Origin of the sequence: Marinobacter sp. 1_MG-2023 (assembly GCF_030549045.1) — a bacterium.
In the GTDB taxonomy this organism is placed as follows: domain Bacteria; phylum Pseudomonadota; class Gammaproteobacteria; order Pseudomonadales; family Oleiphilaceae; genus Marinobacter.
The window spans coordinates 1-57,671 of the sequence record NZ_JAUOST010000011.1; the positions used below are offsets into that span (position 1 = coordinate 1).

A 57,671-nucleotide genomic window follows, 5' to 3' on the forward strand; every position below is an offset into this window, starting at 1 on the left:
CATGTGAGAGTAGGTCATCGTCAGACTCTTAATACCGAAAAGCCCCGACAGCTTCGCTGCCGGGGCTTTTTTTTGTTTGAATTATGGCTCAGAAAATTGACTGTTTAGTTGTTCCGGGAGCTGTAGTAGTCGTTGCTGCTGTTATGGAAGCCAGATCTCGAATACGCCGCCCCCAAGGGGGCCGTCATTGTGCAGCTTGATGTAACCAGTTCGCTCTCCCTCGCTGTGGAGGTCTGCTACAGCAGAAACGAAGAATAAACCAAGGCTTGTGCTGCCAGTGTTAAAGTCCAGGGATTTGAAGCTCAGCGTGCCGGTATGCTGCATGCTTTCCGGATAACCCTCACCATCATCTTCCACACCGATAACGAGATAACCATCACGCTCATTGGCGGTTAGCCTGATTCTCGATTTGGTATAACGAATAGCATTGTTGAGTGTGTTATTAAGGGCGCCTGTAAGCAGGTCAGCATCGAAAAAACCATTGATTGAGTCGGCATCAATGTCGTAGTCGATGCCCAAGCCTTTCAGGAGCGGGGTGTGTCTGGCTAGGTGCTGAGCTAGAAAGTCGGGAACAAAGTGCTCTTCAATGTGTGCAGAAAGGTTGTTGTCACCCAGTCTGTAGATTCCCAGAAGCTGTACGAGGTCGTTGTGTATCCGTTCAGCTTCATACTGCAGAGTATTAAACTTGGTGGAGTCATTGAGTTTGTCCTCGTTCTCTGCCCTTAGTTCATCGAGAGAATTTAGCAGCATTCCCAGAGAATTCTTCATGTCATGTACGGCAAGAGCCAGAACCATGGAGAAGTCGATATTCCGGTTTTTCATAGGTTCAGTGCCTTCAATTTGCGTTGCAGAGCGCGGTAGCGGCGATATTGTCCGTGCTGCTCCGGCAGTTTAGTCAATTGATTGAGATACTGCTGGCAGCTCTTAAGGAGCTCTTTGTTCGACGTGTCGCCTTCATACTCCTTCATCAGAACCTGAACCTGATTAAGATTCAGGGCAGGGTGGTCCGGAATCATCTCAAGTGCTTTCCCAAATATGCTCTTGGCCTTCTTGAGATTACCTGACTCAAATGCTTCTATCCCATCCCGGTTCAGACCACGAGCTCTGACTTTCATACGAAAGCTAACGGGTTCATCCAGCAGGCTTTCGATCTTCTTGAGAGTGACTGGGTCATCGCCGAATTGATTCGACAAGTCTCCAAGAAGCGATTTTGCTTCCTCGCCGTAACCAAGGCGGAAGAGAGTCTTTGCATAGTCCAGGCTGGTTTCAAGGTCGGGTGAAGGCATCTTCTGAACTAAGGGGCGAATGCGCTCAAGTATTACCTCGGCTTTGTGGGCCTGCTCTTGGCCGGCGTATATTCGGCATTGAATAATCTCGCTGCGGAGAACGACAGCGTCGCTATCGGGAAATCGCTTTTCCATACTGTTGAGAGTTTTAATAGCCTCTTTGGCGAGTGCTATTCCCTCGATCTCTGTATTACCGTCGCTGAGGTCACCCAGCGTTTGGCTGAGTGCAAGATAATTGTTTGGACTGTCGTGAATGGAGTGCGTCCCGAGGTCAACAGTTCGCCGCCATGCCTCTGCTGCTGTAACCAAGTCCTGGTTCGACTCTGCCAACTCTGCCAAGTGCTTCTGGCGAAGCAGGGCATTGGGTGAATAGTTAGTCGCCCGCTCGAGAACTTTCTGTGCGTGGCTCGGCTTGTTCTGGCGCTCTAGCCCCTCCGCGAGAAGGTCGTAAGCCTCCATGTAGTCTGGATGGCTGGCGATCAGTGCCCGCAGACCCGCGACAGCTTCATCGTAGCGATGGTTAGCCAGCAGTACTTTGCTGCGTCCGAACCGCGCCCAAGACAGCTCTCTCTGGGAAAGGACCTCATCGTATACTTTAATCGCATGGGTAAGATCGCCTAGCCGAAAATAGAGCTCGCCGAGGGTTTTCATGAGCCAGGTTTTATGGCGTGGCATCCGGGGAATAGCCTGAATGCATAGTGAGATAGCTTCCGGGTAATTTTCCCGGTCGATCTCCCGGTTGATCGGAAGCAGAGCATTACGTTGGCTAATCAGGCTACCGAGGCGTTTTTCCAGCATAGCGAGGTTGATTGGTTTGGTAAGGTAGGCATCCGGCTGGTACTCACGGGCGCCCATAACCATTTCCCTTGACGTCTCTGATGTCACCATTAGAAACAGGGATGACCGTTGGAGCAGCTTTTTGTGGCGAAGTTCTTCCAGGATATGCTGGCCGTTCTTGCCTTCCCCAAGATTGTAGTCGCAGAGAACCACGTCAACGTGATTATATGTGCAGTACTGAACAGCAGCCTGGGCGCGTGTAACCAGTTCGATGTTATCTGCGCCGCAGCTGCGAAGCATGTGACGCATAGAAAGCCGGAAGTTCTCGAAGTCGTCGATTACAAGGTAGGCGAGTTTGCCGAATGCACTCGCATCAGAGTCGGACTTGATGTCAGGTGCACTCATGAGCGCTTCTGTTTCAGCAGTTTGTTCACCATGGCCCTCAACGCCGCGGGTTTAACCGGTTTGTAGAGGATTTGATAACCTCTTTCGATCGCATCTTCGCGAACTTCCGTTGCCATATATCCGGTTATCAAGATGCCCGGTATGTCGTGCCCAACTGCGATGCGTATGGCGTCCATCGCGTCGAGACCATTCTTGTCATCATCAAGCTGGTAGTCCGCAAGTATAATGTCGGGTTGTTTGGAGTGTAATTGCTCCAGGGCATCATCGAGGCTATGAGCTGCGGTAATATCGCACTGCCAATTCCCCAGAAGCGCCACCATTCCCTGCAAAATGGCAGGGTCATTATCGATGCAAAGTACTTTCAGCCCTCCGAGGCTGGAGACTCTCCGGGAGCTGGGAGCCGCTGCTTCAGCAACTTGGCTTGACTGATGCGAGGAGGTGAGAGGAACAGTTATGCCGAATACGCTACCCTTGCCCTGAACGGATTGGACACTTACGGGATGGTTCAGTATCCCGCTGATGCGGTCAACGATTGCCAGCCCCAGGCCCAGCCCTTTTTTGTCCCGGCCTTGCTGAAAGCGCCGGAATTCCTCAAAAATGAAGGTCAGCTGGTCTTCCGGTATGCCCGGGCCGGTATCCCACACCTCTATGCGCAGATACCCCTTCAAGCGGCGGCAACCCAACAGAATTTTTCCTTCTGGCGTATAGCGTATGGCGTTGGAAAGGAAGTTCTGTACCACACGGCGTAAGAGCTTGGAGTCGGAGCGAACCCAGGCACTGCTTGGCACGACGTGAAGCTTTAGACCCTGGTCTTCGGCAATGGCGGTAAAGTCGGTAGCCAGATGGCGCATAATGTCGCTAACCGGGAATACTCCAATGTCTGGCTCAAGCGCCCCGGCATCAAGCTTGGAAATGTCGAGCAGGGTACTGATGATTTCTTCTGCAGCTCCGAGTGAGCTGTCGATGTGGTCTACGAGTTCCTTGTTTTCGGCATTATTGGCTTTCCCGGCAAGGGCAGAGGTAAACAACCGTGCCGCATTCAGTGGCTGCAGTAGGTCGTGACTGGCAGACGCAAGAAAGCGGGTTTTGCTCTGGTTTGCCTGCTCGGCAACAGACTTCGCTTTGAGCATTTGCTCGTTGATTACCTGGAGCTCCTGCGTGCGTTCTCTAACCCGTTGTTCCAGGTAAATGTTGGTTTCTTTCAGTGCTTGTTCAGTGCGGCGCATCGCCGTAATGTCCTGGAATGTCGTGACATAGCCCCCACCCGGGATCGGACTACCATCTACAAGCACGACTGTCCCGTCTGGCCGCTGGCGTTCGTAAGAAATATGCTGACCTTCACGCATACTGGCGTAGTGGTTCGTGATGATTTCATCGATACGGCGAGCCGGAAGGTTTGCGTTGGTGAGGTTGTAGCGCATCAGGTCTTCGGCTGGGCGCCCAACTCGTACAAAGCCTTTTGGGTAAGTGAAGAGCTCCAGATAACGGTGGTTCCAGACCACCAGCTGCTGTTGCTGGTTAACGACAGAGACGCCAATGCTTATATTCTCGATCGCTGACTGCAGCAACTCCCTGCTGAAAGTCATGGCTTGAGATGCTTCGTCAACGATACTGACCACATCTTCAATCTGCATGTCGCGACCCGTGAGAGTCGATTCCAGAACCACCCGGGCGGTGGAGGCGCCTATTACAGACGCCAGTTGGCGTTCTATATATTTCATCAAATGAGATGAAGCCGGGCGATGTGGGTGGAGTCTTATGGCGTTGCGTCGTCCATAATTACGGAAAATGATCTCCGAGCGTTCCTCGCCCATGAACCTGTCAGTAAGAGCTTGCAGGTCTGCTGTGAGTATTTCCCCCTGCCAGCTTTGATGCTGAACCGTATCCCCTTTGGGGCTGGGCTCATGAAAAAATGAGGCAATCTGGATTTTCTCGCGGACTCGTTGGCGGGTGAGCAGTGAGAGTGTTATGTACACCAGAGTATTGATACCGAGGCTCCAGATAATGCCATGGCTGGTCTGGTCGAGTTCAAGCCCGAACAGCGCTGTGGGCCTTGTCCAGCTCAGGCCCCAGATACCCTGGTTGATCAGGGAGTCGGTGAACCAGCCTGTAGAAGCCAGTGCCGGGAGCAGTAGCGTGTAACACCACATTAGAAAGCCCAAACCGAGCCCCCAGGTTGCACCTGTAGCGTTTCCGCGACGCCAGAGGATACCTCCGACCAGGGCAGGGCCGAACTGCGCGGCAGCGGCAAATGACAGCAACCCGAATGATGTGAGGCTGTAATCCTCTCCTGCCATCCGGTAGAAGCCGTAGGCCGTCAGTAGAACAACGAAAATCGCCACCCTGCGAATGCCAAGCAGCAAAAAACTCAGATCCGCCTGGCGGTTCATCCTTGGACGGAAAAACTTGAGCAGCGCTGGCATGATGATTTCATTGCTCACCATCGTGGCAATGGCGACGGAGCAGACGATTACCATGGCAGCAGCAGCGGATCCGCCACCCAGGAAGGCGAGGATGGCCAGCCATTCTTTGCCCGCCATGATTGGTAACTGCAGGATCAGGATATCCGGGTCACCGCCTACGGCCTCAGGCGCCAACAAACCTGCAGCAGCAATAGGCAAAACGAAAGCGCTGGCTACCACCAGATAGATTGGCATAGCCCAACGTGCAACTTCAAAATCCCGGGGGTCGGCATTCTCGACGACCATGACGTGAAACTGTCTTGGCAAGCAGATGATGGCGAGCATCGCCACCAGGGTTTGGGTAATAAAGGCAGGAGCTTCGATAGCATCAGTGGTCAGAATGCCAGTCAGGTCAGCCTGCTGTATATTTGCAAACAGGTCCCCAAAGCCGTTATAGAGCCCGTATCCAACAAAAAGTCCGACGGCAACAAAGGCAACAAGTTTGATAAGCGATTCAAAAGCAACGGCTTGAATCATGCCTCGATGGTGTTCGGTGGACTCCAGATGGCGAGTGCCAAACAGCACCGTGAATACTGTCAGGGCCAGGGTTATGTACCAGGCGGCATCGTTCCAGGCCGCAGTAGTCAGCCCCCCTGCATCGGAGCCCGTGTCCGATAAAACACTGAAGCCCATGGCAATAGCTTTCAGCTGCAATGCGATATAGGGCACGCTGCCAATCAACGCAAAGGCCGCGATCATGGCGGCTAACAGCTGTGACTTGCCGTACCGGGAAGCAATGAAATCCGCTATGGATGTGCTGTTGTTGCGTTTGCTTATGTGAATAATGCGGCGCAGTAGTGGTGCGCCGAAAATAAAGACCAGCAGGGGCCCCAGGTAGATTGGCAAAAAGCCCAGCCCTTCCTGGGTGGCACGGCCAACGGCGCCGTAAAATGTCCATGAAGTAAAGTAGACCGCCAGTGACAGCGAATACACATGGGTTCGTGCAAGGCGTTTGCGATAGAGCCCGGGGTGCTTGTCTCCTGCCCACGCGATGATAAACAGAATCGAAATGTAGGTTATAGAGATTAAAACCAGCAGCCAGGCACTAATCATATTTATAAACTTCCGTCAGGTCGTGCGAATTACCTGGTTCCTTACCGAAATATCAGCCAGCACATACGGTAGAGAAAAGCGGGTCGTTTCGGTCAAGAACTTTGAGGTTGTCTACCCTTGGCGTTCCATCGGAGCCAATGGGGACGACCTCGCGGGTCTTGCAGTTAATAATATGAACCCGGTGGGAAACCGTATCTGTCATTTTCTGCTCAAAACGGTAGAGCGTGAACCGGATGATCTCCGGGTTGTCGGTGTCCTGTGCGATGCTGTCCGTATCCACAGTGGAGAACGCTGTTACATACGGGAATGCCAGCGACCAGGGGCGCCAGAAAATCCCTTTGCTCTCTGTGCTCACAACCACAGCTTCATCTGGCAGACGTGACTGTTTATGGTCAAACCAGATGTATTCGCCGTAGATAAGATAGCCAAGCATACCAGCTCCGGCAAATACCGGAATAATCCACTTAGGCGCCCTGCTGCGGGTGGCGGCCCGGATTCCCAGGGCGATGCCGGCGGCGCCCAGCCCGCAGAATACAGTGGCTACAAGAGTCCAGAACATAAATGTGATTCCTTAAAAAAGAACGGGCTTCCTCTTAGAGGAAGCCCGTTCAGTAATAACCTGTCAACTCAATGAGTAAAGCAGGTCGGGTTGTTGCTTAGTGGTCTTGAGCTTGTCCCGCACCACGTGGGTAGCGAACGCTCTCAACCAGCTCCTGAATTTCAACGGGCGGCTCTTCAGTCGCGTTGGATACAGCGAAGGCTACCGCAAAGTTGACGATGGCACCAATTGCACCAATCGACAGTGGGGAGATGCCGAGTACCCAGTTCGCCGGAGTATCCGCAAGATTTGCAGTACCCGGTATAAAGAACCATCCCTTGTACACAAAGATGTAGGTCAGGGTGAACGCCAAGCCGCACAGCATACCTGCAATTGCGCCGGTGTTGTTAATGCGTTTGGAGAAGATACCCATCATCAGAGTCGGGAACAGGGATGCGGCGGCGATACCAAATGCCAGTGCCACAACCTGAGCCGCGAATCCGGGAGGATTGGCGCCAAGGTATGTTGCCACAACTATCGCTACGGCCATCGATATACGGGCTGCCAACAGCTCGCCTTTATCCGTAATGCCCGGGTTGATTGAGCCTTTGATCAAGTCGTGACTGATTGCCGACGATATCGCAAGAAGCAGGCCTGCTGCTGTCGATAGTGCGGCAGCCAGACCACCTGCGGCTATCAGACCGATAACCCAGCCAGGGAGATTGGCAATTTCCGGGTTGGCAAGTACCAGAATGTCACGGTTTACGTCCAACTCATTGCCTTCCCAGCCGCGAGCATCAGCCTCAGCCTGGAATGACGGTGCATCGTTGTAAAGCTGGATGCGGCCATCTTCGTTTTTGTCTTCAAACTGTATCAGACCCGTAACTTCCCACTCTTTGACCCACTGTGGACGAGCGTCATATTCAATCGGCTCGGCGGCAGTGCCATCAGGATAGATGGTTGTCATCAGGTTCAGTCGAGCCATGGACGCAACAGCCGGGGCTGTAAGGTACAGCAGCGCGATGAATACCAGTGCCCAGCCAGCAGACCAGCGAGCATCTGCAACTTTGGGAACGGTGAAGAAGCGAATGATAACGTGCGGAAGACCGGCAGTACCGATCATCAATGTCAGAGTGAACAGCACCATGTTCAGGTGGCTATCAACATCCGCAGTGTATTCGTTGAAGCCGACGTCGCTGATGATCTGATTCAGCTTATCGAGAATCGGCATTCCGGAATCAATATGAGTAGAGAACAGGCCAAGTGCAGGAATCGGGTTGCCGGTCAGCTGCAGCGAGATGAACACCGCGGGGATGGTGTAGGCAATGATCAGTACACAGTACTGAGCAACCTGTGTATAGGTGATGCCCTTCATGCCACCAAGTACGGAGTAGATGAAGATGACGACAGCAGCGATCATCAGGCCTGTTGTGGAATCAACTTCCAGAAAGCGGGAGAAGGCTACGCCTGCGCCGGCCATCTGACCGATAACATAAGTCAAAGATGCAACGATCAGGCAGATAACCGCAACCAGGCGCGCATTTTTGCTGTAGAACCGATCGCCGATAAACTCCGGAACCGTGAACTTGCCAAACTTGCGCAGGTAAGGTGCCAGGAGCATGGCCAGTAGAACATAACCGCCTGTCCAGCCCATCAGGTAGGCAGAACTTGCATAGCCGCTAGCAGCGATGATGCCTGCCATGGAAATAAAGGATGCCGCAGACATCCAGTCGGCACCAATTGCCATGCCGTTGGTGATAGGGTGAACGCCGCCACCGGCAACGTAGAAGTCTTTGGTGCTGCCGGCCTTGGCCCAGACAGCGATGAGAATGTAGATGAGGAATGACCCACCTACGAACATGATATTGATTCCAAATTGGCTCATACGCTTATTCCTCGCTCACGCCGAATTGTTCATCGATTTTGTTCATGCGCCACGCGTAGTGGAAAATCAGAGCAATGAACGTGAGGATGGAGCCTTGTTGAGCGAACCAGAAACCCAGATCTGTGCCCCCGATAGGGATACCGGCAAGCATAGGCCGCAGAAGAATTCCGAAGCCGTAAGAAACCAGAGCCCAGACAATCAGGCTCCCGAATATAAGGCGAAGATTCGCCTTCCAGTACTTTTCAGCGTCGTAACTATGACCTGACATAGGATTACTCCTGTCTTGTTGTTGTTGATCTATGGTGGTTTTTCGGTGAGCTGAGCGAGCCAGAGAGTTTATTATTCATATTAGTACTTCCCCTACTTGTTCTCCTCTACGACTCTACCTGTCAATCGATTTATAGATATTGGCAAAAAGTCTAATTCTGGGAAGTTTGCTGTGACAGGCGTCTGTTTTTTAGTGGTTTCAAATACTTGGGCTATATGCGGTGTATATCTTTCAGGCGGCGCTGGTACCGCAATTTGTCGTGCAGTTCCCGGAGGGTTTTCAGACCGTTCTTACGGGCTTTGTTCAGGGCAATCAGAGTCAGTTCAGCAGTCGCCAGCGCGTCTGAAGCTGCGTGGTGTCTTGCGCTGACCTCCAGCCCAAAGTGGTCCGCCCAGTTATCCAGGCCTTTACCTTTGGTAAGGGCGTCCGGGAAAAATGCGGGCAGAATGTCAGCTACGTCCATCCAGGTATGGTTTTGGGTGTAGCCAAGCTCTGCCTTCAGGGTTTTCTCCAGAAACTTCTGGTCAAATGCCGAGTGGTAGGCCAGTACCGGATCGCCATTCATCCATTCCAGTAGAAACAGCAGTGCATCTTCGGTTTCATGCCCCTGGGTCAGCGCCTCGGGTCCTATACCGTGAATAAGGACAGTCTTCGTGATGTCCAGCTCAGGGCGCTTCAGGATCAGGTCAAACTGATCGCTGAGGTCAATTGCTCCCCCTTTAATCGCGACGGCACCAACGGCAATGACTTCATCCTTGGCTGGATGTAACCCTGTAGTTTCCAGGTCGAGGACGATCAAGCGGCATTCGGAAAGCAGCTGATCACCCGGGGTTTTAGGGTTAGGCATGTTCTCTGGCGCGGTGTTACCGGTTTGGCCAGCGCGGCGACGTTCAATCCACTGTCTGATCTGTTCCAACATGGGGCGGCAGCCTGGATTCAGAGTTGGTAGGTAACTTCGAGTTTCTGCTGCAAGCGCTGGGCCTGCCGGAAAGACTCACGGAGAATGCGCCGATCTAACTGGTTCAGATCATCCGGATCTATGTAGTTGGAGAGCTCTTCGCCCCGCTCAAGCATTTCCTGATGTGACCGCATGCGGATGGCCTGAATCAGGCTGTAAGCATCTTTCCAGGCAGCGGCGTCTTTTGCTTCGAAGACCTCTTTCTCAACCAGTTCGTCCATTCTCTCAAGCGTATTTGCGCTTTTAACCCCGTTGGCAAGTGCAAAAACGCGTACGGCCTCAACGAAAGGTGCGAGGCCCTGGCGTTTCAGATCGAGGCTGTGCTTTTTACCCTCAGACACAAAGCGAAAGTTCCGGAACATAGTCAGTGCCGGTTTTCTCTGAAACGCATTCCCGGCTAGCATCTTCTGGAAAAGGGCATTTTTGCGGACCCTTGTTGAAACTCTGTCCAGCAATTCGTCCAACTGCTCTTTTGGTCCGAATACCGCGCGCATATCCAGGAAAATAGAGGAGTAGACAAGATTTTGCGGTGTGGATGCATCGATGAAGCGGACAAACCAGTCATCCCATTCGCGATCGCTCAGGCACAGTTTTGGGTTGCTGGCCATAATGTTTCCCTTGCACAGGGTAAAGCCGCACTCTGCAAGCTCGTCGTTGACGACACGGGCGAACGGCAGCAGTTTTTCCCTGACCTGGTCTTCCGTCATGCCCTCCGGTGTCTGGAAAAGTATGCCGTTGTCCTGGTCTGTCAGCAGCGTTTGCTCCTGCCGTCCTTCGCTGCCAAAGGTCAGCCAGGTGAAAGGAATGCCCGGATCGTTTTTCTTGATGTTGAGCTCAAGTACCCGTCGCACAGTAACGTCGTTGAGCGTGGTAATAATTTTCACAACCTGACCGGAGTCGGCACCATGGGCCATCATGGCATCGACCAGTCTGGAGACGTCGGTGCGCAAACTGACCAGGGTTCGTAAATGCGTTGCGGTACCTATGGTGCGGGCGAGATTAACCAGATCGACGCGCTGCAGAGAGAAAAGGTCCCGCTCCGAAACCATTCCTATCAGGCGGTTGTCTTCATCGACCACACAAAGGTGAGCGAAGTGATGCTCGGCCATCAACATGGCTGCATCAAAAGCATCCGCATGGGCTCTCAGGCAGCAGGGGTTTTTGGTCATTGTCTGGCGAACCGGTGAATCCAGGGTGCAGGTCTCTTCCGCAATCATGGTGCGCAGGTCGCGTAGGGTGAAAATGCCTGTTGGATGCCGGCTGTCATCGGTAATGACAATGCTGCCAACGTTGTTTTCGTGCATTCGCGCAACGGCCTTGCGTATCGGCAAATCCGGAGAGCATACAATGGGGTTGCGATGGGCATAGCGTTCGAGAGGTGTGCTCAGAGATATGCTGGACCCTATGGATGCCATGGCGCCGGTTTGTATACGCTGGTTAACTTGGTCGAGCAAGCTGCTGACACCGCGCAAACAGAAATCCCGGAAGGGTTCACTTTCGGAAATCAGGGTAACAAAGGTGTTCTGCTCTATGCTCAGGCAGAAGGTATCGCCAGTCGCACGATGTAGCGTTCGAGTTGGGCGTTCGCCTATGATGGCGGCTAGAGGAAAACACTCTCCCTGGCTGATCTCAAACGTGGTTTCTGTCTTTTCAGCCTTTTCATTATGACGTTCGCCACGGATCCGTCCCTGTTTTACAACGTAAAACCTGTTAACGATTCCGTCTTCAGCAGAAAGGACCACATCGCCATCTGCATAGAAGCGCAGTGTGGCGTGTTCGGCGAAGTGGGCGAGATGGTCGTCGTCCATATTTGAGAAGGGTGCATGCGCCTGCAGGAACCCCATAATAGAACGGGTATTCTGGGGGCGTGTCGTGTCCTGATTCGCTGCTGCCATAGCCGGTTCCACTTGCTCGTTATTATTGTCAACTAACAGTGTAGTCCACAGGTGTGGGTGTTCACTCTACGATTTTGGTCGCAATGTGATGATCATAGCACCGCGCAATCTCCCCGTTTTCTTTATGGGGAACGCGCCGGGTGGTAAAATTCTCCCATTCAAAAGGTTATTTAAAGCACGGCCATGACTACCAAAAATGATCGCCTCAGCTTTCTTGAGGAAATGAAGGATGTCCGGCGCATCCGAAAGCCCAATCGCGCCGAGATAGCCACACCCCGTGAGCTGACGCCCGGCCATCTGGAGCGTCAGCGGGCCGCTGTTGAGAAACCATTCAGCGACGCTAACCCACTGACCTCTGACATTGTCGATCCTTTAACGGCGCACGACATACTGTGCTGGCAGCGGCCCGGTATTCAGCATGGGGTTTTTCGCAAGTTCAGGTTGGGCCAGTACCCCATCGAAGCCAGGTTGGATCTGCACCGGATGACGGTCGAGCAGGCACGCAGGGATGTATTCAGGTTTATTGGTGATTGTGTCCGCTATGGCCTGCGTTCAGTCATCATCCTTCATGGAAAGGGAGAACGTAATCCCGACGGGGTGGCACAGCTCAAGAGCTATCTCGCGAAATGGCTTCCGGAACTCTCAGATGTGCTGGCGTTTCATTCGGCCCAAAAACACCATGGTGGAACCGGTGCAGTCTATGTCATGGTGCGGAAAGGTGAGCGGGAAAAGCAGAGTAACCGGGAGATCCACGGTACACGCTAAGAACTACAAGGTGTCGGTTACCGTAAATATTTGGCCAATTCATTGTTAAGCAGGAGTTTAGTATGAAGAAAACGTTATTAATGATGTTTTCGGTACTGGTTCTGGCAGGTTGTCAGGATCGGGTCATCTGGGACGATAACGGTAAGGTTGAAAGTGCGACAGAGAACCGGGAGATCTGGGATTCTAATGGAAAAATGAAAACCGGAGAACGGGACATCTGGACCAACAAAGAGGGCGAGAAAGTTATTAAATAAAGGCGTGCAAGATGCCTGACAGATACGTTTCGGCAAAGATAAAACTAATAACCCGGAAGACAGAGCCGGGACGATAACGGGAGAGAGTAGGCATGGCACTGAGCCTTACAGTTAACGGCGAGCTGCACTCGTTGGATATAGAGGGTGATACCCCTTTGTTGTGGGTATTACGCGATGAACTGGGGCTCAAGGGCACCAAGTTCGGGTGTGGCGCGGGCCTTTGCGGTGCCTGCACGGTGCATCTGAATGGGCAGCCTGTGCGTTCCTGCTCTACATGGGCAGAGGCCGCAGTGGGTGGTGAAGTGACGACCATTGAAGGTCTGGCAGAGGATGGTAAGCTGCACGCCCTGCAAAATGCCTGGATTGCAGAGGGTGTGCCGCAGTGTGGCTACTGCCAGTCTGGCCAGATCATGAGTGCGGCTCACCTTTTGGCAACCAATCCGGCGCCAGCCCGGGACGATGTTGTGGCGGCTATGACCGGCAACCTTTGCCGGTGCGGCACCTACTCGCGAATTATTGCCGCAGTTGAGTCTGTGGTTGAAAGTTCTTCGGTGGAAAACTCTTCGGTAGATAGCTCTCTGGCTTACGATGCGGCAGCCGTCAGGGAGATAAGCTGATATGACGATGAACCGACGCGACTTTCTCAAGGTAAGTGCTGGAACGTCTGGCACTTTGATGCTGTCCCTATCGCTCCCTGGGTGTTCCGGAATGCCGACTGGATACAAGCAGGAGACGGGTGAGTGGAAGCCGGATGCCTGGCTTGAAATAACGAATAACGACGAAGTCCATTTTACACTGGCCCGGGTTGAGATGGGGCAGGGTACCTATACCGGGCTTACCACTCTGATTGCAGAAGAGCTGGAAGTTGAACCGGCGGCGATCACTCCCAGATTTGCGCCTGTGGCGCCGGAATATCGCAATCCTTTGTACAAATTACAGTTAACCGGTGGCAGTACCAGTATAGCGACGAGCTGGGAGCCGTTGCGCACGGTAGGTGCGTCGGCGCGGCAAATGCTCATTATGGCAGCAGCAAGAGTATGGCAGGTGGATGCAGCCGAATGTTCGGCTCGCGAAGGCCGGGTGATTCACCCCAATGGTCGGGATTCCATGCGCTACGGGCAGTTGGTAGAGTTGGCATCGAAAGAAGTCCTTCGCGGTGATATCGCACTGAAACCGGTTGCCGAGTGGAAGTACATTGGCAAGCAGGGGGGCAAGCTTGATGCCCACGCCAAGTCTACTGGTACAGCAGTTTATGGCATTGATGTTGAGCTGCCCGGAATGGTTTATGGCGTGGTAAGCCGGCCGCCCCGTTACGGTGCCAGAATCAAGGCGTTCAATGGGGACGAACTCCGCGCCATGCCCGGCGTCCTCGATGTGTTTGAGATTGAGCGCGGTGTCGCGATCGTCGCCGACAAGTACTGGCGCGCGCGAAAAGCTCAGGATGCCTTGAAGGCTGAGTGGGATAATGAGGATGCGCTGTCGCTTTCTACCGACGAGGTGTTTGCGTCCTACCGCAAGGCCGCCGAAAAGGATTCCGGGGAGTCTGAGCGCAGCGAAGGCGACTATGAAGCTGCTGTTGGCGAAGCAGGGAAGGTATTTGAGGCGGAATACAGCCAACCCTACCTGGCTCACTCCACCCTGGAACCCATGAATGCCACAGCATGGTACCGCGGTAACACCATCGAAGTCTGGGCGCCGACCCAGGCTCCGGATCTCGGCCGTATTGCCGCAGCCCGAGTAACCAATCTTTCTCCGAGTGACGTTACGATCAATACCACCTTTCTAGGTGGCGGCTTTGGTCGTCGCCTGACTCAGGACTACATCGAAGAAGCCGCAGCCGTTGCATATCGGATGAAAAAACCGGTAAAGCTGATCTGGTCGCGGGAAGAAGATACGCAGCACGATTTGTATCGCCCGGCCATGTTGCACCGGATGCAGGCTGGCTTTGAGGGCAACCAACTGACCGGTTGGCACCATCAAATCATAGGTCCCCAGCTATTGGATTGGTATGTACGCAACGCCGCACCAGCTCAGTATCCCTGGGCGCCGAAGTTCATGTACGACACCCTGGGTAAGGTAGGCTTGCTCGCCGAAGGTATCGCCACGCCCAAGGATATGTCCGCCATTGAAGGCGCCATAGAGTACCCCTACAACGTACCCAATATAGACATCCGCCACACCCATACCGACCCCGGCGTCCCCGTGACGTTCTGGCGCTCGGTGGGCTACTCCCACAATGGCTTTGCTGTTGAAACCTTCACGGATGAACTGGCTTACGAAACCGGACAAGATCCCTATCAGTTCCGCCGCCAACTGCTGGTGGGTCAGCCCCGTCATCTGGAAGTGCTCGACAGAGCTGCGCGCATAGCCGGCTGGAATACACCTGTTCCGGAAGGTCGCGGGCGCGGCATAGCCCTTTTCAAGAGCTTTGGAACCTTTGTTGCTCAGGTAGTGGAAGCTGGAGTGGAGAACGGAAGCATCAAGGTTTACAAAGTGGCTTGTGCCGTGGATTGCGGCCAGGTGGTTAACCCGCGCATCGTAGAAGACCAGATAGAAGGCGGGATTATCTTCGGACTGACCGCTGCACTCTACGGCGAGATAACCCTCGAAGATGGTGAGGTGCAGCAGAGCAACTTTCACGATTACCAACTGATGCGCCAATATGAATTGCCAGAAGTAACGGTAGATGTTGTGCAGAGCAGCGAAGCGCCAACAGGCGTTGGCGAGCCAGGTGTGCCCCCGGTCATACCGGCTCTGGGTAATGCGCTATTTGCGCTGACCGGCAAACGTCAGCGCAGCTTGCCTCTGAAAGCTGATGCCTGACACCTCAGCGGGTCCGATGGCCGGAGCCCATGAATCGGTCATCAAAGATGTTTTGTCATGGCTTGAGCAAGGCCGGCGGGTATGGTTGTGCACCATTGTGGACACCTGGGGATCATCACCGCGCCCGGCAGGCTCGTGGCTGGCGGTCAATGATTCAGGGCAATGGAGTGGTTCCGTGTCGGGCGGCTGTCTGGAGGAAGATCTCCTGCGCCGTACCGCCGAGGAGGGCGCGGACTACCCGGTTCTCGTCGATTACGGCATCACTGATAACGACCGTGACGATTTCCGTTTGCCGTGTGGGGGCAGTATCCGGTTGCTGGTAGAGCCGTTGGGTAATGCTTCCGGTACAAACAGTGCAGCAATTGAGCATGTGCGACAGTTGGCGGAATCGCTGAAAGACCGGGGCTCAGCCATGCGTCGCGTTAGCCTGCAGGGTAGCATTGCTTTGGAACTTGCAGTGCCTGGTGCTCGCCCGGGAGTTGTATTTAATGGTGAAGAGTTACGCCACACGCTGCAGCCTGAGTGCCGGCTGTTGCTGATCGGAGCCGGTGAGGTAGCCCGTTATGTGGCTGAGTTTGCGATCGCCGCGGACTTTAACGTAACTCTGTGTGAGCCGCGGGAAGCCTTTGCATCCGGTTGGGGTTACGACCACCTGCCACTTGACCGGCGTTTGCCGGACGACTTGATTACAGGTTTTTTTGACGACCCATGTTGTGGCGTGCTCGCACTGGCCCATGATCCGCGAATCGACGACATGGGTTTGCTGGCGGCGCTTGAGTCCAGCGCCTTCTACATCGGTGCAATGGGGTCCGCTCGAACGTCTGAGGCGCGGCGCGCTCGCCTGGCCTCCCTTGGCGTTGATGAAAATGTTTTGAAGCGATTACGGGCGCCGATAGGTGTTGATATTCCCAGTAAAACCCCTGCAGAAATCGCCATTTCTGTTGTTGCTGATCTGATCAAGGAGCGGCATCATTTGCGAACAGCCTTCGAGCCCTACACCTCAACCTTGGGAAAATAATCCGTGTTTGATGTAAGCCGTTTCGCCATTGTTGCCCAGTCCATCATGGATGCCGGGCGTTTTCTGTTCGGGCGGGGATGGTCTCCGGCTACGAGCAGCAACTATTCGGCCCGTTTGGATAGTGACCACATCGCCATCACAGTATCAGGCCGGCATAAGGGCGAACTGGAGGCGGGTGATGTCATGGTAGTCGATCTTGATGGCAGGCCGGTGCAGAGTAATTGCCGTGCCTCGGCAGAAACCTTGTTACATACGTCGCTGTATCAGATCTTTCCAGATGCAGGAGCCGTTCTCCACACACACTCCGTGAGCGCAACGGTTCTGAGTCGGCTGTTGCCTGAAGGCGCCTCACTGAAGCTTGAAGGCTATGAATTGCAAAAAGCGTTTGATGGCATTGATACCCACGAATCGATTTTGACAGTGCCGGTTTTCGAGAACACTCAGGACATTGAGGCGTTGGCACGGGAAACCCGGGAATGGTTTATGGCAAACCCGGAACAGCCGGGCTACCTGATCCGCGGGCACGGGCTATACACCTGGGGTAAAACTATGGCGGATTGCCTTCGGCACGTGGAAGCCTTTGAATTTCTGTTTGAATGTGAACTTGCAACTATGAGGGTTCGCCCATGACGACTCTGAGCATTTTTCATACACATAACCCCAGTGCAGCTGGAACAGTGACCAGTGATGCAGTAGAAATTGGTCAATTATTAAACAATGTCGGTGTTCGCTTTGAGCGCTGGCCAACGCAGGATTTGCCGGCGAACGCGTCCGCTGAGCAGATCCTGGAGGCCTACAGCGAGGAGGTTGCGAAGCTGAAGGCAGAGAGTGGTTTTCAGACTGCCGATGTTGTGAGCCTCAACCCGGGCAACCCGCAGAAAGAGGCATTCCGGCAGAAGTTCCTGGATGAGCACACCCACAGTGAAGATGAGGTGCGCTTTTTCGTACGCGGGCAGGGAATATTCTATTTGCACCTTGGTGATCAGGTGTTTGCTGTGCAGTGCCAGAGAAACGACCTGATCAGCGTACCCGAAGGTACCCGCCACTGGTTTGATATGGGGCCGGAGCCTGAGTTCACCTGCATTCGGCTGTTTACCAATCCTGAGGGTTGGGTTGCAGAGTTTACCGGAGAAGATATTGCCGAGCGCCTGCCGCGTTTTGAGGCGCTGGAGAGGACAACTCTATGATACGCGTGATTCTTACCGATATTGAAGGCACAACCAGCTCGATTTCTTTTGTGCACGATGTGTTGTTTCCCTACGCCACTGAGCATATGCCGGGATTTATTCGTGATCAGCAGGATGATCCCGAAGTGTCAGAGCAGCTTGACCTGTTAGCAGAACAATCCGGTACGGACCGGGGCGATGTGGAAGCGCTGATAGAAACGCTCCAGTCCTGGATTCGTGAAGACCGGAAGGCAACGCCGCTTAAGACGCTCCAGGGTTTGGTATGGGAGCAGGGTTATCAGCATGGTGAGTTGAAAGGCCATATCTATGAAGATGCCGCAAAGTACCTTCAGCAGTGGCACGATCGTGGGCTGCGCTTATACGTTTATTCCTCCGGTTCGGTAAAAGCCCAGAAACTGATTTTTGGCTTTTCCAGTGCCGGCGATTGTACGCCGTTTTTCTCCGGTTATTTCGATACCCGGATCGGTGGCAAAAAAGAGCCAGATGCCTATCGTAATATTCTCAGTGAACTTGGTGTAGAGGCTGGAACCGTAATGTTCCTGTCCGATGTCGAAGCTGAGCTTGAGGCCGCGGAGGCCGCAGGTATGAAAACCGCCTGGTTGATTCGGGACTCTGAGGTGCCAGAAACAGAACGATTTGTTGCCCGAAACTTTGCCGAAGTGGACGCCCTGCTGCAAAAGCGATAGCCAACAGCTGTGAGGTAACCATGCCCGGAAACCGACCTGTCAGGCTGTTTGCCTCCTGCGTGATTCTGCTTCTGCTGGCGGGTTGCAACCCTTTTTCAGAGGTTCGTCCGATGATGGACGAATACGTAGAGAGGGTTAGCCGTGTGCTGGACACAGAGCCCGAGTATTCCCGGATTCCTGCCACGGACCAGATGCCAAGGCGCCGCAACCGTGTGTTGCCTATGCCCGAGCTCGAACTGAGCATGCTGGATTTTTTGTCGTTATACGGTTGTGAGCTGCAATACGTGGTTGGCGAGAAAAATTCCGTTATGGGCAAGGTGATGCAGCCCCTTAACCGCCTGCGCTATGAAGTTCGCTTTATCCGCGCTGCCGGTGATTGCCTGAAAACGGTCGAAAATGATGAACTTCAGGAAGTTTTAGAAAAGGCTATTTCCAGTAAACGCGAAACACTGCCAATTGCTGTCTGGAATGCGACTTGGGGCGTGGAAGAAGTGGAAACACTGTTCACGCTTGCCAAGGGCGAGTACCCGATTACGGCTGACGATCCGCTCTCGGATCTTGCTCGGGACGTTCGTCAACTAAACGGCTCTGTGGCGGTACTGATGGAGCAGGATCTTGAGGTGGACCTGGGCTTTTGGGGTGATGTGCATCAACGCTGGCAGGCGGAGTACCGGGCAGGCCAGTTGATTAACAGCGCCCGGCTTGTCACAGCCCGCCTCGGGGATGCCACAGGCATTATCCGTCAGCGGCTTGATAGCCGCCCGCTATGCCTCAATGGCAAGCCAAATAACCAGTCTGACATAGTTCAGAGCATGTTTTTCAGTATCTATATCGAGAAAGTACAACCCTATCTCGCGGACTTGCGGCGTGCACGCACAGATCTGATTAAGCCACTATCCGAGCTGGCAACCATGCAGGCTGATGTTATGCCCGATCAGTTTCGCGTGTGGTATCAATCAGCGCTGGCTCTGGACGGGCGTGAAAGCGTATGGGCGAGTCTGGATGCCGCAGTAAATACTCATACCAAAGCCTGGCAAGCGCTGCTGGAGCAGTGTGGGTTGAGGCCCGGGGCCTAACCTTCGTGACTCTTCTGGTTATATCCGCTGTCAGCGCTGGCTTTCCGGCGTTACCCTGAGAATTTCCTCAACGGTGGTCAGGCCGCTGGCTACCTTTTGTGCGCCGCTTAGACGCAGTGATTTCATACCCTCCCGGTAGGCGCTCAGTCGCAGCTTTTCCAGTTCGCATTCATCGGTAATCTGACTCGTTAGCGCGCCTGAAAGCGTCATGATCTCGTATACGCCAGCGCGACCAAGGTAACCTGTATTGCGACACTCCAGGCAACCAACCGGCTTGTGGAACTCTTGTGGTGCAGGTGCTTTCCAGGGTCTTGTGAGAGTCTGCCACGCCTGAACATCAACCGGGGCCGGCGCTTTACAATGGGGGCAGAGGGTGCGCACCAGGCGTTGGGCCATAACCCCCAGTACTGTTGCACGAATCAGATACGGAGGAATACCCAACTCCATCATTCGGGTCAAGGCGCTCGGTGCATCGTTTGTATGCAAGGTTGAGAGTACCAGATGACCCGTGAGTGCTGCTTGCACTGCCATTTCAGCGGTTTCCAGGTCACGGATTTCACCGATCATGATGATGTCCGGATCCTGCCTCAGCAAAGCCCGGATACCGGAGGCAAAGGTAAGGTCTATATTGGTTTGGACCTGCATCTGATTGAATGCGGCCTCAACCATCTCGATAGGGTCCTCAATAGTGCAGACATTAAGCTCGGCAGTCGCAATTTGTTTCAGTGTGGAGTACAGCGTTGTGGTTTTGCCGGAGCCCGTAGGGCCAGTGACCAGCACTATTCCGTGGGGCTTCGAGGTTGCCTCCTGCCAGCGCTCCCGGTCATCTCGGCTGAACCCCAGTTGTTCGTAGGATTTCAGCAAGACGTCCGGATCAAATATCCGCATCACCATCTTTTCCCCGAATGCCGTCGGCATGGTGGCCAGTCGCAGCTCTACTTCTTTGTTGTCGGGCTTTCGGGTTTTCAGGCGGCCATCTTGTGGCCGGCGCTTTTCGGCGACGTTCAGGCGCCCCAGAATCTTGAGCCGGCTGGTAATAGCCATGCCTACGTGTTCAGGGAACTCATAAACGCTGTGCAAAACGCCGTCAATCCGGAAACGAACATGGGTCAGCGTTCGTCTTGGTTCAATGTGAATGTCGGAGGCGCGCTGATCAAAGGCGTACTGCAACAGCCAATCGACGATGCGCACAACGTGTTGGTCATTGGCATCTGCGCTGTCACTGGCCCCCAGGTCCAGAAGCTGCTCCAGATTCTGATGGCCTGCGCTATTACCCGGCGCCTGGCTGCCGCTGGCTTTATTGACGGAATTTGCAAGCTGGTAAAACTCCACGGAATAACGGCGGATATTTTCAGGATTCGCTACCACGCGGCGGATGTCTTTGCGCAAGGCCTGCCGCAGGTTGCCTTCCCAGTCATTCTTGAAGGGTTCGGCACTGGCTACCAGGATCTCGTCCTGCCTGATCTCTACAGCCAGAATGCCGTGGCGCTGGGCGAACGCATATGACATGACCCGGGCAATCGCAGGTGTATCTATTTTCAGCGGATCAATGTGGTAATAGGGCTGGTCAGCCCAGCCTGCCAGCCATTGCGTTAGTCGCTCAAGATCCAGGGTCGCACCGCTTTTTTCACTGGAAAAAGCGGCAATCGCCACCAGCTCCAGAGGATGACGTTTTGCTGACTGATTGCTGGCTGCGCCCAGGTTGGCAGAAAGCACGCGTTCTGCGTCTTCCTGGCTGATTTCGCCGTCGCTCACCAGTGCTGTGCAGATATCCCGCAAAGTCAGCGTGCTTCTGGGTGGCGCTGGCGGTCGTGATGGTTGCGTTGTTTTGTTGGGCTCGGCCATTAAGTATCACTTTCCGGTGCTGGAGTATTTCAGCCTGTCACTCGCCGATTCACCTTAAGATGCACCATTGCCACGATAAACAGCAGTAAGGTGAGCAACATAAGAATGACGGGGCCTGCTGCACCCTGGCTTAGCCAGGCTGACACTACCGCTTGAGTGAAATAAAAGATAACCACGAATGCCAGCCAGATATAACCACGATTGTTGCCTTTGAAAACCGGTATTGCCAATGCCAACAATGGGATTAATTTGACTGAAAGTATCAACGCTAACGAAACGCCTTCGACCGGTGCAGGATAGAAGGTTGTAACCAGCAGGACAGCCAAAACGGACAGATAAAGAAACTGGGTTGCCCGCGCGGTGTATCGGGCTTTGGGATTGTACAGCATTGTGAGATTCCAAAAGGTATAAAGAGCTTTACGTGGCGTGGCTGTATTCGTCTCAGTCTGCCAGTTTGAGTGCCAGGTTTGCCAGGCGTTCGCCAAAGAGCTGGCAGAGGGCTTTTTCATGTTTGCTCAGGGGCAGCTGTTCGGCAGTCCCGGCCCAGTGCGATGGACCATAAGGTGTACCCCCGGTTGTCGTTTCGCTAAGATTTTTATCTGTGTAAGGCAGGCCGCACAGTAGCATGCCGTGGTGAAGCAGCGGCATCATCATGGTTAACAGCGTAGTTTCCTGGCCGCCGTGCAGGCTTCCGGTCGAAGTAAAGGCGCCTGCCGGTTTACCGACCAGTGCTCCGCTTACCCAAAGATCGCCGGTGGTGTCCATGAAATGCTTTAAAGGCGCTGCCATATTGCCGAATCTTGTCGGGCTGCCGATGGCCAGGCCCGCGCAGTTTGCCAGGTCTGACTTGCTGGCAAAGGGCGCACCGGCATCCGGAACGGGGGGCAGTGAGGCTTCTGTATCTGGTGAGACCACTGGAACGGAACGTAGCCTGGCTTCGATTCCGTTCACTTTTGCGACACCCCGACCTATCTGGGTGGCCAGCTCTGCAGTCTGCCCGTTGCGGCTGTAATAGAGAATCAGAACATAAGGCAGTTGCTCGGGCATTTTAGTGTCCTTTAAGTCGACAGTGGTAAAATCAAAGAATCGAGAGAACGTTTTCCGGGGGGCGGCCCACGGCGGCTTTGCCATTGACGAGAACAATTGGCCGCTCAATCAGTTTCGGAGTTGCTACCATAGCAGCAATGAGCTGCTCGCGGCTCAGATCCGGGTTGTTCAAGCCAAGTTCCTTGTATTCCTTTTCGCCGGTGCGCATCAGTTCACGGGGCTGATAGCCGAGTGCATCAAGAATATCTGAAAGTTCCTGCTCTGTTGGCGGCGTTTCCAGGTAGCGTATAATTTCCGGCTCGATGCCCTGATTGGTCAGTAACTCAAGAGCCTGACGGGATTTCGAACAGCGGGGGTTGTGGAAAATCCGGGTGGGTTCTGTCATCTTCGTGCCTGTTTGTTGAAATGGATGCTGCAACTATAGAGTGTGGCCCGCAGTCTAACAGGAGGTTTACCCGTGCAGAACCCTGTCGTCTCCCGGCTGATCCGGAGGGTAGCTATTGCAGGTGCGTTGGCTTTGGTGGCTTTGCTGGCAGGCTGTCAGAAAGTCGAACTGGAGCGAGCAGAAGGTCAGAAGCTAGCGTGGGACACTCTGCGCGGCCAGTGGGTGCTGGTTAACTATTGGGCCGAATGGTGCAAGCCCTGCCTGGAAGAAATTCCGGAGCTCAACGAGCTGGATAAGGCACCGGATATTACCGTTCTGGGGGTCAATTTTGATGCTGTGAAGGGTGATGCCCTGGTGGATCTCGGCAAGCGCATGGGTATTGAGTTCACCATGCTGGCAGAGGATCCGGGCCCGGAATTCGACTGGAAGCTTCCGGTTGCCTTACCGGCTACCTTTATCGTGAACCCCGACGGAAACCTTCTGGAGGCCCGCTTTGGCCCGCAGACAGAAGAAGAGATACGGGCATTGATTGGCGGCTGAACACGGCCGGCTTTTTAACGAATTTACATGCAGGAACTACCTGAGTTTATGTCGCAGACATTTGTACATCTTCGCGTGCATTCTGAACACTCCATGGTGGACGGCCTTGTGCGCGTTAAACCGCTGGTCAAGCGCGTTGTAGAGCTTGGCATGCCGGCCGTAGGCCTGACAGAGCAGTCCAACATGTGCTCGCTGGTCCGGTTTTACAAGGCGACAACCGGCGCGGGTGTAAAACCTGTTATTGGCGCGGATCTATGGCTGGAGAACCCGGACGAACCGGAAGTTCCCTTCCGCTTGACGCTACTGGCCCGTGATGACAAGGGTTATCTCAACCTCACAGAAATCATCTCTCTTGGGTATACCGAAGGGCAGCGTTACGGCAAGCCCATCATTCAGCGCAAATGGCTGGAAAGCAGAACTGACGGTCTGATTGCCATGTCCGGCGCGAAAATGGGCGATGTGGGTAAGGCTTTGCTGTCTGATAAGCCAGAGCTGGCAAAAGCGAGAGCCGAGTACTGGATGAACCTGTATCCGGGCTCTTATTATCTGGAACTGCAGAGAACTGGCCGGCCTGGTGATGAAGACTGTCTGCATATGAGCGTTGAGCTGGCCGAGAAAATCGGGCTCCCGGTTGTTGCTACCAACGACGTGCACTTTCTCGAAGCCGACGACTTTGAGGCTCATGAGGCCCGGGTCTGCATCGGTGAAAGCAGGGCTCTGGACGACCCGCGCCGGGACCGCCGCTTCAGCGACCAACAATACCTCCGCAGTGCGGAGGAAATGATTGAGTTATTCAGTGATATTCCTGAAGCCATCCAGAACACGGTTGAGATAGCGCGGCGTTGCTCTGTGACCGTGCGTATGGGCGAGTACTTCCTGCCCAATTATCCGGTGCCTGAAGGCATGACCATGGACGAATACTTCCGAAAGGTGTCTGAGGATGGCCTGGAAGATCGTCTGGCAAAAACCCTTCCCAAGGACGATCCCGATTACGACAGCAAGCGTGAAGCCTACTATAAGCGTCTGAATTTCGAGCTGGATATCATTATCCAGATGGGGTTCCCGGGTTACTTCCTGATCGTAATGGACTTCATCAAGTGGGCCAAGAACAACGGTGTTCCTGTGGGGCCGGGTCGTGGTTCAGGTGCCGGCTCGCTTGTGGCTTATGCCCAGCTGATTACCGATCTGGATCCGTTGGAATACGATTTGCTGTTCGAGCGTTTTCTTAACCCTGAACGGGTGTCCATGCCCGACTTTGACGTCGATTTCTGCATGGAAGGTCGGGATCGCGTCATTGCCTACGTGGCTGAAAAATACGGCCGTGAAGCGGTTTCCCAGATTATTACCTTTGGAACCATGGCTGCCAAGGCGGTGGTTCGTGATGTTGCCCGGGTGCAGGGCAAGTCATACGGTCTGGCAGACAAACTCTCCAAGATGATTCCCTTTGAAGTGGGAATGACATTGGGTAAGGCAATTGAACAGGAGCCCACGCTGAAGGAATTCCTTGAGCAGGACGAAGAAGCCCAGGAAATCTGGGAAATGGCTCTCAAGCTTGAAGGCGTGTGCCGAAATGCTGGTAAGCACGCCGGTGGCGTTGTCATTGCACCCACAAAGATTACCGACTTCTCGCCGCTGTATTGTGATGATGAAGGCGGTAGCCTGGTTACCCAGTTTGACAAAAATGATGTGGAAGAAGCCGGGCTGGTGAAGTTCGACTTTCTCGGCCTCCGAACGCTGACCATCATTGATTGGGCGCTCAAAATGATTAATCCACGGCGAGCGGGCCGTGGTCTGGCACCCTTGGATATCAACGAGATTCCGCTGGATGATCCGGCGTCGTTTGTGATGCTGAAAAAGGCCGAGACAACTGCGGTGTTCCAGCTGGAATCACGCGGCATGAAGGATCTTATCCGCCGCCTTCAGCCAGATTCCCTGGAAGACATGATTGCCCTGGTGGCTTTGTTCCGCCCGGGCCCCCTGCAGTCGGGCATGGTTGATGACTTTATCGACCGAAAGCATGGCAAGCAGCCGATGTCGTTCCCGCATCCGGATTATCAGTACGAAGGCTTGAAGCCGGTTCTGGAGCCCACCTATGGGGTCATCCTTTATCAGGAGCAGGTCATGCAGATTGCTCAGGTGATGGGGGGCTACTCCCTGGGTAATGCGGACATGCTCCGGCGAGCTATGGGTAAGAAAAAACCCGAAGAAATGGCCAAGCAGAAGCAGTTCTTTCTTGATGGATGCGAAAGCAACGGTATCAACAAAACCCTAGCGGAAAATATCTTTGACCTGGTGGAGAAGTTCGCGGGTTACGGCTTTAACAAATCTCACTCAGCAGCCTATGCACTGGTCTCCTACCAAACATTGTGGCTGAAGGCGCACTATACCGCTGAGTTCATGGCTGCGGTTTTGACCGCAGATATGCAGAACACAGACAAAGTGGTCACGCTGGTCGAGGAGTGCCGCAACCTGAAGCTCGATCTGGTGCTGCCAGATGTAAGCCGTTCGGAATACACGTTTACAGTGAACGATGAAGGCCAGATTGTTTACGGGCTCGGTGCGATAAAGGGGTTGGGTGAAGGTCCGATCCAGGCCATTGTGGAGGGGCGGGCCGACGGCGAGCCTTACCAGGACCTGTTCGACTTCTGTCGCAAAGTTGATCTCAAGAAAATAAACAAGCGGGCTATGGAGGCCCTTATCCGTTCCGGCGCCATGGACAAGCTGGGTGCCAGCCGTGCTCAACTGATGGCGAGCATACCGAAAGCGGTTCAGCAGGCGGATCAGCAGTCACGCAATGAGTCCGTTGGCATGATGGACATGTTCGGCGAAATGCTGGAAGCCACTGACGGTGGAGACCCATACGCAGACGTTGTCGGCTTGCGGGAATGGCCGCAGAAGCAACGCCTGAAAGGTGAGAAAGATACGCTTGGCCTGTACCTGACAGGGCACCCGTTTGACGAATATGAGCGGGAAGTCCGGCGTTTCGTGCGCTCATCCATTTCCGACCTCAAGCCGAACAAATCACCTCAAAGGGTTGCAGGGCTCGTGGTTGCGCAGCGAACTATGAAAACTCGTACCGGTTCCACCATGTGCTTTATTACCCTGGATGACCGGAGTGCGCGGATTGAAGCTACGCTGTTTTCGGAAGCATTCTTTGAAAACCGGGAGCTGCTGCAATCGGATCAGGTGATTGTGGTTGAGGGGCAGGTGAGCCACGATGACTATTCCGGCCAGATGAAAATGCGCGTGAGCTCGGTCATGGACGTGCCAAGTGCCCGGAGGCAGTTCAGCAAAGGCCTGAAACTGAATTTGCGTGCCGATCAGCTGCAGAATGGCCTGCTTGATAAAATCGACAGTACGCTCAGACCATTTCGCTGTGACGGTAGCCCGGTCTGGATTGAATACAGCAGCCCGGACGCCAGCACCCGGATTGAACTGGGGGAAAGCTGGCGGGTGCAGCCGGACGACAACCTGCTGCTGGAGCTTAAATATCTGATGGGCGACCAGTGCGTGGAACTGGTCTATGATTGAGTGAACAAGGTGGGATGCTGCCCGAATATTAAATATTTGTCAGATTGCGGACTCATACCAATGTCCGCTTTAGACGTGATCCGGGCGCTGCTATCTTTGTACCAAATTCTGTGTTGGCGGAGCTTTGCTTTGCCTGGCAAAAAAATGATGGAACATCATGAACCCTAATTATCTCGATTTCGAACAGCCGATTGCCGACCTTGAAGCCAAGATTGAAGAGCTTCGCATGGTAGGGAACGACACCGACATCAACATTTCTGATGAAATTACCCGACTGAAGAAGAAAAGCGTTAGCCTGACTGAGAACATATTCTCGGACTTGCATCCGTGGGATGTTGCCCGCCTTGCGAGGCATCCGCGCCGGCCTTATACCCTGGACTATGTCGAAATGATCTTTGATGATTTCGATGAGCTCCATGGCGACAGGCGTTATGCAGATGATCAGGCCATTGTCGGCGGCACAGCGCGGCTGAACGATATGCCTGTAATGGTGATTGGCCATCAGAAGGGCCGTGAAGTGCGGGATAAGGTCAAGCGCAATTTTGGTATGCCCCGTCCTGAAGGCTACCGCAAAGCTTTGCGCCTGATGGAAATGGCCGAGCGCTTCAGAATGCCTATTCTCACGTTTATTGACACCCCGGGAGCCTATCCTGGTATAGGTGCCGAAGAGCGTGGCCAGAGTGAGGCCATTGCGTTCAATCTCGCAGTCATGTCACGGCTGAAAACGCCAATCATTTCTACAGTGATTGGTGAGGGTGGTTCTGGTGGTGCTTTGGCTATCGGCGTATGCGATCAGTTAAATATGCTGCAATATTCGACCTATGCCGTTATATCCCCGGAAGGTTGTGCTTCCATTCTCTGGAAAAGTGCGGAGTATGCCTCCCAGGCCGCTGAGGCCATGGGCGTCACTGCAGATCGCCTGAAGGATCTCGGGCTGGCAGATAATGTCATTACTGAGCCCTTGGGTGGTGCGCACCGCAACCCAGAGAAAATGGCTGAAGCCCTGCGCGAAACGCTCACCAAGGGTATGGCTGAGCTTAGCCGCTTACCTTTGGATGAGTTGGTATCCCGGCGGTATGAGCGGTTGACCCGCTATGACAACGGGCGCTAAGCCCCTGACTGGGTTTGCCTTTTCTGAAACTTTGAGTACGCCGGTAAAAGCCGTTTCTGGCTACCGGCGGCTTTGGGTTGCCCTCAGTGGCGGCCTGGATTCCACCCTTCTTCTGCATCTTGCCTCGCTTTACCATTCCAAAGTGAGGGCGGTGCACATAAATCATCAGCTTCAGGTTAATGCCGGCACGACAGAAGGCTTCTGTCGCGATCTGTGCTCCCGGCTGGCGGTGCCGTTGACGGTTATTCCTGTGTCGGTCAACCTCAGTGGCGGCCCGGGCGAAGGCCTTGAAGAGGCTGCTCGCAAGGCTCGTTATGAGGCCTTCGAAGCACTCCTTGAACCAGGTGATATTCTGCTAATGGCCCATCATGCTGATGATCAGGCCGAAACCATTCTTTTTCGAATGTTTCGTGGTAGCGGCGTGGCCGGTCTTGCCGGAATGCCCAGAAGGCGAGTGTTGGGGGACGGGCAACTTGTCCGGCCGCTGCTGAACGTTGAGCGGTCAGAACTTGAAGGCCAGGCGCGTCAGGCCGGCATTTCGTGGGTCGAAGACCCAAGTAATACAGATCAAAAGTTTGATCGCAATTTCTTGCGCCTCAGCATTCTCCCTTTGCTCAAAAAACGCTGGCAGGGCTTTAATCAGCGGCTTCGGCATACTGCGGGGGCGTGTTCGGACAGCGATTTCCTGAATCAGCGCCTGGCCGAGTTGCATTGGCAAATGCTGGGGGCGCATCGATACCGGTTGCCCGTCCCGGAGCTCAGCAAGCTCGCTCTCGCGGAGCAGAAAAATCTTCTGCGCTGGTGGATCCGGCGGGCCGGGTATCATCCCCCGTCGATCAGTGACTGGTCTCAGGTCCTGCATGATCTTTTACAGGCAGCAGAAGACAGGGCGCCTGAGCTACGGGCAGAGGGGTATAGCCTGCAGCGCTTTAATCGCGAGCTCTACCTGGTTTCTGATAAACCAGAATTGCCGACACAGGCTGTTTGGCTGGAACCGGGCCAGCAAGTGGCCTGGGGTGAGTGGAAAATTCACCTTGAGTCGGTGGCTACAGCGAAAACTGATGTGCCGCCTATACGAATATGTACGAGGCAGGGTGGAGAGCGCATCCGTTTTCACCCGGATGGCCCGTCAAAATCTTTGAAAAAATGGCTTCAGGAGAAGGCTGTTCCACCATGGCAAAGAGCCCGCCTGCCGCTGATTTTTGTGGGTATGGCGGGCCCTGGTGAGCTTGTTGCTATTGGCGATTTATGGTGTTCTGAACAATACTGCGGAAACGCCCCTGCGGCAGGCTGGCGGCTGATTGTGGAGCGGGATTGTGATTGAGTCGCTGAGGGCTTTCTGGTAGTCTGGCGTCCCATCTTGAGATGACAATCTCCCTCCTTCACAGAACCTGATAATCATGGAATCTGCATGACGCGTTATATTTTCGTCACCGGCGGTGTTGTGTCCTCACTGGGGAAAGGAATCGCATCTGCCTCACTGGCAGCGATCCTCGAGGCACGTGGCCTGAAGGTTACTATCCTCAAGCTGGACCCATACATAAACGTGGACCCGGGTACCATGAGTCCGTTCCAGCATGGTGAGGTTTACGTCACCGAAGACGGTGCTGAAACCGATCTTGACCTTGGTCACTACGAGCGTTTTATTCGTACACCGATGAGCCGCCGTAATAATTTCACGGCAGGCCGGGTTTACGAAGAGGTTATACGCAAAGAGCGTCGCGGTGATTATCTCGGTGGAACCGTCCAGGTTATTCCCCATATCACCGATGAGATCAAACGGCGTGTCGTGGAAGGCGCAGCTGGCGCAGATGTGGCTCTGGTTGAAGTGGGCGGCACCGTTGGTGATATTGAGTCCCTGCCGTTCCTTGAAGCCTGTCGCCAGCTGAAGGTAGAAGTGGGCGCCTCCCGTGCGCTGTTCATGCACTTAACCCTGGTGCCTTACATTGCTACTGCCGGTGAAATCAAAACCAAACCGACCCAGCACTCCGTAAAGGAAATGCGCTCTATCGGTTTGCAGCCGGATATTCTGCTGTGCCGCTCGGAGCATGAAGTGGATGCCAGCTCCCGCCGGAAGATCGCACTATTCACAAACGTGGAAGAGCGTGCTGTTATTCCAATGCGTGATGCAAAGTCCATTTACGCTATTCCCCGCATGTTGCACGAGCATGGTCTGGATCAGCTGGTTATCGAACGCTTCAACCTTGACGCCCGCGAGGCGGATCTTGGTGAATGGGATAATGTCGTCGAATCATTGATGAACCCGGAGCAGGAAGTAACGATTGCCATGGTCGGCAAGTACATGGAGCTGCTTGAGGCCTACAAATCGCTGATTGAATCTCTGCTTCATGCTGGTATCAAGACCCGTACCAAGGTAAAGATCAATTACATTGATTCTGAAGACATTGAACGTGATGGTACCGACGTGCTCAAGAGTGCCGATGCGATCCTGGTTCCTGGCGGCTTTGGCGAGCGCGGAGTGGAAGGCAAGATACGCACTGTGCAATACGCTCGTGAGAACAAGGTTCCTTATCTGGGTATCTGTCTGGGGATGCAGGTAGCGGTTATTGAATATGCCCGCAACAAGGCCGGCCTGACTGATGCGCACAGCACCGAGTTTCGTAAGCACACACCGGAGCCTGTCGTTGGCTTGATTACCGAGTGGCTGGATGCGACCGGTGAGCGTGAAGAACGTACCGATGATTCCGATCTTGGCGGCACCATGCGCCTTGGTGCTCAGGATTGCGTGCTCACTGAAGGTTCGAACATTGCCAGCTGCTATGGCAGAAAAACCATTCGCGAGCGCCATCGTCACCGTTACGAGGTGAACAATCATTTCTTGCCGCAACTAGAAGCCGCGGGCTTGCTGGTTTCCGGGCGCTCCACCGATGGCAAATTGGTGGAAGTAGTGGAAGTGGTCGATCATCCCTGGTTTGTTGCCTGTCAGTTCCATCCGGAATTTACCTCGACGCCGCGTGATGGCCATCCGCTGTTCAAGGGCTTTGTGGAAGCTGCGCTGGCTAACCGTAAGGAATCCTGATTATGGCCCAGAGCACCGTTACTGTTGCTGACATTGATATAGCCAACGATAAGCCGTTTGTGCTGTTTGGTGGCATGAATGTTCTGGAATCCCGGGATCTGGCGTTCGAGGTTGCTGAAAGCTACGTTGAGGTTTGCCGTAAGCTTGGCATCCCTTATGTGTTCAAAGCATCTTTTGATAAGGCGAACCGTTCTTCGGTTAACTCTTTCCGCGGGCCGGGCCTTGAGGAAGGCTTGCAGATACTTGCTGATATCAAGAGCAAGTTCGGTGTTCCGATTATTTCTGATGTCCATGAAGCTGCACAGGCGGCACCTGCCGCTGAAGTGTGTGACATCATTCAGCTACCCGCATTTTTGAGCCGCCAGACTGATCTGGTGGTTGCCATGGCGAAAACCGGTGCAGCCATCAATATCAAGAAAGCCCAGTTCCTGGCGCCACAGGAGATGAAACACATCATCACCAAGTGTGCAGAAGCCGGAAATGACCGGGTTATATTGTGCGAGCGGGGCAGCAGCTTCGGGTACAATAACCTTGTGGTCGATATGCTTGGTTTTGGCATCATGAAATCCATGGATGTGCCGGTTATGTTTGATGTGACCCACTCATTGCAGATGCCGGGTGGTCGAGCAGATTCTGCCGGTGGCCGTCGTGCTCAGGTAACAGATCTGGCGCTTGCCGGCATGTCGCAGGGGTTGGCCGGGCTGTTTCTGGAGGCTCACCCGAACCCGGATGAGGCCAAGTGCGATGGGCCTTGTGCCTTGCGCCTGAGCCAGCTCGAGCCATTCTTGCAACGAGTTAAGGCTGTTGATGACCTTGTGAAGAGTTTTAAACCTATCGATACCGCCTGATTGGCGGTTTTCGTGTTTTAGCCTTGGTGGCACGAGCAAGCTGGTAGGGCCTTACGAAACACGCTGTGAATACGTCCATGTACGCTTGGCTACGCCATCCATGGCTTCGCACAGTTTCGTAAGGCCCTACCAGCTCGCTCTTGATCAGACTTCTTATATTGACCTTTGAAATTGAGAACCTGGAGACTCCCTAGCATGACCAAGATTGCCGACATTAAAGCCCGTGAGGTCCTGGATTCCCGTGGTAATCCCACGGTAGAAGCAGACGTGATCCTTGAAGATGGAACGCTTGGTCGTGCCTGTGCACCGTCCGGAGCCTCTACCGGCTCTCGCGAAGCGCTGGAACTGCGCGATGGTGATGCATCCCGTTACCTGGGTAAGGGCGTACTGAAGGCAGTCGAAGCCATTAACGGCAAGATCAAGGATGCACTGAAAGGCAAAGACGCTTCAGACCAGCGTGGCCTGGATAACATCATGCTGGAGCTGGATGGTACTGAGAACAAGGCCAATCTGGGTGCAAACGCTATTCTGGCAGTATCTCTGGCAGCGGCTAAAGCTGCGGCCGAGTCTTTGGGTAAGCCGCTGTACGAGCACATCGCTGACATCAACGGTACCTCCGGTAAGTTCAGTATGCCTGTGCCGATGATGAATATTCTGAACGGTGGTGAGCACGCGGATAACAACGTTGATATACAGGAGTTCATGGTTCAGCCGGTTGCAGCAAAGAGTTTTTCCGAAGCTCTGCGTATTGGTGCCGAGATTTTCCACAGTCTGAAAAAAGTGCTGCAGGCTCAGGGCCTTAATACTGCGGTAGGCGACGAGGGTGGCTTTGCGCCTAACCTCCCGTCTAACGAGGCGGCTCTGGCGGTTATCGAGGAAGCAGTTGAAAAAGCCGGGTACAAGCTTGGTACAGACATCACTCTGGCCTTGGACTGCGCTGCATCTGAATTTTATAAGGATGGCCAGTACGTATTGGCCGGAGAAGGTAAGAGCTATGATTCTGCCGGTTTTGCAGATTACCTGGCGGGATTGTCTGAGCGTTTTCCGATTGTGTCCATCGAGGATGGCATGGATGAGAGCGATTGGGACGGTTGGAAAGTACTGACCGACAAGATCGGTGAAAAGGTACAACTGGTGGGCGACGATCTGTTTGTTACCAACACCAGAATCCTCAAGCGTGGTATCGATACGGGTGTGGGCAACTCCATTCTGATCAAGTTCAATCAGATCGGAAGCCTGAGTGAAACCCTTGACGCTATCAAGATGGCTCAGGATGCAGGATTTACTGCGGTTATTTCTCACCGTTCAGGTGAAACGGAAGATACAACCATTGCGGATCTTGCCGTTGCTACCTGTGCTGGCCAGATCAAGACCGGTTCTCTTTGCCGCTCTGACCGCGTCGCCAAGTATAACCAGCTGCTGCGTATTGAAGAGGCGCTCGAGGGTAAAGCACCTTACCGTGGTCTGGTTGAGATTAAAGGCCAGGGCTGACATCAGTAGCTTTTACCTTTGTCCCTGAAACTCCGGGGTTCAGGGAATGGAATATTAAGGCCGTCGTGTATTGAATGAAAGTTCAGCCACGATGGCCTTTTTGTCCAATCAGTTAGAAGAATTTGTTGCTAATCTACTCTAAGGTCTATACTTAGCGTCCGGTGTTTGGTTTTTGATCGTTTAACTCGTGAACGGAATCGGTATTAATGAAGTTGCTCTGGGCTTTCATGGTTGTTCTCATTCTCCTGCTGCAGGTACGTCTGTGGGTTGGGGAGGGCAGCTTTGCGCAGGTCTGGACGCTGGAAAAATCGATTGCCGAGCAGCGGGAGGAAAACGCCGAACTGGCCACTCGTAATGAGCGCTTGTATGCGGAGGTGCGTAACCTTCGCAATGAGCAGGGTGCGGTGGAAGAGCGGGCCCGGATGAATCTTGGGTTGATTCGCAACGATGAGACGTTTTTTCTTGTTGTTGAGCAGTGACTTCTGGGGTTGGAGCTCTGAGCGCCGGGTAGACCTTTCCCGGGAAACGCTACGAGCACATCCATGTGCGCTTGACGGCGGCCATCCTTGGCCACCGACATTCCCGGAAAAGGTCTACCCGGCGCTCTCCCGGCCTTGTGCGGAAACCTTATGACTTCTCCACGATTCTGGTTGATTGTTCCCGCCGCCGGCATCGGTCAACGCATGCAGGCTGAACGTCCCAAGCAGTACCTCCGTATTAATAACCGCTTTATTCTGGATCTCACTCTTTCCCGGTTGCTGGATTCCGGCCTCTTTGCTGGTTGTATGGTTCCGCTTAATTCTGCGGATCATTGGTGGCCGGATACAGAGGCCAGCACTGATGACCGTATTCAGACCTGCACGGGTGGTGCCGAACGGGCAGATTCTGTGCTCTCGGCATTACATGCACTGGAGGAGCAGGTTGCAGCCGGTGACTGGGTGTTGGTTCATGATGCGGCTCGTCCTTGTGTTTATCCGGCTGATCTCGAGAACCTTGTCTCAACTTTAGTGGATCACCCTGTGGGTGGTCTTTTGGCGGCGCCAGTTGCAGATACACTTAAAAAGGCGGAAACAGGTCCTATACCTGAAGTCCTCGGAACAGTGGATCGCAGCCAGCTTTGGCGTGCGCTTACGCCTCAGATGTTTCGTTATCAGATGTTGGTTGAGGCACTGGAGAAGGCTTTGGGCGAGAAGCAGGCTGTTACAGACGAGTCCTCTGCCATGGAGTTTTCCGGTAACATGCCCGTTTTGGTCGAGGGGCGATCGGACAATATCAAGATTACCGTACCTGCGGATCTGGACCTCGCTGGTTTTATTCTCAGCCGGTTCTGAGTTTTCTCGTTATCCCGGAGTAAGTTATGCGAATTGGTCAGGGCTTTGATGTTCATGCCTTCGGCGAAGGCGATGCCGTTATTCTTGGCGGCGTCTCTATACCATACAGTCAGGGGCTGAAAGCCCACTCTGATGGTGATGTGCTTTTGCATGCACTGGCAGATGCCCTTCTGGGTGCGGTTGCCCTGGGAGATATCGGCCATTTTTTCCCGGATACCAGCGCGGAATGGGCTGGTGCGGATAGCCGTGATCTGCTGCGCCGGGTTGTGGCCCGGGTGGCGGAGGAGGGCTTCGGTATCGTGAATGTTGATACTACGATCATCGCTCAGGCACCAAAAATGGCACCCTATATCGAGCGCATGCGTTTGAATATCGCTGAGGACCTGAGTATCCCGGCCAGCTGTGTAAGCGTAAAGGCGACTACCAGCGAGAAACTCGGGTTTACCGGCCGTGGGGAGGGTATTGCGTGTCAGGCAATATGCTTGCTTGAGCAGGTGGCACCTTGAGCGAGGCGGATGCAGGTGCGGAAGGCTGGCGCCTGGACTGGCCTGTTTCAGCAGGCGTCCGTGTGGGTAGTGCTCATCTGAAAACCGTGCCGGATGATTTCCGGGTCAGTGAGGTGCTGGAGGCGTTTCCCGAACATACGGAGCAATCCGGTATTTCGAGCGTTGCCGGTGAGGGCGAGCATTTGTGTTTGCGTTTAGAGAAAACCGGTGACAACACAGAGTTTGTCGCGGGAGAACTCGCTACTCTGGCTGGGTGTCGACCTTTCGATGTGGGGTTTTGCGGGCTAAAGGATCGCCACGCGGTTACCAGCCAATGGTTCAGCCTCTACAGGCCCGGTATGATGGAGGACGATTCCGCATTAATCGAGCAGGTCTCGGCACGCTGGCCGGTAAAGTCAGCCTGTCGTAGTGTGCGAAAACTTCGCCGCGGAGACCATCAGGGGAACCATTTTACCATCAGACTCCGGCAGATCAGTGCTGATCGTGAAGCTGTCGAATGTGCCCTGGAGCGATTGAAAATACAGGGTGCACCCAATTACTTCGGCCCTCAGCGTTTCGGTTTCGGAGGCGCTAATCTGGATCGTGCTGTTCATATTGATCCTGCGGCGCTGAACCGCCGTGGCGGGCAAGGCAAGGGCCGGCGACGAGGCCGGGGTAGCAGCAGGTCTGGCGGTGGAAGAGATGACCGGAAAAACGTATTGTATTTTTCGGCTGCACGTTCCTGGTTATTTAATGAGGTTCTCGCGTCACGGGTGGCTGACGCTAGTTGGCGGACTCCGCTCCCAGGCGAGCCAACGGAGACTGCAACGGGGCCCATGTGGGGTGATGGTGGGACAGTTGCCAGTGGCGAGGCCGGGCAACGTGAACGTGACATAGTGGCACAGGCGCCAAAACTGGCCTCATTGTTTATGATGACTCGGATGAAGCCTGAGCGTCGTCCTCTGGTCGCTGAGGCAGAGGGTCTCAGCTGGTCCTGGCTGGATGACGGCGGTCTGGAACTGGAGTTTTTCCTGCAACCCGGGCAATACGCCACTACGATTTTGAGTGATATTTTTGAGTTGGAAGACATCAGCCTTGACCACCATAAAAATTAGCAGGGTCAGGGGAGTTTTTGCCCAGTGATTTACTGGATAGCATTTTTTGGAGAGTACTGTGCGCATTCTGTTATCGAACGATGACGGTGTTCATTCACCGGGGCTGGCTGCCCTTTACGAAGGCCTCAAGGGGCTGGGTCATCTTGAAGTCGTAGCGCCGGACAGGGATCACAGCGGCGCGAGTAACGCCCTGACACTCAACCGGCCTCTGACGGTTGAGCAGCATTCCAGCGGCTTCCGGTCGGTCGACGGTACGCCTACAGACTGCGTGCATCTTGCTGTTAACGGCCTTTTTCGTGAGCCCTTCGACCGTGTGGTTTCGGGCATCAATACCCATGCGAACCTGGGTGATGACATCATCTATTCCGGCACCGTAGCGGCCGCAACTGAAGGTCGTCACCTCGGGTTGCCAGCAATTGCAGTCTCTTTGGTGAGTGAGGGGCGTAATCATTTCGAAACGGCTGCCAGAGTCGTGCGCATGCTTCTGGAGACTGCGCAGCCTTTTGTTCTGGGGCCTCGCTCTATATTGAATGTCAATGTGCCAGATGTGCCATGGGAAGAGCTTGCCGGGTTTCGCGTTACCCGGCTTGGTGACCGGGAGCGTGCCGAGGGTGCTGTTCCGATGACCTGTCCGCGGGGTAAGGAAAGGTACTGGATCGGTGCAGCGGGGAAGGGCGGTGACGCCGGTCCTGGAACCGACTTCCACGCTGTCTCGCAAGGCTATGTTTCTCTTACGCCAGTGCATATAGATATGACTCGCCACGAAGCCCTCGTTTCGCTCAGAAGCTGGGTGGACTCCCTTCAGGCATCCATGGGGGGCGGTGCGTGAGCGGTGAGCTTCAAGGTATCGGGATGACATCCCGGCGCACACGTATGCGTCTGGTGCAGCGTCTTAAAGAATCTGGTATTGAATCAGATCGTGTTCTGGACGTCATGGGGCAGGTGCCGCGGCATATTTTTCTGGATGAAGCTCTGTCGCATCGGGCCTACGAGGACACGTCTCTGCCTATTGGCTATGGTCAGACGCTGTCCCAGCCCTACATTGTCGCCCGAATGACTGAATTGTTGCTCAGGCATGAGCCCGAAAGAGTGTTGGAACTGGGCACAGGGTCAGGTTACCAGACAGCTGTTTTATCGCAGCTTTTTGAGCGGGTTTACAGTGTGGAACGGATCAAGCCTCTTCAAGATCGTGCTCGGGAGCGGCTGCGTCAGCTCAATATCCGCAACGTGATGCTCAAGCATGCAGACGGAGGCATGGGGTGGCCCGAGCGAGGCCCGTTTGATGGCATTATCGTCACTGCCGCTCCTATGGAAATTCCAACTGAGTTGCTGGGCCAGCTAGCTGACGGTGGCGTACTGGTGGCTCCGGTTGGTGAAGAGCATCAGGTGCTTGTAGAAGTGATTCGCAACGGGGACCGGTTTGAGCGTCGTGAGCTGGAGCCGGTCCGCTTTGTTCCTTTGTTGGGCGGAGTTATCCGTTGACCGAACAAGTAAAGAAAACCAGCACGCAAAGCAGTGGCAGCGAACATCATCCCGCATCGGTGTTTTTACGAGGCATGGCTATGGGTGCAGCGGATATCGTCCCAGGCGTTTCCGGCGGCACCATTGCGTTCATAACCGGTATCTATTTCCGCTTACTTGAGGCGATCAATGCTGCCCCGGGAGCCGTGTTCAGAGAACTTTTCCGTGGCAAGCCGAAAGCCTTCTGGCGGGCCTGTGACGGCACATTTCTCAGCTTGCTGCTGGCGGGTATTCTCATCAGCGTTGTTACCCTTGCGTCTGCCATCAGTTTCCTGCTGGACGAATATCCGATTCAGATCTGGAGCTTTTTTTTCGGGCTGATTGTTGCCTCTGTTCTGCACGTTGGCCGCCAGGCAAACCATTATCGTACATTTCTGCTCATTCCACTTGTTGCTGGCATTGTCGTCGCGTGGTGGATCTCAACACTGTCTGGTGGCGACCTTAACCCTTCCGCCCTGACCTTTTTTGGCGCTGGCGCTGTGGCAATTTGCGCGATGATCCTACCCGGGATTTCCGGTAGTTTTATTCTGGTTATCCTGGGTATGTATGCTCCGGTTCTGGCAGCTATAAAAACCTTTGATGTTGCGGTGTTACTCTTATTTATGTCGGGTTGCCTGGTTGGCCTGCTATCGGTAGCACGGCTGATTACCTGGGCTTTTCACAAGTATCATGACCCTGTGTTGGCCCTGCTTACCGGTTTCATGATTGGTGCGCTCAATAAGGTATGGCCCTGGAAGGAGACTCTTAGTTGGCGCACCAACAGCTCTGGCGAGCAGGTGCCCTTGAATGAGGTCAGTATCAGCCCCGGGGCATTCCTCGATCTTACCGGTCTGGACCCACAGGTTTGGACAGCAGTGATGATGGCTATCACCGGGTTTGCTCTTGTATTGCTGGTCGAGTGGGTTGGTGGGCGTAACCAGAATACAGAGCCGCGTCCGGCATCCGATAATGCAGGCTAAATCCGGATAGGCCCCGTGTTACATTTATGGGCACGCGGTTGTTCCCGGCCGTAACAAAGACCGCCATGGGTAACAGGGGGTGGGCCAGAGCGACTTGGATTTCAATCCAAAATATGCAATAAATTAGCGAGTTACTTTTAAAACTTCAGGGTTTTCTTTGAACCGATTCAGAGCTTATACAGATTACTCCTAACCGGGCCGGTGTTATTCCAGTGAGATTACTACGTGGGTTAGTTCATGCCGCACTGCCGGCCTCCCCGCGGTTCCGCTTTGGTGCCCAGCCTTCTGCCTGTGCACCCGAAACGGGCAGACTCTGGCTCATTCTCGCTGCAATCCTTGTCTTGGCCGGTACCTTGAGCGGGTGTAACACCCAGGCGCTTCACCAGGATGATATTTACAATCCGCCTGTTTACTGGGGGAGCCATGTCGTCCGACAGGGCGAGACCCTGTATGGCATCGCCTGGTCTTACGGCCGCGATTACCGGGAACTGGGCAGTGCCAATGGCATCGGCCCACCCTGGACGATCCGCGCCGGGCAGGTGCTCCGGCTGGACCGTCGTGGCAAGGTTTCATCCGGCAGTGGCAGTGTTTCGGCAAGTGCCCCCAGGCCATCTCAGAATACGTCTTCCCGGGCTCCGGTTGCCAAATCCCCAGCCTCAACAACAACGACTAACCGGAAACCCGTGGTCACCCGAGGTCCGGATAAGTCTGCTCCCCTGGATTCACGCACGCAGACGGTAGCCAGTATTCCCTGGCGCTGGCCGCACTCTGGCACCGTAATTGCAGGATATTCAGCATCCGGAAAAGTCAATAAAGGCGTTGATATTGCCGGGAAAGCCGGGGATGCTGTAAGGGCTGCCGCAGACGGAAGTGTGGTCTACGCCGGCAATGGTTTGCTGGGTTATGGCAATTTGATTATTGTGAATCATAACGAGCATTATCTGAGTGCATACGCTCATAACCGGAAAATTCTGGTTAGTGAAGGGGAGGGAGTAAAAGCCGGGCAGGTCATAGCAGAGCTCGGCGGCAGTGGTTCGGAGCGTCCGATGTTACATTTCGAGATCCGAAAAAATGGTAACCCGGTTGATCCGACGCATTATCTGCCACCACGCTAATGACTGTTGCGGAGTCTAAAACAAGAAGAAATGATGGTAACAGCGCATAAGCTGGCCATTGAAGAAGTCCTGAAGAAAAAAGAAATAACCAAGGCTCGCAATAAAAAAAGAAGTATCGGGCGCTAATCCAGGATTGTTGAAAGGCGGGGCAAGAGATATGTCAGCAGAACAGGAAGATATGATTGTTGATCGTCTAACAGACGTCGATGGCTCTACGAACGTTGATGACTCTGAGGATCAGTTACTCGCAGAAGAAATAACCGATAAGAGCACTCCGGAGGCTGCTGAAACCAACGAAGCGTTTCCTTCCCAAAGGCGGTATTACGCCAGCTCGAAGCAGCTGGACGCCACTCAACTCTATCTCAACGAAATTGGTTTCTCACCGCTTCTGACAGCTGAAGAGGAAGTCTATTTTGCACGTCTGGCGCGCAAAGGAGAGGACTCCGGCCGTAAACGAATGATCGAGAGCAACCTGCGACTGGTTGTAAAAATTGCCAGGCGCTATGTGAATCGTGGATTGACCTTGCTTGATTTGATCGAAGAGGGGAATCTCGGGCTGATCCGTGCAGTCGAAAAGTTTGATCCGGAACGCGGCTTTCGCTTTTCCACTTATGCGACCTGGTGGATCCGCCAGACGATAGAGCGGGCTATCATGAACCAGACCCGCACTATCCGCCTGCCTATTCACGTAGTAAAGGAGCTGAATCTTTACTTGCGGGCAGCCCGCGAACTTACACAGCAGCTTGATCATGAGCCCTCGGCGGAAGAAATTGCAAAGCGTGTGGACAAGCCGGTTAACGATGTTAAGCGCATGCTGGGCCTTAATGAGCGCGTTGCCTCGATGGATACGCCGATCGGCGCCGGCGGTGAGAAGTCTTTGCTGGATACCGTGGCTGATGAAGGTGCCTCCAACCCTGCAGATGTGCTGCAGGACAACAACATGTGTGCCTGCCTTGGGAAATGGATAGACCAGCTCAGCGACAAGCAACAGGAAGTCCTTTCCAGGCGTTTTGGTCTCAGGGGTTACCCTGTCAGCACTTTGGAGGAAGTCGGACAGGAAATTGGGCTGACCCGTGAGCGTGTTCGGCAGATTCAGGTAGAGGCATTAAGACGTTTACGCGAAATCCTCGAAAAAGAAGGTCTGACAGGAAACCTCCTGTTCAAATAGCTTTTCTGACGCAGTATCCGGAACGCCGGCCATGTTTCATGGCTGGCGTTTTGTGTTTTAGTTGTTCTGAAAAAGTATCCCTGACAAGTAACCGCACAAATGAGAACCAGGTTGCGACTGCCCCCTTTTGGTCATTGTTAGAATAGCGAGGCCGGGGGCTGCGGACTTTTACCTGGTGACGAATGAATTCTCATAATAATGACTAAAAGGAAAGAACTATGAAAAAAGCGTTTTTGACGGGCTTTGCATCCCTGATGCTGGCCGCCACACTTTCAGCTCCTGCTTTGGCGTTGACCGTTGAAGGTGTTGATGTTCCTGAGACCTACAACGCAGACAGCACCGAGTTGGCCTTGAACGGTGCAGGTACCCGCTCCAAATTTTTCATGGATCTTTATATTGGCAGCCTTTATGTGCCTCAGGTACAGCGGGATGGCAATGCCGTGATTGAGGCTGATGAGCCTCAGGCAATAACGCTGCATATTATTTCCGGCATGATCACCAGTGACCGTATGACAGAAGCGACCATGGAGGGCTTCAAGGCTTCTACGGGTGGTGACATGGCTTCCGTTCAGGCTGAAATTGACCAGTTCATGTCGGTATTCAAAGAAGAAATCAAGGAAGGTGATGTGTTTGATCTGGTTTATGTGCCGGGTGAGGGTGTTAAAGTGCTTAAGAATGGTGAGCAAAAAGATACTGTCGGAGGTCTTGAGTTCAAGAAAGCCTTGTTCGGTATCTGGCTTTCTGATGAGCCGGCTCAGAAGAGTTTGAAGAAGGAAATGTTGGGTCAGGGCTGACAGAACTCTGATGTTTATAAAAGAAAAGCCGGCAAGAGCCGGCTTTTCTTTTATACGAGGGTATCTTACAGATAATCGTTTTTTTGCTTGAACTCGCAGAGATCCTCAATAATACAGGCTCCGCACCGGGGTTTGCGTGCTATGCATGTGTAGCGCCCGTGGAGGATAAGCCAGTGATGGGCGTCCTGAAGAAACTCTTTCGGCACCAGCCGCATCAGACGGTTTTCCACTTCCACAACGTTCTTGCCCGGAGCAATGCCAGTGCGGTTGGATACGCGGAAAATATGAGTGTCTACTGCCATGACGAGCTGCCCGAACGCGGTGTTCAGAACCACGTTGGCAGTTTTTCGGCCGACCCCAGGGAGTGCTTCTAGGTCCTCGCGATTATCCGGCACAATGCTGTTGTGTTTTTCAATCAGTATGCGGCAGGTCTTGATGACGTTCTCAGCCTTGCTGTTGAATAACCCGATTGTTTTGATGTAGTCCTTCAGGCCTTCCACGCCAAGTGCAAGTATGGCCTCCGGCGTATTGGCGGCAGGAAACAGCTTGTCAGTCGCCTTGTTAACGCCTACATCCGTAGCCTGCGCAGAGAGAATAACCGCAACGAGTAACTCAAACGGGCTACTGTAATTCAGCTCGGTTTGCGGATGGGGGGTGGCTTCCCGAAAGCGGGAGAATATTTCAATACGCTTGGCTTTATTCATGTTGTTTCGTTACGACTCCAGCCGCAGATTATGAGACATTCCCGGTAACACGCACACGTTTGCTACCGGGTATTGTCGATGGCTGATCTGCCTTCTGGCGCTCCTTCAAATGATTGTCGATACCGTTTTTCAGGGCAATGAGCAAACCAAGGCCAACGAATGCGCCGGGTGGGAGGACCATAAATAACATATCCGGATAGTTGCCAAACGGTTCTATTACCCAATCGGCGGCCATGGGGCCGAGCAGCAGGTGCATATCCACAAACAGAGTGCCTTGGCCGATCAGTTCACGCATACCGCCAAGGATAACCAGTACGACCAGGAAGCCCGCGCCCATCATTGCGCCATCCAGCAGCGCAGGGCCAGGAGCATTACGAGAAGCAAATGCATCGGCACGGCCAAGAATGGCGCAGTTGGTAACGATCAGAGGAATGAAAATACCCAGGATCTGATAAAGCTCGTAAGTATATGCCTGCATTAACAGCTCGGCGCAGGTGACGAAGGAAGCAATAATCATTACAAAAGCCGGCAGGCGCACGGATTCTCCGACAAAGTTGCGGATCAGTGAAACCGCGAGGTTTGAGCCCATCAATACCATGAGGGTTGCCAGCCCAAGACCGATTGCATTGACGACCGTGCTGGTGACAGCAAGAAGAGGGCACAATCCCAGTACCTGAACCAGCGCCGGGTTGTTGTCCCACAGGCCGTCACGGATGATTTCACTGGACGTTTTAGTCGCCATTGTCAGGATTGCTCCAGGTTCAGGGGTTCGTCTGTCAGGTCCCCGGGAGTGACTTCAGGGCCTTGCCCCCTCGGGGTTTTATTCAGTCGGGACCGGATAACCTGCTGGTTCTTCCGGGCATAAATCAGCGTTTTTTGTACAGCTTTTACCACTGCCCGAGGGGTGATGGTGGCGCCGGTAAACTGATCAAAGACTCCGCCGTTCTTTTTGACATTCCACTCCTTTGGCGCCGGGTTGCCCAGCGAGCGCCCCTCGAAGTCTTTTACCCAGTCGGACTTCCGGGTTTCAATCCGGTCACCCAGCCCTGGAGTTTCCTTGTGGTCAATAACCCTCACACCGAGAACTGTGCCCTCAAGGTCAATGCCCACCAGAAGCTTTATAGCGCCTGAATACCCGTCAGGCGCAACGGCTGGCATGATCATGCCGACCGGTCGCCCGTCCTGACGTGCGACCCATACGGTCACCGGTCCCTCTGTTGCCAGCCGATCACCTGCCGGCAGCACCAGCGTATCCCTGAGCATGTCGTTGTTGTGAGCGCTTTCAGGGATGATTTCAAACAGCGCTTTGGCTTCTGCTCTCGCCGCCTGTTCTGCGATGCGTTCGTTGGTGAGTGCCTGGGTAACGGCAATGGTGCCACCGGTAATTACAGCAAACAGCCCAAGCCCGAGAGCACTACGCCGAATGGATTGAATCATCGTCGCCATGGCTCAGCTCCTGCCCCGGCCGGGCAGCCCTCGTCGGGCTTTGTGGTGGCCGTAGGTTCTCGGCGTCGTGTAGTGATCAATAAAAGGCACGGCAAAGTTCATGAGCAATACGCTGAACGCCACGGCATCCGGATAGTTACCCCAGCTTCGAATCAAATAGATAAGAACACCGATTCCCGCTCCGTAAATCAGTTTACCCTGATGGCTGGTTGCGGCAGAAACCGGATCGGTTGCGATAAAAAATGCTCCGAGCATGGTGCCTCCTGCAAGGAGGTGCAGTGATAGGGGTGCGAATTGATCCGCGTTGCTGCCAAATGCCAGGCTCATGACAACCAGCGCGCCCAGAAGAGCGGCCGGAATATGCCAGGTGATAATCTTCAGGCCGATGAGTACGAGCCCACCCGCCAGAAAGGCAGCGTTGACCCACTCCCATCCTCTGGCAACGCCATCGCCAAATGTGGGGTGCACCAGAACCTCGGCTGAGGTGTGGGTGACAATTTTATGTTTGTACTCGTCCAGCGGCGTTGCCATCGTCCAGCCGTCAACGGCAGTTTGCTGCCCCGAGACAATTGCGGCCAGAGTATCCCCGAAACCGGCTGCATCATTCCAGAGTAGCCCCGGCTCTGCCCAGTTAGTGGTCATGGCGACCGGGAACGAAATCAGTACCAGCGCGTAGCCCACCATGGCAGGGTTGAAGGGATTGGAGCCCAGCCCGCCGTATAGCTGTTTGGCTATCACAATCGCTGAAATGACCGCCACTGCCGATACCCACCAGGGCGCAAACTGAGGCAAGGACAGCCCGAGCAACAGCCCGGTTACCGCAGCAGTATTATCCTTGAGAATAAACCCTATCGGCTTGCTGCGTAGCTTCAGAATCGTAGCTTCAGATGCCAGAGCAATAGCGATACACCAAACAACGTTGATCAGGTTACCCCAGCCGAAAAACAGGGTCTGTGCGAGAAGGCCCGGCAATGCTGCGAGTATGACCCATAGCATCACCTTCGATGTCGGGCGCGCATTGTGAGCATGAGGTGAAGACTGTTGAACAAACGCCATTGATATCGGGCCTGATTCGGGTTATTCGATGGACTGGGATTCGGATTGGGTTGTAGGCACTTTGCGAGCGTCCGCCAGAGCTTCTTCTGCCCGTTTTACCCTGTCATGATTCTTGGTGACCGCACGCTCCAGTTTTTCCACGTTGTCTGCTTGCTGCGCCTTTGCCTCTTCGAGCATCGCCTGCATGGTTTCCAGCTTGGACTGTGCCTGAGCCAACTGTTTCTCCAGTGCTTCTGTGTCTGGCTTTTCCAGGGGCGGGGTCGCTGGCACAGTTGCCTGGGCTTTTGCAGCTTCGCTACTGGCCTTTTTACGCGCCAAAGCCTGCTCAACCAGTGCGGAGCCTGCTGCGCGCTCGTCGACAGCTTTCCCGTTGGCAGCAGCCTGCTCAGCTTCAGCTTTCTTTTTGGCCTGGGCTTCTGCAGCGGCTTTTGCACGCTCCTTACGCCGCAACTCTTTATCCAGCTGCTCTCGTTCAAGCCGTTCCTGGCGGGCCTCAAACCGTTCTCTGGCCCGGTCGGCTTTAAGCTGTTCGGCGCGCTGAACTCGAATCTCGCCCTTGGCGTAGCGATAGTATTGTACAAGTGGAATCGAGCTTGGGCACACATAGGAGCAGGCCCCACACTCAATACAGTCGAACAGGTTCAGGTGCTCCGCTTTTTCAAATTCTGCGGCTTTTGCATGCCAGAATAATTGTTGCGGTAGCAGTTCCATGGGACAAACTTCCGCACACTGTCCGCAGCGGATGCAGGCCTGTTCGGGTGGTGGCGCGGGCAGCTCGCTTGAGGTTGCCGCAATAATGCAGTTGCTGGTTTTGATAATCGGCACTGCCGTGGTCGCCAGGGTGTAACCCATCATGGGTCCGCCAAGAACCAGGCGGCTGACACGGTCATTTTGCAGTCCTGCGTGTTCGAGAAGATAGTCCACCGGCGTACCCAGCAAAACATCAAAATTGCCTGGTTTTTTTAGCGCCTCGCCGGTCAGAGTGACTATGCGTTCGATCAGCGGCGTACCTTCAAAGATGGCCCGGGAAACCGCAACGGCTGTTCCTATGTTCTGGCACATGACGCCAATATCGGCCGGAATACCACCACTGGGAACTTCCATCCCGGTCAGAATCTGGATCAACTGCTTTTCGCCGCCTGACGGGTATTTGGTCGGGATGACGGCGATTTCAATTTTGGTGCCTCGGGTGGCTTCATGCAGAACAGCTGCAGCCTCCGGCTTGTTATCTTCAATCCCGATAACGCAGCGTTCGGGGCGCAGAATCCAGGCCATTATCTTGAGCCCGGCAATAACTTCATGCGCTCTTTCTCGCATGGTCATGTCGTCGGCAGTAATGTAGGGCTCACATTCAGCGCCGTTGAGGATCAGTGTGTCGACCTTGCGATCCCGGCTTGGCTTCAGTTTGATGTCTGTCGGAAAACCAGCACCACCCATACCTGATATACCGGCTGAGTGAATTGCGTCCAGAACCTGGTCCCGGTCGAGTTTGCGATAGTCGCTAAGCGGGTAACGCTCGCACCACTCATCCTTGCCGTCCGGCTTCAGAACGATGCATTTGTCTGTCATGCCAGACGGATGTGGTACTGGGCGGTCACCGATGTTTTCAATCACACCGGACGTGGGTGCATGCACGGGGACACCCATACCGTGGCTGACATCGGCTATCTTCTGGCCTTTCAGTACCCGGTCACCCACCGCGACAATGGGTTCGGCGGGTTCCCCAATGTGTTGTTGCAGAGGCAGCACCAGTTGCCCGGGGACGCCAGCGTGCTGAATGGCACGGGTGGTTGAAAGCTTCTTGCGCTCTGCAGGATGAACACCGCCACTGAAATCCCAAAGCTTGATCGTAGAGGGCATCAGGCGTGGGCCTCCTGCCGGTCTGTTGCAATAATTTCGGGTGCAGGCTGTGTCCAGCCCCTGATATCGGGTTCAATGATGATCATATCAATGCAGTCAACAGGGCAGGGCTCCACGCACAGATCACAGCCTGTGCATTCACTTTCAATGACTGTGTGCATATGTTTTGCAGCACCCAGAATAGCGTCCACCGGGCAGGCCTGGATGCATTTGGTGCAGCCAATGCATTCATCTTCCCGTATCACAGCAACGCGCTTCGCTTGTTCTACGCCGTGTTCGGCATCCAGCGGCTGGGGCTCTACATCCAGCAAATCTGCCAGCGCTTTGATCGTGGACTCACCGCCAGGAGGGCACTTGTTGATGGCACCACCCTCGGCAATAGATTCGGCATAGGGGCGGCAGCCGGGAAACCCGCATTGGCCGCACTGGGTCTGCGGCAGCAAGGCATCAATCTGTTCCACCAGAGGGTTACCTTCAACCCGGAAGCGCTCAGAGGCAAAGCCCAGCAAGCCCCCGAAAACCAGAGCGAGGGCAAGCAGAACCAGAACGGCGATCAGAATGCCTGTCCACATAAAAGCGCGCCTCCGTTAAACGCTGACCAGGCCGGTAAAGCCCAGAAACGCCAGTGACATCAACCCTGCGGTGACCATGCCAATGGCTGCACCCCGGAAGGAAAGGGGTACGTCTGCAACGGCAATGCGCTCGCGCATTGCGGCGAACAGTACGAGTACCAGGGAAAAACCAGCGGCAGCGCCAAAGCCGTAGAGTACTGATTCAACGAAGTTGTTGTTTTTATTCAGGTTAAGAAGTGCGACGCCAAGTACGGCGCAGTTGGTGGTGATCAGAGGAAGAAAAATGCCCAGCACACGATAGAGCAGTGGGCTGGTTTTGCGAACCACCATCTCTGTGAATTGAACGACTACGGCAATTACAAGGATGAAGGTGATGGTTTTCAGAAACGCCAGGTCCAGAGGTTCCAGCAGGTAGGTGTAGGCAAGATAACTGCAGACGGATGACAGGGTCAGCACAAAGGTTGTGGCCAGGGACATGCCCATAGCCGTTTCCAGTTTGCCTGAAACCCCCATGAAGGGGCACAGGCCAAGAAACTGGACTAACACGAAGTTGTTCACCAGGATGGTGCTGACCAATATCAGTAAATACTCTGTCATCGTTACATCGTCATCATCATTTCACCATCGGGGCGTGGCGCCTCGATCCATGTTTACATCACCCGCATGCCAGGGGTCGCGCCTGAATCCGGAGAGAGAATAAAGATATCCTTGCCGCCTGGGCCTGCCGCCAGAACCATGCCCTCAGACATGCCGAACTTCATATTCCGGGGTTTGAGGTTGGCGACCATCACCGTAAGACGGCCTTCAAGATCCTCAGGGTTGTAGGCTGACTTGATACCAGCAAACACGTTGCGTTCGCCATGCCCCAGGTCAAGGGTCAGGCGGAGAAGCTTGTCTGCGCCTTCAACATGCTCTGCTTTGACTATTTTAACGACTCGAAGATCCACTTTCGCGAAATCATCAAATTCAATTTCGGCAGCAATCGCTTCGCTCTTTTCGGGCGCTGAGGCTGAGGGCTTTCCAGTGGCTGCAGGCATTTCCTCTTTGGATGCATCCAGCATTTTTTCAATCTGCGCCATGTCCACACGATTCATCAGCGGCTTGAACTTGTTGATGCTGTGGTTCTCCAGCCTTGCACCGCGATCGTTCCAGTCCAGCTTCGTGTTCAGGAAGTCTTCGGAGGCCCTGGCAGTCTCTGGGAGCACAGGAGCAAGGTAAATCATCAACAGGTGGAACATGTTGAGGGCATTGGTACAGATGGCCTGCAACTGTTCATCCTGGCCTTCTTGTTTGGCAATAACCCAGGGCTGTTCATCGTTTACATATTGATTGGCGATATCGGCCAACTCCATGATGCGGCGCATTGCACGGCCGAATTCCCGGGCCTCATAGAAAGACTCAAGTTCCGTGCCGGCATCAATAAACTCTTTCAGTTTGTCGTGTTCGGTCACTTCGCCAAGCTTTCCATCAAAGCGCTTGGTAATGAAGCCCGCGCTACGACTGGCAATGTTGACCACCTTGCCTACCAAATCCGAATTAACCCTGGCAGCAAAGTCCTCCAGGTTCAGGTCCATGTCGTCCACGCCACCGGTTAGTTTGGCGGCAAAGTAGTAACGCAGATATTCCGGGTTCAGGTGGTCCAGATAGGTCCGAGCCATAATGAAGGTGCCCCGGGACTTGGACATCTTTTTGCCGTTGACCGTCACGAATCCGTGGGCCCATACGGCCGTTGGCGTGCGGAAGCCCGCGTCATGCAGCATCGCTGGCCAGAACAGAGCGTGGAAGTTAATGATGTCCTTGCCGATAAAATGATAAACCTCGGCGGTGGAGTCGACCTTCCAGAAGTGCTCGAAATCTATATCATCCCGGTTACACAGGTTTTTGAAGCTCGCCAGATAGCCAATGGGAGCGTCCAGCCACACATAGAAGAACTTACCGGGCGCATCGGGGATTTCAAAGCCGAAATAGGGCGCATCACGGCTGATGTCCCACTCCTGAAGGCCGGCGTCGAGCCACTCAGCCAGTTTGTTGGCTACTTGTGGCTGTAGCGCACCGCTGCGCGTCCACTTGGTCAGGAAGTCCGTAAACTCAGGCAGTTTGAAGAAGTAGTGCTCCGACTCCTTCTCGATCGGCGTAGCGCCGGAAACAGCAGAGCGCGGATTGATCAGCTCGGCAGGCGTGTAAGTTGCACCACAGACCTCGCAGTTGTCGCCATATTGATCGTCTGCTTTGCATTTCGGGCAGGTGCCTTTGATAAACCGGTCCGCAAGAAACATGTTTTTCTCGGGGTCAAAGGACTGAGTGATCATACGGGTCGCGATCTTGCCGTTCTTCTGCAACTGCCGATAGATGTATTCGGAAAAATAGCGATTCTCTTCCGAATGGGTGGTGTAGTAGTTATCAAAACGGATGTGAAAGCCGCTGAAATCCTGCTGGTGCTCCTCACGGATCCGGTCGATTAGCTGCTCGGGCGTAATGCCCTCCCGCTCGGCACGAAGCATGATGGCAGTGCCGTGGGCGTCATCTGCGCAAACGTAGTAGCAAGTGTGGCCTCGCATATTCTGATAGCGCACCCAGATATCAGTCTGGATGTATTCCAGCAGATGACCCAGGTGAATGGGGCCATTGGCGTAGGGCAGTGCGCTGGTAACCAGAATATCGCGCTGTTGCTTTGAACTCGCTTGCGTCATGGTGTGTCCAAACCTTTCATCGGATAAGGGTTGTATGGTCAGAAACGGGCACAGATGATACCTTTCAAGCAAATAATTTTCACCCGAAACACCTGTTTTCATGCTGAAAACCCGCATGAACTTATTCCGGAGAGCCAGATGACACAGATTTCAGAGCAGGCGCTGCAGGCGGCCGTTCGTGAATACCGAGATCCGTACCTGCAAAAGGATCTATACGACCTTGGTGCCGTTAAATCGCTGGCGGCCGACGAAGCAGGCCATGTGACCCTGATGATCGAGTTGCCTTATCCGTCAAAAGGCATTGCAGGCGGCCTGAAACAACTGGTTGCCAATGCGCTCGAAAGCGTTGACGGCGTCGAAAGTGCCGACGTACATGTGGCCCAAAAGATCCATTCTTATAAAGTTCAGAAAGACCTTCCGTCCGTTCCCGGTGTCAAAAACATCATAGCCGTCGCCTCCGGCAAAGGCGGCGTGGGCAAATCCACCACCGCCGTCAATCTCGCCCTGGCGCTGGAGGCAGAAGGCGCGCGGGTAGGTGTACTCGATGCCGACATCTATGGCCCCAGCATTGGCATGATGCTCGGCGTGCCCGAAAACAAACGCCCGGGTGTGCGGGAAGAAAAATACTTCCTGCCCATGGAGGCCCACGGCCTTCAGGCCATGTCCATGGCCTTCGTGACTACCGACAAAACCCCCATGGTCTGGCGCGGTCCCATGGTCAGCGGCGCGGTGATGCAATTGTTACAGCAAACACTGTGGGATGAACTCGACTACCTTATCGTTGATATGCCTCCGGGCACCGGCGACATCCAGCTTACCCTGGCCCAGAAAGTCCCTGTCACCGGCGCCGTAATCGTCACTACCCCTCAAGATATTGCCTTGCTTGACGGCAAACGCGGCATCGAAATGTTCCGCAAAGTCGAAATTCCCGTGCTTGGCGTTGTGGAAAACATGAGCGTCCACATCTGCAGTAACTGCGGCCATGAAGAACATCTGTTTGGTGACGGCGGTGGCGAGCGAATTGCCGACGAATATGAAACAACATTGCTCGGCCAATTGCCCCTGCACATGACTATCCGGGAGCAGACCGATGGCGGTAAACCCACGGTAGTGGCAGAGCCGGAGTCGGAAGTAGCGCTGCGCTACCGCGATATCGCTCGCCGGGTTGGTGCAGAGCTTTCGACAAGGGAGCGCAACCTCAGTGGCGCAATCTCTAGCGTGTCCGTGAAGTCGCATTAATTCAGAGCTGATTTGCGTGGCTGTCAGCACCCAGGCGCGTTCGCGGGCGCAGGAAAGGCGCTCCGAAAATGTCGTAGGCCAAGGACGGCCGGAGACAAGCGCACATGGATATGCTCGTAGCGGTTTTTGGAGCGCCTTTCCTGTGGCCGCAGCCACCGAAGTCAGGCAATCAAGAGCTTCGACAGAACCCGACCGAACAGGTAAACTACGCCCCAATTTTCCCAGTGGATACGAGACTTCGCCATGAGCATCAAAGCCGATAAGTGGATTCGCCGGATGTCTGAAGAGCACCGCATGATCGAACCCTTCGAAAGCGGTCAGGTTCGTGAAACTGAAAAAGGCCGGATTATCTCCTACGGCACTTCCAGTTACGGCTACGACGTACGCTGCAGCAACGAATTCAAAATCTTCACCAACGTACACTCCGTCACCGTTGACCCTAAAAACTTCGACGAAAAAAGCTTCGTGGACTTCACCGGCGACGTCTGCATCATCCCGCCGAACTCTTTTGCACTTGCACGTACCGTCGAGTACTTTCGCATCCCCCGCAGCGTTCTCACCGTATGCCTGGGTAAGTCCACCTACGCACGCTGCGGCATCATTGTAAATGTGACCCCGCTGGAGCCAGAGTGGGAAGGCCACGTAACCCTCGAGTTTTCCAACACCACCAACCTGCCGGCTAAAATTTACGCGAATGAAGGCATCGCCCAGATGCTATTCTTCGAGTCTGACGAAGTTTGTGAAACAAGCTACAAAGACCGGGGCGGTAAATATTTTGGCCAGACCGGCGTGACCCTTCCAAAAACATGAACGCCAACCAGTTTCTCAAAGCTGTTTCACAACTGCAGGGATGGCGTGAATGCGCCTTCCTGCTGGCTCTTGCCGAGCGTTCATTCCCGAATTATGCGCTGTTTGCCGAAGCGGTTGGTCTGAAAACCGGCGGCAAAATGCATCAGATTCTGGATCTTGCCTGGGGCACGCTCCAGGAAGATGTAACAGAAACAGCTATCCCGCAACTGCTGGCGAAACTCGAAACTCTGTCTCCGGATGTCGAAGCTTATGACGCTTATGGTGTTTACCCGGCGTTTGATTTTTGCCAGTTGCTGGAGCAGGCACTGCTGAATCGTCTGAACCCATCGAAACACCGGGCCACAGAAGCATCGCAGCTGGCGACCGCCACCGTTATGAGCTTTATAGAATTGTCTGAAGGTGAAGGGCTCGAAGAAGACGAGCTAGTGCGCTTGCTGGATTCTCATCCGCTGATGAAAGAAGACAAAACCTTCCAACGCGACCTGGTGCTGGCCCTCAAGCGCCAACGCACGCCACTGGAACTTTTTATCACCGAGCTCCGGGAAGACGCCGCAAACGAAGGCGTCAGCAATCTAGGTATCTCGCTGGGGGATTGAAGCCCCATTGATCACACGGACAAAACCCAATGAAGCTTTCTACTTTTGGTCGCAAATTTACCGCGGACGCTGGTATAACCTCGTTAATGGATGACCTGGGCAACGCAATGGCGTCTGGCGACGACATGATCATGATGGGCGGCGGCAACCCTGGACACATCCCTGAGATACAGAAACGGGTACAGCAAATTCTCGCTGACATGAGCCAGAGTGAAAGCGACGTTCGCCGGTTGGTTGGTATTTACGATCCCCCTCAAGGCGAAAAGCAGTTCATTGCTTCCCTTGCAGAGCTGCTAAGCCGCGAATACGGCTGGGATCTTAAGCCCGGTAATATTGCGCTCACCAATGGCAGCCAGGCGGCGTTCTTCATGTTGTTTAACATGTTCGGTGGCGATTACGGTGAAGGCCAGCGCAAGCACATATTGTTGCCACTGGCACCTGAGTATATCGGCTATGCAGATGCCGGTATCGAGCCGGGTCTGTTTTATGCTGTGCAGCCGGATATTTCGTTCACCGACGCCCACGAATTCAAGTATCGAGTGGATTTTGATGCGGTAGAAGTGACTGGAGAGACCGGTGCCATTTGCGTGTCCCGGCCGACCAACCCGACCGGCAACGTGGTTACCGATGAGGAAATGGCCCGGCTGGAACAGATGGCGCGCCAGCATGATGTGCCGCTGATCGTCGACGGGGCCTATGGCACGCCTTTCCCGAGCTTGTTGTTCGTGGATGCCAAACCCACCTGGAATGATCAGATTATCCTGTGCCTGAGCCTTTCCAAGCTTGGCTTGCCGGCAGCTCGAATAGGCATAGTGATTGCTGCCGAGCCGGTGATCAAAGCCTTGTCGGGCATTAACGCGATTATGAACCTGGCAACAGGAAGCTTCGGAGCCATGCTCGCCGAGCCGCTGGTGCGTTCTGGCGAGATCCTGTCGTTGAGCAGGGATGTGGTCTGTCCGTTTTACAAGAGAAAAATGGAGCTTGCTGTATCAGCCTTCCGTGAGGCTATGGGTGAGGACAGCTGCCGCTGGTACGTTCATAAGCCGGAAGGCGCGATGTTTCTGTGGCTATGGTTCCCCGATTTGCCCATTACCAGTCTTGAGCTTTACCAGCGGTTAAAAGCCCGGGGTGTGCTGGTGGTGTCGGGCCATTATTTCTTCCCGGGGCTACCGGAAAACGATGATTGGCGGCATCGCCACGAATGTCTGCGCGTAACCTATTCGCAGGATGATGAGCGTGTGGCGCAGGGGCTGCGAATTATTGCGGATGAGGTAAAGGCTGTTTGGGCAGAAGCGGATCGGGAGGTTTAATCTCCCAGATCCACGTCCTTGAGCTTGAGCTCGTAACGACTGCCATCGGGTTCGACCTGAAGCAGGCGAACCAGAAGGTATCTATTGTCCGGGTCGAACCACATCAGCGTTTCCCGCTGGGAATTTTCACGAATTTTTTCGGCTTTAAGGTAAGAGGACTGGTTGCCATCCGTGCGGCTGGCGTCATCACTCACCACCGAAAAGCGCTCGCTATCAACCCTGCCGCGGTCCACAACCTGGTATTCCATTTCCCGCTCGCCGCTCCGGATGTCCTGATGTAACTGGAGCTGGAAGCCAAGAGGGTCGAGGTTGCCTTCTGCCAACTCGATCCGGAAAGGCTTTTCACGGTACTCCCCTGTGGCGATTCCACTTTTCCAATCAAAATCGATGGACTGTTCTCTGTCTTTAATAAGGAATCCCGACAGGCGATAGCGGTATCTGAGTGGAATGACCTGGCCGTTTTCCCATTTGAAGATCAGAGATTCATCAATATCAGCAATGAACGAATTCACGTCCGTACGATATAGCCAGACCTCATTGCCTTGGGAGGTCAGGATGCGTTTGGCGGTGCCATTGAGGGACAGGCCTTTATCCAGTTCAGCATCAAAGCTCACCTCAAATGGAAACAAGCCCGGGCTCGTTTCGGCTTTTGCGGCCGTGCCCATGAGCAGTGCGATCATGGCCAAAAGCGGCAGAAATATCATCCGGCCTTTTGCGGGGGCGGGCATCGTCTGTCGTGCTGAATACATCTGGTTGACCTCCAATCCTTCATGAATGCTGAAAGTCTAGCGGCTCAGCGGGCATTACGGGGTGACAGTCTGGTAAGGCGCTTAATTGTCCGGGAGTCGCATTGGCGCCGCCAAAGCCTGACCATCGAACATTACCTGTTCTCCGCCCAGCTGAATCCTGCCTTCACAGAACCAGCGCACCACAATCGGGTATAGCAAATGCTCTTTGGCCTGAACTTTTTCAGCGAGGGTTTCTGCCGTATCCTCGGGTGACACCGCCACCTCGGCCTGAGCTATTACCGGCCCCCCGTCGAGTTCTTCGGTAACGAAGTGGATAGAAACCCCATGAGTGCGGTCGCCTGAATCCAGGGCTCTCTGGTGAGTGTTCAGCCCTGTGTATTTTGGCAGTAACGACGGATGGATGTTCACCAGTTTGCCACGAAACGCCCGAACGAAATCGGTTGTCAGGATTCTCATGAACCCGGCAAGTACGATCAGATCCGGGTTGTGGCGAAGGATGTGGGCCATGAGCGCTGCATCGAACTCTTCGCGGGAGCCGAAATTGTTGTGGTTAACGACAAACGTCTCGATGTTGGCCTGGCCAGCGCGTTCCAGTGCAAAAGCTTTGGGTTGGTTGCAGCCTAAAGCAATGATCTGGCCGGGAAAATCCCGTTCCCGGCTAGCGTCGATTAGCGCCTGAAAATTGGTTCCGCTACCTGAGGCCAGAACCAGAATTCGGGGAAGAGTCGGTTGATCGGCCTTCATGCTGAGAGCAGCCCCGGTGCGTAACGCACGACTGCATCTTTTCCGGAATCGTCCGCTCTTTCAATCTGGCCCACCTGCCAGGCTTTTTCACCGAGCGCCTTAAGAGTATCCAGAGCGAGATCTTTCTGATCCTCTGGTACACAAACGATCATGCCAATACCACAGTTAAATGTGCGGTACATTTCCTCACTGGCTACACCACCCGCGTCCTTCAGCCACTGAAATACCGGGGGCAGGTCCCAGCTATCGGTGTCTATGGCAGCTACCATGCCTTTCGGAAGGACTCTGGGAATGTTCTCCGGCAAACCACCACCGGTAATGTGAGAGAGTGCGCGCACATCAACTTCACGGATCAGTTGCAGCAGGTTTTTCACATAGATGCGGGTGGGTGCCATCAGGGCATTTGCCAGGGTAGAGTCACCAACAGGCTGCTCGAGATCGGCTTTGCTTACTTCGAGGATTTTACGGATCAGCGAGTAGCCGTTCGAGTGGGGCCCAGAAGATTCAATGGCCAGCAGGGCGTCGCCGGCTTGCACCTTGTTGCCATCGATGATTTCACTGCGTTCTGCAATGCCAACACAGAAACCGGCCAGATCGTAGTCGTCACCTTCATACATACCGGGCATTTCTGCGGTTTCACCACCTACCAATGAACAGCCAGCCTGCTCGCAGCCCTGACCAATACCTGCAACCACGTTCGCGGCTATATCTACATTGAGTTTGCCAGTGGCGTAGTAGTCGAGAAAGAACAAAGGTTCGGCGCCGCCGACAATAAGGTCGTTAACGCACATGGCCACGAGATCGATACCAATGCTGTCATGCTTGCCAAGCTGCATTGCCAACCGTAGCTTGGTGCCGACGCCATCGGTGCCCGATATAAGAACAGGTTCCTTGTATTCAGCCGGAATGGCCACCATGGCGCCGAAACCGCCAAGACCTCCCAGAACCTCGGGGCGTCGCGTGCGTGCGGCGGTTTCCTTGATACGGCTGACAAGTTCATTACCGGCATCAATATCGACGCCGGCATCGCGGTAGGTCAGGGAAGGCTTTTGTTCGCTCATGGTGTTCTTAACCGTTGGCCAGTGGGTCAGGCGGCGGATTTTAGCAGGTGCGGTGTAGGGCTCCAAGTGCAATCGCCGTGAGCGGCTGCTGATTCGTGTGGTAGTGCTCCCTCAGGCGGTCAAGATTGCATTTCTGAAACCTGGGCCGGCTACTAAGGCTCCGGGGCATGGTGTATCCTGTTCGCCATTAACGCGAACTGCAGGGTGTTTCATGCCAGTACCAGACCAGATCTCGGTTGTTAAGCCGACGCCAGCCGTATGGCTTGCCGTTTTTTGTGCGTTCATGTTGGCCTTCGTGCCGGCTCCCGCAACTGCTGTGACAGTGTCCGGCCTTTATTCGGTTGAAGTTCCGGTAGCCGGCTCCGGGCCGCGTGAGCTGGCCAAGGGGTATTCCGATGGACTGGCTCGGGTCTTTGTGCGGATTTCGGGCACCCGTGAGGTGCTTGCGCTGGACGGAGTGCAGGCTCTGCTCGAAGACGCGGAATCCTTGCTGCTGTCCTATCAAGTGCTTCGCGGCGCGAATGGCAATAGCCGGCTCAGCATGGCCTTCGGCGCTGTAGGCGTGAACCGGGCTCTGGCATCCGTTGATGCGCCGGTCTGGGGTGCAAATCGCCCTCTGACTCTTGCGTGGGTGGCAGTGGAAGATCGCGGCGTTCGCCAGCTGGTTACAGGTAATGGCAGCGGCCAGGCGGATCAGGGTGAAAGTGGCATATGGTCAGCGGCATTCGCCCGTGCTGCCCGGGAGCGGGGCTTGCCTGTAACACTGCCGCCAGAAGAGTTCAGTGGCAACCGCGAGTTGCTTTCCGATATCTGGGGGCAGTTCACAGGTCGAGTGCGTAATGCTTCAGAAGGTGTTGAACATGATGTACTCGCGCTGGTCCGAGTGAGCCGCTCTGGGGGGCAATGGCGTGCCGGTTGGGTATTTGAGGGGGCAAGCCTTAATGGTAGTGAGGAATCGGTCAGTGCTGCTAGCCGGGAAGCCCTGGCAGAGGCGCTGGTAAATCGCTGGGCGGAGCTGTATGCCGATCGTTATGCGGTTGCTGCCGGTGAAGTTGGAGACTTGCCGCGGGTTGATATTGTTTTACGCGGCGTAACGTCGGTTGCTGACTACGGAAACGCCAGCAAGGTGCTTGAGGGGCTGACTCCCGTTGTAAGTGTTGGTGCGTCGCGGG

The 57,671-nt window shown here is 54.3% G+C and carries 54 protein-coding genes (1 of these 54 running past the window's edge); 31 read left to right on the top strand and 23 right to left on the bottom strand.

What is annotated here, in order from left to right; genetic code table 11:
• Positions 1–141: 141 nt before the first annotated feature.
• From Q4606_RS17795 to Q4606_RS17830, 8 genes are all read right to left on the bottom strand, one after another.
• Positions 142–822: a sensor histidine kinase KdpD gene (locus Q4606_RS17795; protein ID WP_303608313.1), complete on the bottom strand. Its 681-nt coding sequence runs from the start codon at positions 820–822 to the stop codon at positions 142–144.
• On the bottom strand, positions 819–2,468 hold the full coding sequence (locus Q4606_RS17800; RefSeq protein WP_303608314.1) for a response regulator: 1,650 nt from the start codon (positions 2,466–2,468) through the stop codon (positions 819–821). The genes Q4606_RS17795 and Q4606_RS17800 overlap by 4 nt, the downstream gene beginning before the upstream one ends.
• Positions 2,465–5,983 (bottom strand): PAS domain-containing hybrid sensor histidine kinase/response regulator, encoded by a 3,519-nt coding sequence (locus Q4606_RS17805; RefSeq protein ID WP_303608315.1) that lies wholly within the window; start codon positions 5,981–5,983, stop codon positions 2,465–2,467. The genes Q4606_RS17800 and Q4606_RS17805 overlap by 4 nt, the downstream gene beginning before the upstream one ends.
• A gap of 52 nt (positions 5,984–6,035) precedes the next feature.
• Complete coding sequence (locus Q4606_RS17810; RefSeq protein ID WP_303597559.1) at positions 6,036–6,542, bottom strand: hypothetical protein; 507 nt, start codon at positions 6,540–6,542, stop codon at positions 6,036–6,038.
• 97 nt (positions 6,543–6,639) lie between these two features.
• Positions 6,640–8,406 (bottom strand): sodium:solute symporter family protein, encoded by a 1,767-nt coding sequence (locus Q4606_RS17815; RefSeq protein ID WP_303608316.1) that lies wholly within the window; start codon positions 8,404–8,406, stop codon positions 6,640–6,642.
• 4 nt (positions 8,407–8,410) lie between these two features.
• Positions 8,411–8,674: a DUF4212 domain-containing protein gene (locus tag Q4606_RS17820; RefSeq protein WP_303597561.1), complete on the bottom strand. Its 264-nt coding sequence runs from the start codon at positions 8,672–8,674 to the stop codon at positions 8,411–8,413.
• Positions 8,675–8,885: 211 nt separating this feature from the next.
• Complete coding sequence (locus Q4606_RS17825; protein ID WP_303597562.1) at positions 8,886–9,593, bottom strand: PolC-type DNA polymerase III; 708 nt, start codon at positions 9,591–9,593, stop codon at positions 8,886–8,888.
• A gap of 17 nt (positions 9,594–9,610) precedes the next feature.
• Complete coding sequence (locus Q4606_RS17830) at positions 9,611–11,527, bottom strand: putative nucleotidyltransferase substrate binding domain-containing protein (protein ID WP_303597563.1); 1,917 nt, start codon at positions 11,525–11,527, stop codon at positions 9,611–9,613.
• A gap of 183 nt (positions 11,528–11,710) precedes the next feature.
• Between Q4606_RS17830 and smrA the strand changes: the two genes are divergently transcribed.
• The 9 genes from smrA (at position 11,711) to Q4606_RS17875 (ending at position 19,336) form a co-directional block, all read left to right on the top strand.
• Positions 11,711–12,292 (top strand): DNA endonuclease SmrA, encoded by a 582-nt coding sequence (gene smrA / locus Q4606_RS17835; protein WP_303597564.1) that lies wholly within the window; start codon positions 11,711–11,713, stop codon positions 12,290–12,292.
• Between the two features lie 62 nt (positions 12,293–12,354).
• The gene (locus Q4606_RS17840; RefSeq protein WP_303597565.1) at positions 12,355–12,546 is read left to right on the top strand and encodes a hypothetical protein; all 192 of its coding nucleotides are present in this window, start codon (positions 12,355–12,357) and stop codon (positions 12,544–12,546) included.
• Positions 12,547–12,638: 92 nt separating this feature from the next.
• The gene (locus Q4606_RS17845; RefSeq protein WP_303608317.1) at positions 12,639–13,163 is read left to right on the top strand and encodes a (2Fe-2S)-binding protein; all 525 of its coding nucleotides are present in this window, start codon (positions 12,639–12,641) and stop codon (positions 13,161–13,163) included.
• 1 nt (position 13,164) lies between these two features.
• Positions 13,165–15,369 carry a xanthine dehydrogenase family protein molybdopterin-binding subunit gene (locus Q4606_RS17850; RefSeq protein ID WP_303608318.1) on the top strand — a complete coding sequence of 735 codons (2,205 nt, stop codon included), beginning with the start codon at positions 13,165–13,167 and terminating at the stop codon, positions 15,367–15,369.
• Positions 15,362–16,387, top strand: a complete 1,026-nt coding sequence (locus Q4606_RS17855; RefSeq protein WP_303608319.1) for an XdhC family protein — start codon at positions 15,362–15,364, stop codon at positions 16,385–16,387. The genes Q4606_RS17850 and Q4606_RS17855 overlap by 8 nt, the downstream gene beginning before the upstream one ends.
• A gap of 3 nt (positions 16,388–16,390) precedes the next feature.
• On the top strand, positions 16,391–17,017 hold the full coding sequence (locus tag Q4606_RS17860) for a methylthioribulose 1-phosphate dehydratase (RefSeq protein WP_303597569.1): 627 nt from the start codon (positions 16,391–16,393) through the stop codon (positions 17,015–17,017).
• On the top strand, positions 17,014–17,574 hold the full coding sequence (locus tag Q4606_RS17865; protein WP_303608320.1) for an acireductone dioxygenase: 561 nt from the start codon (positions 17,014–17,016) through the stop codon (positions 17,572–17,574). Before Q4606_RS17860 ends, Q4606_RS17865 begins: the two co-directional genes overlap by 4 nt.
• Entirely contained in the window at positions 17,571–18,260 is a 690-nt protein-coding gene (mtnC, locus tag Q4606_RS17870; RefSeq protein WP_303608321.1) for an acireductone synthase, read from the top strand. The genes Q4606_RS17865 and mtnC overlap by 4 nt, the downstream gene beginning before the upstream one ends.
• Positions 18,261–18,280: 20 nt before the next feature.
• Positions 18,281–19,336 (top strand): DUF3080 domain-containing protein, encoded by a 1,056-nt coding sequence (locus tag Q4606_RS17875; RefSeq protein WP_303608322.1) that lies wholly within the window; start codon positions 18,281–18,283, stop codon positions 19,334–19,336.
• A gap of 30 nt (positions 19,337–19,366) precedes the next feature.
• Here the strand turns inward: Q4606_RS17875 and Q4606_RS17880 are convergent, their stop codons facing one another.
• From Q4606_RS17880 to arsC, 4 genes are read right to left on the bottom strand one after another with little or no spacing between them, the layout of a single operon-like run.
• A complete protein-coding gene (locus tag Q4606_RS17880; protein WP_303608323.1) occupies positions 19,367–21,181 on the bottom strand; it encodes a GspE/PulE family protein in 1,815 nt (604 codons plus the stop codon).
• Between the two features lie 29 nt (positions 21,182–21,210).
• Positions 21,211–21,570, bottom strand: a complete 360-nt coding sequence (locus Q4606_RS17885; protein WP_303608324.1) for a DUF2069 domain-containing protein — start codon at positions 21,568–21,570, stop codon at positions 21,211–21,213.
• A 52-nt stretch (positions 21,571–21,622) separates the two neighbouring features.
• Positions 21,623–22,228, bottom strand: a complete 606-nt coding sequence (gene wrbA / locus Q4606_RS17890; RefSeq protein WP_303608325.1) for an NAD(P)H:quinone oxidoreductase — start codon at positions 22,226–22,228, stop codon at positions 21,623–21,625.
• A 31-nt stretch (positions 22,229–22,259) separates the two neighbouring features.
• Positions 22,260–22,613 carry an arsenate reductase (glutaredoxin) gene (gene arsC, locus Q4606_RS17895; protein WP_303608326.1) on the bottom strand — a complete coding sequence of 118 codons (354 nt, stop codon included), beginning with the start codon at positions 22,611–22,613 and terminating at the stop codon, positions 22,260–22,262.
• A 126-nt stretch (positions 22,614–22,739) separates the two neighbouring features.
• On the opposite strand from arsC, the gene Q4606_RS17900 reads away from it, so the two are divergent.
• From Q4606_RS17900 to Q4606_RS17980, 17 genes are all read left to right on the top strand, one after another.
• Positions 22,740–23,153, top strand: a complete 414-nt coding sequence (locus Q4606_RS17900; protein ID WP_303597629.1) for a TlpA disulfide reductase family protein — start codon at positions 22,740–22,742, stop codon at positions 23,151–23,153.
• Positions 23,154–23,201: 48 nt separating this feature from the next.
• Positions 23,202–26,684 carry a DNA polymerase III subunit alpha gene (gene dnaE / locus Q4606_RS17905; protein WP_303608327.1) on the top strand — a complete coding sequence of 1,161 codons (3,483 nt, stop codon included), beginning with the start codon at positions 23,202–23,204 and terminating at the stop codon, positions 26,682–26,684.
• Positions 26,685–26,841: 157 nt separating this feature from the next.
• The gene (gene accA, locus Q4606_RS17910; RefSeq protein WP_303597578.1) at positions 26,842–27,795 is read left to right on the top strand and encodes an acetyl-CoA carboxylase carboxyl transferase subunit alpha; all 954 of its coding nucleotides are present in this window, start codon (positions 26,842–26,844) and stop codon (positions 27,793–27,795) included.
• Positions 27,779–29,119 carry a tRNA lysidine(34) synthetase TilS gene (gene tilS / locus Q4606_RS17915; protein ID WP_303608328.1) on the top strand — a complete coding sequence of 447 codons (1,341 nt, stop codon included), beginning with the start codon at positions 27,779–27,781 and terminating at the stop codon, positions 29,117–29,119. The genes accA and tilS overlap by 17 nt, the downstream gene beginning before the upstream one ends.
• A gap of 87 nt (positions 29,120–29,206) precedes the next feature.
• A complete protein-coding gene (locus tag Q4606_RS17920) occupies positions 29,207–30,835 on the top strand; it encodes a CTP synthase (RefSeq protein ID WP_303597580.1) in 1,629 nt (542 codons plus the stop codon).
• A 2-nt stretch (positions 30,836–30,837) separates the two neighbouring features.
• Complete coding sequence (gene kdsA, locus Q4606_RS17925) at positions 30,838–31,683, top strand: 3-deoxy-8-phosphooctulonate synthase (protein WP_303608329.1); 846 nt, start codon at positions 30,838–30,840, stop codon at positions 31,681–31,683.
• 195 nt (positions 31,684–31,878) lie between these two features.
• Positions 31,879–33,174, top strand: coding sequence for a phosphopyruvate hydratase (eno, locus tag Q4606_RS17930; RefSeq protein ID WP_303608330.1), 1,296 nt, complete (start codon positions 31,879–31,881; stop codon positions 33,172–33,174).
• A 206-nt stretch (positions 33,175–33,380) separates the two neighbouring features.
• On the top strand, positions 33,381–33,653 hold the full coding sequence (locus tag Q4606_RS17935) for a septum formation initiator family protein (RefSeq protein WP_303597583.1): 273 nt from the start codon (positions 33,381–33,383) through the stop codon (positions 33,651–33,653).
• 150 nt (positions 33,654–33,803) lie between these two features.
• Positions 33,804–34,505, top strand: a complete 702-nt coding sequence (gene ispD / locus Q4606_RS17940; protein WP_303608331.1) for a 2-C-methyl-D-erythritol 4-phosphate cytidylyltransferase — start codon at positions 33,804–33,806, stop codon at positions 34,503–34,505.
• A 26-nt stretch (positions 34,506–34,531) separates the two neighbouring features.
• Positions 34,532–35,011, top strand: a complete 480-nt coding sequence (ispF, locus tag Q4606_RS17945) for a 2-C-methyl-D-erythritol 2,4-cyclodiphosphate synthase (protein WP_303608332.1) — start codon at positions 34,532–34,534, stop codon at positions 35,009–35,011.
• Positions 35,008–36,105, top strand: coding sequence for a tRNA pseudouridine(13) synthase TruD (gene truD / locus Q4606_RS17950; protein ID WP_303608333.1), 1,098 nt, complete (start codon positions 35,008–35,010; stop codon positions 36,103–36,105). Before ispF ends, truD begins: the two co-directional genes overlap by 4 nt.
• Before the next feature lie 58 nt (positions 36,106–36,163).
• Complete coding sequence (gene surE / locus Q4606_RS17955; protein ID WP_303597587.1) at positions 36,164–36,934, top strand: 5'/3'-nucleotidase SurE; 771 nt, start codon at positions 36,164–36,166, stop codon at positions 36,932–36,934.
• Positions 36,931–37,587, top strand: a complete 657-nt coding sequence (locus Q4606_RS17960) for a protein-L-isoaspartate(D-aspartate) O-methyltransferase (RefSeq protein WP_303608334.1) — start codon at positions 36,931–36,933, stop codon at positions 37,585–37,587. The genes surE and Q4606_RS17960 overlap by 4 nt, the downstream gene beginning before the upstream one ends.
• Positions 37,588–37,661: 74 nt before the next feature.
• A complete protein-coding gene (locus tag Q4606_RS17965; RefSeq protein WP_303608361.1) occupies positions 37,662–38,585 on the top strand; it encodes a DUF368 domain-containing protein in 924 nt (307 codons plus the stop codon).
• Positions 38,586–38,905: 320 nt separating this feature from the next.
• Positions 38,906–39,700, top strand: coding sequence for a peptidoglycan DD-metalloendopeptidase family protein (locus Q4606_RS17970; protein ID WP_368502320.1), 795 nt, complete (start codon positions 38,906–38,908; stop codon positions 39,698–39,700).
• Between the two features lie 157 nt (positions 39,701–39,857).
• A complete protein-coding gene (gene rpoS, locus Q4606_RS17975) occupies positions 39,858–40,868 on the top strand; it encodes an RNA polymerase sigma factor RpoS (protein WP_303597590.1) in 1,011 nt (336 codons plus the stop codon).
• A 218-nt stretch (positions 40,869–41,086) separates the two neighbouring features.
• On the top strand, positions 41,087–41,662 hold the full coding sequence (locus Q4606_RS17980) for a chalcone isomerase family protein (protein WP_303597591.1): 576 nt from the start codon (positions 41,087–41,089) through the stop codon (positions 41,660–41,662).
• Positions 41,663–41,727: 65 nt separating this feature from the next.
• On the opposite strand, the gene nth is transcribed toward Q4606_RS17980, so the two are convergent.
• The 8 genes from nth to metG are packed head-to-tail and all read right to left on the bottom strand — an operon-like array spanning position 41,728 to position 49,990.
• Positions 41,728–42,366 (bottom strand): endonuclease III, encoded by a 639-nt coding sequence (gene nth / locus Q4606_RS17985; protein ID WP_303608336.1) that lies wholly within the window; start codon positions 42,364–42,366, stop codon positions 41,728–41,730.
• A gap of 28 nt (positions 42,367–42,394) precedes the next feature.
• Positions 42,395–43,108 (bottom strand): electron transport complex subunit E, encoded by a 714-nt coding sequence (locus Q4606_RS17990; RefSeq protein ID WP_303608337.1) that lies wholly within the window; start codon positions 43,106–43,108, stop codon positions 42,395–42,397.
• Positions 43,109–43,110: 2 nt separating this feature from the next.
• The gene (rsxG, locus tag Q4606_RS17995) at positions 43,111–43,812 is read right to left on the bottom strand and encodes an electron transport complex subunit RsxG (protein ID WP_303608338.1); all 702 of its coding nucleotides are present in this window, start codon (positions 43,810–43,812) and stop codon (positions 43,111–43,113) included.
• A gap of 3 nt (positions 43,813–43,815) precedes the next feature.
• A complete protein-coding gene (gene rsxD / locus Q4606_RS18000) occupies positions 43,816–44,868 on the bottom strand; it encodes an electron transport complex subunit RsxD (RefSeq protein ID WP_303597595.1) in 1,053 nt (350 codons plus the stop codon).
• A 21-nt stretch (positions 44,869–44,889) separates the two neighbouring features.
• Positions 44,890–46,728 (bottom strand): electron transport complex subunit RsxC, encoded by a 1,839-nt coding sequence (rsxC, locus tag Q4606_RS18005; RefSeq protein ID WP_303608339.1) that lies wholly within the window; start codon positions 46,726–46,728, stop codon positions 44,890–44,892.
• On the bottom strand, positions 46,728–47,300 hold the full coding sequence (gene rsxB, locus Q4606_RS18010; RefSeq protein ID WP_303608340.1) for an electron transport complex subunit RsxB: 573 nt from the start codon (positions 47,298–47,300) through the stop codon (positions 46,728–46,730). The genes rsxC and rsxB overlap by 1 nt, the downstream gene beginning before the upstream one ends.
• 15 nt (positions 47,301–47,315) lie before the next feature.
• Positions 47,316–47,897, bottom strand: a complete 582-nt coding sequence (gene rsxA / locus Q4606_RS18015; protein WP_303597598.1) for an electron transport complex subunit RsxA — start codon at positions 47,895–47,897, stop codon at positions 47,316–47,318.
• 53 nt (positions 47,898–47,950) lie between these two features.
• A complete protein-coding gene (metG, locus tag Q4606_RS18020; protein ID WP_303608341.1) occupies positions 47,951–49,990 on the bottom strand; it encodes a methionine--tRNA ligase in 2,040 nt (679 codons plus the stop codon).
• A gap of 138 nt (positions 49,991–50,128) precedes the next feature.
• Between metG and apbC the strand changes: the two genes are divergently transcribed.
• The 4 genes from apbC to Q4606_RS18040 all read left to right on the top strand — a co-directional run bounded on the left by apbC (position 50,129) and on the right by Q4606_RS18040 (position 53,945).
• Positions 50,129–51,229, top strand: coding sequence for an iron-sulfur cluster carrier protein ApbC (gene apbC, locus Q4606_RS18025; protein WP_303608342.1), 1,101 nt, complete (start codon positions 50,129–50,131; stop codon positions 51,227–51,229).
• A 243-nt stretch (positions 51,230–51,472) separates the two neighbouring features.
• The gene (gene dcd / locus Q4606_RS18030) at positions 51,473–52,039 is read left to right on the top strand and encodes a dCTP deaminase (protein WP_303597601.1); all 567 of its coding nucleotides are present in this window, start codon (positions 51,473–51,475) and stop codon (positions 52,037–52,039) included.
• Positions 52,036–52,635, top strand: a complete 600-nt coding sequence (locus Q4606_RS18035; protein WP_303597602.1) for a YjaG family protein — start codon at positions 52,036–52,038, stop codon at positions 52,633–52,635. The genes dcd and Q4606_RS18035 overlap by 4 nt, the downstream gene beginning before the upstream one ends.
• A 29-nt stretch (positions 52,636–52,664) precedes the next feature.
• Positions 52,665–53,945: a valine--pyruvate transaminase gene (locus tag Q4606_RS18040; RefSeq protein ID WP_303608343.1), complete on the top strand. Its 1,281-nt coding sequence runs from the start codon at positions 52,665–52,667 to the stop codon at positions 53,943–53,945.
• On the opposite strand, the gene Q4606_RS18045 is transcribed toward Q4606_RS18040, so the two are convergent.
• The 3 genes from Q4606_RS18045 to purM form a co-directional block, all read right to left on the bottom strand.
• A complete protein-coding gene (locus tag Q4606_RS18045) occupies positions 53,942–54,694 on the bottom strand; it encodes a DUF3108 domain-containing protein (RefSeq protein ID WP_303608344.1) in 753 nt (250 codons plus the stop codon). The two genes, Q4606_RS18040 and Q4606_RS18045, sit on opposite strands and share 4 nt — an antisense overlap.
• Positions 54,695–54,775: 81 nt before the next feature.
• Positions 54,776–55,438: a phosphoribosylglycinamide formyltransferase gene (purN, locus tag Q4606_RS18050; RefSeq protein WP_303608345.1), complete on the bottom strand. Its 663-nt coding sequence runs from the start codon at positions 55,436–55,438 to the stop codon at positions 54,776–54,778.
• On the bottom strand, positions 55,435–56,499 hold the full coding sequence (gene purM / locus Q4606_RS18055; protein WP_303608346.1) for a phosphoribosylformylglycinamidine cyclo-ligase: 1,065 nt from the start codon (positions 56,497–56,499) through the stop codon (positions 55,435–55,437). The genes purN and purM overlap by 4 nt, the downstream gene beginning before the upstream one ends.
• 211 nt (positions 56,500–56,710) lie before the next feature.
• Between purM and Q4606_RS18060 the strand changes: the two genes are divergently transcribed.
• Positions 56,711–57,671 carry the 5' portion of a DUF2066 domain-containing protein gene (locus Q4606_RS18060; protein ID WP_303608347.1) on the top strand. 362 nt of this gene lie beyond the right edge of the window, so 961 of the gene's 1,323 nt are visible here — the first part of the coding sequence; the start codon lies at positions 56,711–56,713; the stop codon falls past the right edge of the window.

Bases quoted from the DNA above. Each gene is read 5' to 3' on its own strand.
- Q4606_RS17810 (WP_303597559.1), bottom strand. From the start codon at position 6,542: ATGTTCTGGACTCTTGTAGCCACTGTATTCTGCGGGCTGGGCGCCGCC.
- Q4606_RS17885 (WP_303608324.1), bottom strand. From the start codon at position 21,570: ATGCTGTACAATCCCAAAGCCCGATACACCGCGCGGGCAACCCAGTTT.
- kdsA (WP_303608329.1), top strand. From the start codon at position 30,838: ATGGCCCAGAGCACCGTTACTGTTGCTGACATTGATATAGCCAACGAT.
- rpoS (WP_303597590.1), top strand. From the start codon at position 39,858: ATGTCAGCAGAACAGGAAGATATGATTGTTGATCGTCTAACAGACGTC.
- ispF (WP_303608332.1), top strand. From the start codon at position 34,532: ATGCGAATTGGTCAGGGCTTTGATGTTCATGCCTTCGGCGAAGGCGAT.
- Q4606_RS17855 (WP_303608319.1), top strand. From the start codon at position 15,362: ATGCCTGACACCTCAGCGGGTCCGATGGCCGGAGCCCATGAATCGGTC.
- rsxD (WP_303597595.1), bottom strand. From the start codon at position 44,868: ATGGCGTTTGTTCAACAGTCTTCACCTCATGCTCACAATGCGCGCCCG.
- Q4606_RS17815 (WP_303608316.1), bottom strand. From the start codon at position 8,406: ATGAGCCAATTTGGAATCAATATCATGTTCGTAGGTGGGTCATTCCTC.
- Q4606_RS17935 (WP_303597583.1), top strand. From the start codon at position 33,381: ATGAAGTTGCTCTGGGCTTTCATGGTTGTTCTCATTCTCCTGCTGCAG.
- Q4606_RS17820 (WP_303597561.1), bottom strand. From the start codon at position 8,674: ATGTCAGGTCATAGTTACGACGCTGAAAAGTACTGGAAGGCGAATCTT.
- Q4606_RS17980 (WP_303597591.1), top strand. From the start codon at position 41,087: ATGAAAAAAGCGTTTTTGACGGGCTTTGCATCCCTGATGCTGGCCGCC.
- tilS (WP_303608328.1), top strand. From the start codon at position 27,779: ATGACAACGGGCGCTAAGCCCCTGACTGGGTTTGCCTTTTCTGAAACT.
- metG (WP_303608341.1), bottom strand. From the start codon at position 49,990: ATGACGCAAGCGAGTTCAAAGCAACAGCGCGATATTCTGGTTACCAGC.
- Q4606_RS17865 (WP_303608320.1), top strand. From the start codon at position 17,014: ATGACGACTCTGAGCATTTTTCATACACATAACCCCAGTGCAGCTGGA.
- mtnC (WP_303608321.1), top strand. From the start codon at position 17,571: ATGATACGCGTGATTCTTACCGATATTGAAGGCACAACCAGCTCGATT.
- Q4606_RS17845 (WP_303608317.1), top strand. From the start codon at position 12,639: ATGGCACTGAGCCTTACAGTTAACGGCGAGCTGCACTCGTTGGATATA.
- Q4606_RS17920 (WP_303597580.1), top strand. From the start codon at position 29,207: ATGACGCGTTATATTTTCGTCACCGGCGGTGTTGTGTCCTCACTGGGG.
- accA (WP_303597578.1), top strand. From the start codon at position 26,842: ATGAACCCTAATTATCTCGATTTCGAACAGCCGATTGCCGACCTTGAA.
- Q4606_RS17800 (WP_303608314.1), bottom strand. From the start codon at position 2,468: ATGAGTGCACCTGACATCAAGTCCGACTCTGATGCGAGTGCATTCGGC.
- Q4606_RS17795 (WP_303608313.1), bottom strand. From the start codon at position 822: ATGAAAAACCGGAATATCGACTTCTCCATGGTTCTGGCTCTTGCCGTA.
- Q4606_RS17830 (WP_303597563.1), bottom strand. From the start codon at position 11,527: ATGGCAGCAGCGAATCAGGACACGACACGCCCCCAGAATACCCGTTCT.
- Q4606_RS17965 (WP_303608361.1), top strand. From the start codon at position 37,662: ATGGCTATGGGTGCAGCGGATATCGTCCCAGGCGTTTCCGGCGGCACC.
- rsxA (WP_303597598.1), bottom strand. From the start codon at position 47,897: ATGACAGAGTATTTACTGATATTGGTCAGCACCATCCTGGTGAACAAC.
- Q4606_RS17825 (WP_303597562.1), bottom strand. From the start codon at position 9,593: ATGTTGGAACAGATCAGACAGTGGATTGAACGTCGCCGCGCTGGCCAA.
- Q4606_RS17875 (WP_303608322.1), top strand. From the start codon at position 18,281: ATGCCCGGAAACCGACCTGTCAGGCTGTTTGCCTCCTGCGTGATTCTG.
- Q4606_RS18040 (WP_303608343.1), top strand. From the start codon at position 52,665: ATGAAGCTTTCTACTTTTGGTCGCAAATTTACCGCGGACGCTGGTATA.
- ispD (WP_303608331.1), top strand. From the start codon at position 33,804: ATGACTTCTCCACGATTCTGGTTGATTGTTCCCGCCGCCGGCATCGGT.
- dnaE (WP_303608327.1), top strand. From the start codon at position 23,202: ATGTCGCAGACATTTGTACATCTTCGCGTGCATTCTGAACACTCCATG.
- Q4606_RS17850 (WP_303608318.1), top strand. From the start codon at position 13,165: ATGACGATGAACCGACGCGACTTTCTCAAGGTAAGTGCTGGAACGTCT.
- nth (WP_303608336.1), bottom strand. From the start codon at position 42,366: ATGAATAAAGCCAAGCGTATTGAAATATTCTCCCGCTTTCGGGAAGCC.
- Q4606_RS17805 (WP_303608315.1), bottom strand. From the start codon at position 5,983: ATGATTAGTGCCTGGCTGCTGGTTTTAATCTCTATAACCTACATTTCG.
- arsC (WP_303608326.1), bottom strand. From the start codon at position 22,613: ATGACAGAACCCACCCGGATTTTCCACAACCCCCGCTGTTCGAAATCC.
- Q4606_RS17990 (WP_303608337.1), bottom strand. From the start codon at position 43,108: ATGGCGACTAAAACGTCCAGTGAAATCATCCGTGACGGCCTGTGGGAC.
- Q4606_RS17880 (WP_303608323.1), bottom strand. From the start codon at position 21,181: ATGGCCGAGCCCAACAAAACAACGCAACCATCACGACCGCCAGCGCCA.
- smrA (WP_303597564.1), top strand. From the start codon at position 11,711: ATGACTACCAAAAATGATCGCCTCAGCTTTCTTGAGGAAATGAAGGAT.
- rsxC (WP_303608339.1), bottom strand. From the start codon at position 46,728: ATGCCCTCTACGATCAAGCTTTGGGATTTCAGTGGCGGTGTTCATCCT.
- Q4606_RS18045 (WP_303608344.1), bottom strand. From the start codon at position 54,694: ATGTATTCAGCACGACAGACGATGCCCGCCCCCGCAAAAGGCCGGATG.
- rsxB (WP_303608340.1), bottom strand. From the start codon at position 47,300: ATGTGGACAGGCATTCTGATCGCCGTTCTGGTTCTGCTTGCCCTCGCT.
- eno (WP_303608330.1), top strand. From the start codon at position 31,879: ATGACCAAGATTGCCGACATTAAAGCCCGTGAGGTCCTGGATTCCCGT.
- purN (WP_303608345.1), bottom strand. From the start codon at position 55,438: ATGAAGGCCGATCAACCGACTCTTCCCCGAATTCTGGTTCTGGCCTCA.
- Q4606_RS17840 (WP_303597565.1), top strand. From the start codon at position 12,355: ATGAAGAAAACGTTATTAATGATGTTTTCGGTACTGGTTCTGGCAGGT.
- rsxG (WP_303608338.1), bottom strand. From the start codon at position 43,812: ATGGCGACGATGATTCAATCCATTCGGCGTAGTGCTCTCGGGCTTGGG.
- apbC (WP_303608342.1), top strand. From the start codon at position 50,129: ATGACACAGATTTCAGAGCAGGCGCTGCAGGCGGCCGTTCGTGAATAC.
- Q4606_RS18035 (WP_303597602.1), top strand. From the start codon at position 52,036: ATGAACGCCAACCAGTTTCTCAAAGCTGTTTCACAACTGCAGGGATGG.
- dcd (WP_303597601.1), top strand. From the start codon at position 51,473: ATGAGCATCAAAGCCGATAAGTGGATTCGCCGGATGTCTGAAGAGCAC.
- purM (WP_303608346.1), bottom strand. From the start codon at position 56,499: ATGAGCGAACAAAAGCCTTCCCTGACCTACCGCGATGCCGGCGTCGAT.
- wrbA (WP_303608325.1), bottom strand. From the start codon at position 22,228: ATGCCCGAGCAACTGCCTTATGTTCTGATTCTCTATTACAGCCGCAAC.